Source organism: Streptomyces ziwulingensis (assembly GCF_039542605.1).
GTDB classification, from domain to species: Bacteria; Actinomycetota; Actinomycetes; order Streptomycetales; family Streptomycetaceae; genus Streptomyces; species Streptomyces ziwulingensis.
The window spans coordinates 228,888-285,354 of sequence record NZ_BAABIG010000033.1; the positions used below are offsets into that span (position 1 = coordinate 228,888).

Consider the following 56,467-nt stretch of genomic DNA (forward strand, 5'->3'; position numbering starts at 1 on the left):
ACCCCGGCACACAGCAGGCGGGTGGCCTCGGTGCGGCTGTAGCGGTGTTCCGGAAGGCTGACGCCCGGCACGTGGTTCCCCTGGTCGTCGGTCGGAGTGGACGAGTGGGCAAGCTACTGCGCCCGCGGCCGTGCCCGTCGCCGGTTGGCACGACCGCCCCCGATGGAGTGAAAATCTGACAAAAGGCTGGACAGTGCGTACATGAGCGGGCATTGCGACGGCGCGGAAACCGGGGTCCTCTCCGTTGCCCGGGTCGGGCGGCGTGAGCGGGTGGGAACGGGGCAAGCGGTGCGGAGAGGCAAACAACACGCCGCCGATTCCTGGGAGTTCTTGATGGTCATCGCCGTAGTCATCGGGGCCTGTGTCGTCCTGGCCGTACTGGCCTTCTTCCTGCCGCGGTTGTCCCGGCATCCGCAGAACGGTGCCCAGCGCGGGCTCGGCGCCGGTTCCCGGGCCGGGTCCAAGGCGCCCGGACCGCTCGGAAAGCTGCTGAGCAAGCCGTTCAGCTCCAGCTCGCGCGCGGTCGGCCGCAGCGGTTCCGCCGGGCGTCGGGCGCGCGGTCGGCTGCCGTTCTGACCTGCTGAACGTCCGGTCCCCGGCCGGGGACCGGGGCATTGTCAGTGGTGGGCGGCAGGACGAACGGCATGACCACGCTCTCTGCCGTTCCCGCCGCTCCCGCTGCTTCCGCCGTCGCCGCGGACCGGTTGCCGGACGCCGCCGCCTACGCGGCGGCGGTCGAGCAGGCCACCACCGCGGCGGCCGCCCACTACGAGGGCGGCACCTCGCCGCTGGACGACGACGCCTACGACCGTCCGGCGCGGGCGATCGCCGCCTACGAGACCGGCCGTCCCGGCCAGGTGCTGGCGGGCTCCCCGACCGGGAAGGTCGCGGGCGGCGCGGTACCGGGCGAGGTGCCGCACACGGTGGCGATGCTCAGCCTGGACAACGTGTTCTCCGACAAGGAGTTCACCGCGTGGGCGGCGTCGCTCGCCCGCCGCACCGGCGGTGAGGTGTCCCGCTGGAGCGTTCGGCCCAAGCTCGACGGACTGGCGATCGCCGCCCGCTACGAGCGGGGCCGTCTCACCCGGCTGATCACCCGTGGGGACGGCCTGGCGGGAGAGGACGTCCCGCACGCGATCGGCACGATGACGGCCTGCCCGCGGCACTCACCGAGCCGGTGACGCTCGAGGTACGCGGCGAAGTGCTCATGACCACCGACCAGTTCGAGTACGCCAACCGGGCCCGGGCCGAGCACGGCGGCACCCCGTTCGCCAACCCGCGCAACGCCGTGGACGCGATCCGCGCGGCGCACGCGGAGGCGAGGCGGCAGGTGGAGGGGATCGGCGCGGAGAAGGCGCCGGTCGTGGTCACCGAACTCGCCCGGCTCGCCGGGCAGATCGACCGCCTGGCGGCGGCCGGGCTGGCCATGACCGAACCGAGGCCCTCGGCATCCGGCTGGCCGCGCCGCAGGAGTTCGCCGGGCTGGTCGCCGCCTTCCTGGACGTGGTGTGAGAGCCGCTCAGGTGCGGTGGGCGCAGTCCAGCGCGGTGAGGTCCACCGCGTCGGCCAGCGCCTGCATGCCCTTGTCGTTGAGGTGCACGTGGTCGCCGTTGTCGAGGAAGGGCAGGAGGCGTTCGGGGTCGTAGGGGCTGCGCAGGACGCGGTCGAAGTCGGTGACGGCGTCGAACGCGCCGCCGTCCCTGATGAAGGCGTTGACCTCCTGTCGTACGGTTTCGGCCGCCGGGTCCCACTCGGGCCAGCCCTTGAAGGGGCCGACGGTCGCGCCGACCACGCACTTGCCGGCCGCGTGCGCCCGGTCGGCGATCTCCCGGTAGCCGGCGATCAGGTCGGCGGCCGTGACCCCGGTGTGCGCCTTGATGTCGTTGACGCCCTCGAAGACGAACACGGTGCGCACCCCGGGGTGGGAGAGGACGTCGCGGTCGAGCCGGTTCAGGGCGCTCGGCCCGGCGCCGTCGGCCAGGACCTTGTTGCCGGAGATGCCCTCGTTGGCGACGCCCTGGACGGCGGTGCCCGCCTGCCGCAGCCGGCGGGCCAGGTAGTCCGGCCAGCGGCGGTCGAGGTCGGTGCTGGACTGCCAGCCGTCGGTGAGGGAGTCGCCGAGCGCCACCACGGCCCCGGCCCGCGCGTCGGTCCGCACCGAGACGGCGTCCAGGTAGAACCACGAACCCGTGGTGGACGTCCAGTTGCCGGCGCCCTCCTCGCCGGTGTGGTCGCCCTCGGCGGTGTACGAGGTCTGCATGGCCATGCCGTGTCCGGTGGCGGGGCCGGCCGCGTCGGGGCTGTGCAGGCTGACGACCAGGTCGGTGGCGGCGGGCAGCGCGCCGGGCAGCGGGTCGCTGAGGACGGTCCGTCCGGCGGGAACGGTGACGGTGCGGGCACCGCCGAAGGTCAGCGGCCGGTTGCTGCCGGGCTTGAGCGCGGCGCCGGAGGCCCGGAGGCCGGCCCGGACGCTGTCGAGGGTCAGCGGGCGGTCGCCGAAGACGTTGGACAGGCGGACGCGCGCGTCGGTGCCGCCGACGCTGGTGCGCACGACGAGCCGGTAGGCGCGGCCCGGCACGCCGTCGCCGACGCGGTCGGCGCCGGCCGCCCAGGTGACGACCTCGTGCCGGGCGGTGCCGGCGTGCGCGGGCGCGGCCTGGAGCGCGGCGGCCGTCAGGAGGACGGCGGCCGGGCCGGCGGCGCGGGTGAGCGCGGCTCTCATCGGGCGAATCCCTTCAGCGTGACGGACTCCCCCGGCTTCAGGGAGACGGCGCGGCTCACTCCGTCGAAGGCGACCGTCGTGCCGCGGCCCCCGGTGCTGTGCAGCCGGACCGAGGCCGGACGGCCGTCCGCCCAGCGCAGGTCGACGGTGAAGCCGCCGCGGGCCGCGACGCCGGTGACCGAGCCGCCGGCCGCCCACGCGTCGGGCAGGGCGGGCAGCAGTTCGAGGTGGCCGGGGCGGGAGTACAGGAGCATCTCGCTGACGGCGGCCGGGGTGCCGAAGTTGGCGTCGATCTGGAAGATGCCCCGCCCCTTCTCGACCTCGTAGATGTCGAAGAGGTTGAAGGCGGTGCCGTTGCCGCCGCCGCTGGAGGGGCGCAGGTTGTTGACGAAGAGGCGGTACGCCTTGTCGGCGTTCTTCAGGCGGGCCCAGCACAGGGCGCGCCAGGCGTTGGCCCAGCCGAAGCTGTCGGTGCCGCGGGCGGTGAGCAGGGCGGTGGCGCCCTCGACGAGGTCCCGGGGGGTGGAGCCGTCGGGGCGGATGCGGTCGCCGGGGAAGAGGCCGACGAGCGGCGAGAGGTGGCGGTGGGTGGTCTCGCCGAGGTTCTCCGGGGACATCCACTCCTGGAGCCAGCCGGTCTCCGGGCTGACCTCGGGCAGGTGGAGCCGCTCACGCAGGGCGGCGACCCGGGCCGCGTGGCGGGTGTCCTTCTCGAGGACGGCCGAGGCGTCGCGGTAGTTGCCGAACAGGGTCCACACCAGTTCCTGGGCGTAGGTGATGCCCTTGGCGTCGAGCGGTCCGTGTTCGGGTGACCAGTCGCTGTCGGCGATCAGGACCTCCCGGCCGGTGCCGGGCAGGGTGGTGGTCAGCAGCCGCGCCTCCCAGAACTCGCAGGCCCCCTTCAGCAGCGGGAAGATGCGTTCGAGGTGGCTGCGCGAGAGGGTGTACTCGTAGTGCTCGAATAGGGTGTTGCAGAGCCAGGCGTTGCCCGCCGGGTGCCACCACCAGCCGCCGCCGCCGTACGGGTTGGTGGAGATGGCGACGGTCCAGCCGGCGTTCTCACCGGAGGTGTTGCGGTAGCGGTTGCGGGGGTCGTCGAAGAGCCGGCGGGTGAGGTCGGTCCAGGAGGAGAGCTGGGCGACGCAGTAGTCGGTGAGTGCGTCGAAGCAGGGGGAGAGTCCGGTGCGGTCGGCCATCCAGTAGTTCATCTGGATGTTGATGTCGGTGTGGTAGTCGCCCATCCAGTCCGGGTCGTTGCCGTCCAGCCACAGACCCTGGAGCCCCATGGGGAGGCTGCCGCGTGATCCGGCGATCATCAGGTAGCGGCCGAAGTGGACGTAGGCCGCTTCGAGTTCGGGGTCCGGGTCGCCGCTGAGGTGGCGGTGGCCGACGCGTTCCCAGGTGTCCAGGGCGCGCTGCTCCTCGGTCGAGGTGCCGAGGTCCAGGGCGAAGCGGTCGTACAGGGCGCGGTGGTCGGCGACGTGGGTGCGGCGGAGCACGGCAGCGGAAGGGGCGGTGGCGCGGCGGACCTTGGTGCGGGCCAGGGCGGCCGGGTCGAGGGAAATGTCGCGGAAGTGGGCTCCGGCGTCGGGCGCGTAGTTCGTGCCGCCGCTGACCAGCACGGTGAGTTCGCGGCAGCCGGAGAAGTCGATCCGGTCCGGGTGTGCGCGCACCCGGCCGCCGCTGCCGTACGCGGTGACGGCGGCCCCGTAGCGCAGCCCGTTGGGGAAGGCGGCGCCGAAGGACACCGCCGGGTCCTCGCCGTGGGTGCCTTCGAGGGTGAGGGTGCCGGTGTGGGTGCCGCCGCCGCTCTGGGTGAAGTGGACGACGAGGACGTCGTCGGGGCGGCTGGCGAAGATCTCGCGGCGGTAGGTGACGCCGGAGCGGACGTAGGAGGCGGTGACCAGGCCCTGGGCGAGGTCGAGGGTGCGGCGGTAGCCGGAGACGGCGCCCAGGTCGTGGTCGGGGAGGTCGACGGTGAGCCGGGCCAGCAGGGTGAGGGAGCCGAAGTCGTCGCGGCCGTAGGGGAACTGGCCGTCGGCGTCGAGGGTGTCGTTGAGGCCGCCGGTCCACATCGTGGCGTCGGTGATGAGGAGCAGTTCGCGGCCGGGGTCGTTGCTCGCGAGGGCGCCGAGGCGGCCGTTGCCGACCGGCAGCCCCTGTTCGATCATCGAGTGCGCGTCGGCGGGTGCCTGCCACCACAGGACGTGCCGGGCGTCGTCGCGCGCGGCCGGCGTTTCGGCGGGGCGGGCGGGGGCGGCGGAGGCGGTGAACGCGGGCAGGGCGCCGAGGGCTCCGGTCAGCCCTGCGGCCGCGGCCAGTGAGAGGAGGGTTCTTCTGCTGGGCTCGGGTGCGGACGCGGGGGTGTGCATGGCGGCTCCTGGGCTCGGGAGGGGGCCCGGCGGGGTGGGCCGGGCCCCGGGGCGGTTCAGGACGACTGGGGTACGTCGATCCGGTCGATGTCCGGCGCGTAGCCGGTGCCGCTGTCGAAGGTGAGGGTGTTGGCGCCCGCCTTGAGGGTGACCGGCACGCTGACGGTGGCGGTGGTCCCCCAGTCGCCGGTGGCGGCGAACCTGTGCGTCTTCGCGCCGCCGCCGTTGGCCGAGACCGAGGCCGAACGGGGGTCACCGCTGAGGTAGGTCACCCGCACCTGGTAGGTGCCCGCCTCGCGGACGACGACGTCCCGGAGGGTGAGCTTGCCGCCGAGGTAGAGGTTGCCGACCTTCCTGCCGTCGGAGCAGGCGGCGCAGTCGCCGACGGAGGCGTTGCCGGCGAGGGTGTTCTTCGCGTCCTCGGCCTCGTGGGGGGTGAGGACGGGTGCCGCGGCGCCGCGCGGGGTGACGGTGAACAGGCGGGAGCCGTGGGCGGGGAGCGCCTGGGTGATCCTGTTCCGGTGGGTGCCGAGGTTCTCGTGGTTCCACAGGTCCCGGACGGCGGCTCGGCCGGTGAAGCCGACGGCCGACCAGTCGGCGGTCACGGCGGCGGGCGCGTCGGCGAGGTTGAACAGGGCGACGGTGTAGGTGCCGTCGGGGTTCTTCGCGGCCCACACCTGCTGGGGGTCGGACGGGGTGACGGGCCGTGCGGGCGGCGTGTCGCCCTGGTCGACTGCGAGGACCTCGCGGTTGGTCAGCAGGGAGAGGCCGTAGGAGTCGAGGCGGGTGAGGTCGTCGCCGGTGTACAGCGGTGACTTGGCGATCGCCCACAGGGTGGCGTAGCTCTGCCGCTCGGCCTTGGTGAGGCCGTCCATCTCGCCGTTGCCGACGTCGAGGGCGTCGAGGTCGTTCCAGCCGCCGGGGCCGGCGTGCCGGGTCCAGGCGGGGATGTCGTCCCACCGGTCGTCGACCGAGTTCTCCCAGCTCACGAGGGTGTTGCAGTAGCATTCGACGTCGGTGTCGACGCGCCAGCCCTGGGAGTGCTTCTTCCAGTCGGCCGCGTGTGCGATGTCGAGGGACCAGGAGAGTTCCAGGTGGACGGGGCGTCCCGCGGTGGCGATGGCCCGCTGCCAGGCGGCCACGTCCGCGACGTTGTCGTAGTTGTCGCCGCTCTTGAAGGAGCCGGGGCCGACGCCGTCGAGTTTGAGGAAGTCGTAGCCCCAGTCGGCGAAGAGCTGGGCCTGGGAGTCGATGTACTTCTGCGCGCAGGGGTCGGAGAAGTCGATTTTGTAGGCGCTGTCCCAGCCGTTGGTGGTGCGCAGGTCGTCGTAGACGAGGTCGGCGGTGGTGCAGCCCTCGGCGTTCCAGATCGGCGACTCGCCGTCGTGGTAGGCCTCCTTCTCCAGGCCGACGGGGAGGTAGATGCCCGCCTTGAGGCCCTTGGCGTGGATGGCGTCGGCGACGGCCTTCATGCCCCGGGGGAAGCGCTCCGGGTCGGCCTTCTGGCGGGCGTAGCGGTCGAAGTTCGGCTTCCATGCCTGGTCGCGCCACCAGCCGGCGTCGATGTTGACGTACTCGTAGCCGTACTTCTTCAGCTTGGCGGCGAGCGCGTCGGTCTGCTTCAGGACGTTGGCCTCGGTGAGGTAGCTGTAGTCGCCGTCCGGGTTGAGGCCGGGGTACTTGGAGGACTGCATGCTCCAGCTCGACCAGCCCAGGTAGGGCTTGGCGGCCGGGGCGGCGGTGGCGGTGGCCGGTTCGGCGGGGGTGTCCGCGTGCGCGGCGGGGGCGGCGGTGGCGAGGCCCGCGGTGAGGAGCAGGCCGGCGACGGCTCTCGCGGTGCGTGCGGGCAGGGCGGAGTACGAGGGTGACCTCATGGGTCGTGCCTCCTGGAGGGGGGTGGGGTGCGGCGTGGGCGGGTCCGGGTCGGCTCAGCCCTTGCCGGAGCCGAGGGTGAGTCCGCTGACGAACTGGCGCTGGAGCGCGAAGTAGACGAGCAGGGTGGGGATCGCGGTCATCAGGGCGCCGGCCGCGATGAGGTTGGGGTCGGTGAAGTACTGGCCCTGGAGATTGGCGAGCGCGGAGGTGACGGGGCGCTTGTCGCCGGTCTCGATGAGGGTGAGGGGCCAGAAGAAGTCGTTGTAGATCCAGATCGATTCGAGCGTGGCGAGGGCGGCGAAGGCGGGGCGGCACAGCGGCAGGACGATCTGGAAGAACTGCCGCCACACGGGGGCGCCGTCGACCAGGGCGGCCTCGGTGATCTCCTTGGGGATCGTCTTCATGTAGTTGCTGAGGACGAAGGCGCAGAAGCCGCACTGGTAGGCGATGTGGATGGCGATGATGCCCCAGGCGGAGTTGTACAGCAGCAGCGAGTCGCTCAGCCGGGGCGGCAGCGGGACGAGCAGGTAGAGCCGGTACAGGGGGGTGATGATGACCTGGGCCGGGAGCAGGTTGGCCGCGGTGAACAGCATCAGCAGGGCGAGGTTGAGGCGGGAGTCGAAGCGGGTGACGTAGAAGGCGACCGCGGCGGAGAGGAGCAGGGTGCCGAGGACGGCCGGTACGGTGATGAGGACGGAGTTCCAGAAGAAGTGCGGCATCCCGGACCGGGTCCAGGCGTCGGTGTAGTTGCCGAGGCTCAGCCCGCGCGGCCAGGAGAGGTAGCCGTGGCGGGCGGTGTCCTCGTACGGCCTGAGCGAGGTGTACACCGCCCAGAGCAGCGGGACGAGCCAGAGTACGGAGACCGTGGCGAGCAGCAGGTGGCGGCCGGTGTCGCGGCGGGGGGCGGGGGCCGGGGCGGGCCGGGCGGCGGGCCGGTGGCGGTCGGCGGGGCGGGGTGCCGTCGTCGTCATGTGTCCTGCCTGCGGAAGGTCTGTGCCAGGAAGGCGCCGATCGCGGCGAGGGAGACCAGCAGGAGGAGGACCGCGAGGGCGGAGCCGTATCCGATGTGGCCGGACTCGCCGATGATGTTGTCGGTGATGAGCAGGGAGAGCAGTTCCATGCCGGGTTTGCTGCCGGTGCCGCCGCCGAGGACGTAGACGATGTCGAAGGCGCGCAGCGACTCCATCACGGTGACCACGACGATGATGACGTTGACCGGTTTCAGCGCCGGGAGGACGACCCGGAAGAAGGTCTGGCGGCCGTTGGCCCCGTCGAGGGCGGCGGCCTCCTTCAGCGCGGGGTCGAAGCTCTTCAGACCGGCCAGGTAGAGGATCATGATGTAGCCGGTGTGCCGCCAGGCGGAGGCGACGAGCACCGCCCACAGGTTGAGGTCGGGGTCGCCGAGCCAGTCGGGGTGTGCGCCGGTGCCGGCCGCGGCCAGCACGCTGTCGAGCAGTCCGGTGTCGGGATCGTAGATGATCTCCCAGATGAAGCCGACGACGGCCAGCGAGAGCACCATGGGCAGGAAGATCGCGGTCTGGTAGAAGCGGGTGAAGCGGATCTTCTTGTCGAGCTGGTAGGCGAGGAAGACCCCGAAGGGCGTGGGCAGCAGGGCCGTGAAGAGCAGCCAGAGGACGTTGTGGGCGACCGCCGGCCAGAAGGGCGGGTAGTTGGTGAGGATCTGGGTGTAGTTCTCGACGCCCGTCCAGTCGATGCCGGCCAGGTCGATGCCGTCCCAGGTGGTGAAGGACAGGGCGACCGAGGCGAGCGCGGGCAGCAGGACGAAGAGCAGCAGCGCGAGCAGGGGCAGGCCGATGAGGGCCGTCAGGAAGAGGCGGTCGCCGAGGGTGCGGCGGGCGGGCGAACGGGTCGCGGCGGGCATCGGGGCGGGCCCGCTTCAGGCCGTGAAGAAGCGCGAGCGCTGGGACTCGATCTTCTTCAGCGTGCCGGTGCCGTCGTCGGGGTGGCCGAGCCACTCGGTCAGTCCGGGCAGGACCACGGTGGAGATGAAGCCGGGGTCGCTGTCGCGGTCCGCGAACTGGCTGATGTGCTTGGCGCCGGCGATGAGTTCGGCCGACTTCCGCTGCAGCGCGTTGTACGGGGCGGTGTCCGCCCGCTCGTGGACGGCGAGGTTGCTCGGGTCGACACCCATGTACGTCTCCTCCGCGCCCGCGCCGCCGAGGTACTCCAGGAACTTCCTCGCGCCGGCCTCGTTCCTGGGCCGGCGGCTGAGCATGAAGCCGTCGGTGGGTGCCTCCACGGCGTCCTGCCCGTGGGCGGCGTCGACCTCGGGGAAGGGGAAGAAGTCGAGGTCGGCGCGGATCTCGTCGTCGGTGATCTGCTGGCCGAGGAAGAGGCCGATGACCGCCATGCCGGACTTCTTGTCCAGCAGCGACTGCGCGGCGTCCTGCCAGGACCGGCCGCCGCCGCTCTTCTGGTAGTAGGGGGTCAGCTCGCGCCACAGGTCGAGGACGCGGACGGCGCGCCGGTCGGTCCAGGAGGTCTCGCCGCGCAGCAGCGACAGGTGGAAGTCGTAGCCGTTGGCCCGCAGGTCGAGGTAGTCGAAGGCGCCGAGAACGGACCAGGCGTCGCCGCCGCCGTATCCGGAGGCGACCGGGGACAGGCCGTCCCTGCTCATCCGCTTGGCGAGGGCGAGGAACTCGTCCCAGGTGGCGGGTGTCTCGTAGCCGCGCTCGGCGAACAGGCTCTTGCGGTAGAAGACCGCCCACGGGTAGTTGTACAGCGGCACGAAGTAGTACTTGCCGTCCGCGCCGCGCGAAAGCTGCCTGGCGGCGTCGCTGAAGCCGTCGCCGATGGTGTCCCAGACCTCGTCGAGGGGGCTGCACAGCCGTTTCCTCGCGAAGTACTCCATGCGGTAGCCGGCGAACCAGGTGAAGACGTCGTCCGGGGTGCCCTGGAGGTAGCTGGTGATGCTCTTCTGGAAGGTGTCGTGGTCGACGGTGTTCGTCTTCACCTTCAGCCCGGAGTCCGCGGTGAACGCCTTGGTGAGGGCGGCGTAGGCGGACTTGGGGGTGGCGTCGGCGCCGTTGGAGCCGAAGGTGACCGTCCTGGGGTCGGTGCCCGCTCCCCCGCCGCAGGCGGTGAGCAGGGGCGTGGCGAGGACCGCGGCCCCGAGGCCGAGCAGTCCGCCGGCGACCGAGCGCCGTCCGGGGCCGGGAGCGGCCGGCGTGGTGCGGCTCGCTTGCGTCATGGGGTGCTCCTCGCGCGTACTGGTTCGGATCCGATGAAGGACTGGATGGCGGTGGCCGCGGCGCCGCGCGCCCACTCGTCGAAGGGCAGCGGACGGGTGCGCAGGTCGCATTCGGCGGCGGAGCCGAAGGCGGCGGCGTGGAAGGCGGCGCGGATCTGCTCGGCGAACAGGTCGTAGGCGGCCAGCCCCTCGCCGGAGATGATCACGCGTTCGGGGCCGAGCAGATTGGCTACGGTGGCGATGCCCCGGCCGATCGCGTCACCGGCCCGCGCGTACGCCTCGCGGGCGGCGGCGACGCCCCGGTGGGCCAGTTCGAGGACCTCGGCGGCGTCGGCGACCTCGGTGCCGGTGGCGGCGCGCACCTCGCGGACCAGGGCGGCGTCGCCCGCGATCGCCTCCACGCAGCCCCGGTTGCCGCAGTGGCACAGGGGGCCGGCCGGGTCGACGGTGACGTGTCCGATCTCCCCCGCGACACCGTGCGCCCCGGCGACCACCCGGCCGTGCACGACCAGACCGCAGCCGATGCCGGCGCCCACCGTCACCACGGCGAAGTCGGAGAGGCCGACCCCCGCGCCGAACCACTGCTCGGCGACGGTCAGCGCCCGGACGTCGTTGTCGACGGTGACCGGCAGCCCCGTGGCCATGGCGGCCAGTTCGGCGAGCGGAACGTCGCGCCACTCCAGGAACGGCGAGTAGCGCACCGCCCCCTCGGCGCGGTCCACGTCACCGGAGACGGCGACACCGAGGCCCATGACCGTCACGTCCATGCCGTCGGCCTCGGTGAGCAGTTCGCCCACCAGGCCGGTGGTGGCCGCGAGCACCTGCTGCGGGGTACGGCCGGGCAGCGGCAGGTGCCGGACGACGAGGATGCGGCAGCGCAGGTCGGTGAGGACGCCGATGATCTCGTCGCCGGTGACCTTGATGCCGATGAACAGCGCCCGTCCGCCGTCGACCCGGACCAGGGTGGCGGGCCGGCCGAGGGCGGGCGGGGCGTCCTCGGCCACGTCCTCCACCAGGTAGCCGGCCTCGATGAGCGGCCGTACCGCCTTGGTGACGGCGGCCGGGGACAGGCCGGTGCGCCGGGATAGCTCCAGACGGGTGAGGGGGCCCTGGGACAGGACGGTGGTGAAGATCTGCGAGACGGCCGGGGTGTGGGCCGGGAACGTCTCGGCACGGGAGGGCGGGGACATGGCCGGGAACCTAGGTGCGTTATTTTCCGCTGTCAATGAAAGAAACAAGAATCGCAAGGGAGTTGACTATGAGGACTACTCGACTCCCACAATGACGTGCGCAGGCGCCGTGCGGTCATGTGATCGAAGGCCGGACTCCGGCCACTGGGACCACTGCCGCCTGCGGCTCTTCCTTCCGCCGTCTCGTCGTCCCGCGAAACGTGAGGCCCGATGCCGATGATCTCCCATGCCCCCGACACCGGGCTCTGGCTCCTGTCGACCCCCCGCACCTCGTACGCGCTGCGCGTGGACGAGACCGGCGCGCCCTGGCACGTCGGGTGGGGGCCCCGGCTGACCCTGGAGGAGGCCGCCGGCCTGGTGGTCCCGGTGGCGGCGGCGGGGAACAGCTTCGAGGGCCGGCCCCCGGTCGGCGAGGAGCTGCCGGTCGACGGCGGCACCCGGTTCGGACCGCCCTCCCTCCAGGTGCGCTATGCGGACGGTTCGCGCGGCTTCGAGTGGCAGCCGGCCGGCCACCGGGTGCTGCGGGACTCCCCCGGGAGCGCCGAGTTGGTCCTCGACTTCCGGGACCGGCTCTACCCGCTGCACGTCGCCCTGCACTACCGGGTGCGCGAGGACACCGACGTCATCGAGCGCCGTACCGTGCTGCGCAACGCGGGCGGTCAGCACCTGCGCCTGCTCCGGGCCGACTCCGCCGCCTGGTCGCTGCCCGCGCTGCCCGGCTACCGGATCAGCCACCTGACCGGGCAGTGGGCCGCGGAGAGCCGGCTGCGCCGCGAACCGCTCCCGCACGGCGAGACCGTGCTGACCAGCCGGCGCGGCATCACCGGCCACCACGCCGCGCCCTGGGTCATGCTCGACGCGGGCGACGCGGACGAGGACCGCGGCCGGGTGTGGAGCGCCGCGCTGGCCTGGAGCGGCAGTTGGCGCCTGACCGCGCAGCGCACCTCCGACGGACGGGCGGGGGTGACCGGCGGCGTCGGCCACGAGGGCACCTGGGTGCCGCTGGCCCCGGGCGCGGAGTTCGCCACCCCCCTCTTCGCGGGGCTGTTCTCGCAAGGCGGGTTCGGCGCGGCCAGCCGGGCCTGGCACGCGTACACCCGCGACCATGTCCTGCCGCACGCCGGGGAGACCGCGCCGGTGCTCTACAACTCCTGGGAGGCCACCGGCTTCGACGTCGACGAGGCGGGTCAGAAGGCGCTCGCCGAGCGGGCCGCCGCGCTCGGCGTGGAACTGTACGTCGTCGACGACGGCTGGTTCGGGTCCCGGCGCAGCGACCGTGCCGGACTCGGCGACTGGACACCCTCGCGCGACCGCTTCCCCCGCGGCCTCGGCCCGCTCGCCGAGACCGTGCACGGGCTGGGCATGCGCTTCGGGCTCTGGGTGGAGCCGGAGATGGTCAATCCGGACAGCGACCTGTACCGCGCGCACCCCGACTGGGTGCTGCACACCCCCGGCCGCGCCCGCAGCGAGCTGCGCAACCAGCTCGTCCTCAACTTCGCCCGCGACGACGTCGCCGACTGGGCCCACGACTGGCTGACCCGGCTCGTCGCCGACCACGGGGTCGACTTCCTCAAGTGGGACATGAACCGCGCCTTCAGCGAGGCGGGCTGGCCGGACGTCCCCGACGGCGACGACCGCCTGTGGACGGGTTACGTGGCGAACCTCTACGGCGTCCTGGACAGGCTGCGCGCCGCGCATCCCGCGCTGCGGATCGAGACGTGCAGCGGCGGCGGCGGCCGCGTCGACCTGGGCATCCTCGCCCGTACCGACCAGGCGTGGACGTCGGACAACACCGACGCCGCCGACCGGCTGGTCATCCAGCACGGGTTCAGCCAGCTCCATCCGGCGCGGGTGATGTCCGCGTGGGTGACCGACGTGCCCAACCAGCTCACCGGCCGCACGGTGCCGCTGCGTTACCGGTTCCACGTCGCGATGGCCGGTCTGCTCGGGATCGGCGGCGATCTGGCCCGGTGGTCCGAGGCGGAGCTGGCCGAGGGCGCCGCGCTGGTCGCCGCGTACAAGGAGGTGCGCCACCTCGTCCAGCACGGCGCCCAGTACCGGCTGTCCGGCCCGGACGACGCGGGGGCCCGCGTCGTCCAGTACGCCGCCGAGGACGGTTCCGAGGCGCTGGTCCTGGCGTGGCGGCGCGGTCCGCGGGGCGACGGGCCGCCGCTGCCGGTCCGGTTGCGCGGCCTGACCCCGGGCGCCCGCTACCGCGACACCCGCACCGGCCAGGTCCACTCGGCGGCGGTGCTCACCGCGTACGGCCTGGCCGCGGAGCCGGCGGGCGGCGACTGGAGCAGCGACGCGACGCACCTGGTGCGCACGGGCGGGGGCGGCGTGGAATGACCGGCCCGGGCCCCGGTACGTCCCGCCGGTCATCTTGCCGGTCCCCCGGCGGGGCGGGCCGCCCATTGTGCGAGGCATGGTCTTCCTCAGCGTGGCGGGCGCGGAATCCCGCTCCAGAGCACTCCGGATCACCACCGTCCTGGCGGCGGTCGTCGCCGTGCTGGCCGCGGCACTCGTCGCGGCCGTCCCGGCGCGGGCGCAGACCGGCTTCCACGAGGTCCAGGACTTCGGCGGCAACCCGGGCAACCTGAAGATGTTCGCCTACGTGCCGCAAGGGGCGGCCTCCGGCGCCCCGGTCGTGGTCCTCTTCCACGGCTGTGGCGGCTCCGCGCAGAACCTGGACGTCGACACCGGCTGGCGCAAGTACGCCGACGCCTACGGCTTCACGATCGTCTTCCCGGAGCAGAAGGAGGAGAACGTCGGCTCCGGCGGCCTCGTACCGCACAAGTGCTTCAGCGCGTGGAACCCGGCCGACCGCACCCGGGCCGGCCAGGGCGAGGCCCGCTCCGTGGTGCAGATGGTCGACCACATGAAGGAGCGGTACGGTGCCGACGCCGACCGGGTCTACGCGGCCGGCTACTCCGGCGGGGGCGCGGCGACCAACGTGATGCTCGCGGCCTACCCGGACGTGTTCAAGGCGGGCGCGGTCTTCTTCGGCATGGCGTACGGCTGCGCCGACACCGAGGACGACTACTTCGACACCGGCCTGCTCGCGCCCTGCCCGGGCCGGATCAACTCGCTCACCCCGCGGCAGTGGGGCGACAAGCTGCGCGGCGCGAACCCGGGCTGGACGGGTGCGCGGCCGCGGGTGCAGATCTGGCACGGCGGCTCCGACCTGCTGATCAACAAGAACTCGCTGGAGAAGCAGCGCGACGGCTGGACGGACGTCCTCGGGCTCCCGCAGACCCCGGCCGCCACCTCGCGTCCGGCCCTCGGCGTCACCAAGCAGGTGTACGGAAGCGGGCAGGTCGAGACCTACCTGATCAACTCCATGGGTCACGAGGCACCCGTGGACCCGGGCACCGGCATCGACAAGTGCGGCACGGCCGGCCAGGGGCACGACTCGCTCTGCGGGCCGTATTACGCGGCCCGGTTCTTCGGCCTCGGCGGCTGAGGAGCGCGCGGAGGCCCAGGCCGGCCGGGCCGGTCCGTGATCCGTGAACCGGCCTGGGCCTCCGGCCGGCCCGCTCCGCGTCACCCCGAGGCGGTGCCCGCCGGCCGTGCCGCCGGCGGTCAGCCGTCGTCCTCCGGGTGCAGGCCCGGGCCCCGGCCGCCGGCGGCGAGGGGGGTCGGGGAGAGCGCCGTCTGTTCCTCGCCGGGCTCCAGCAGGGTGTCGGCGGCGCCCACGATCAGCGGATCGGGCTTCCCGACGACCGCGTCGTCCTTCGTCGGGTAGTCGCAGCGGTCCAGCAGGCTGCGCATGGCCTCCAGCCGGCCCCGCCGCTTGTCGTTGTTCTTCACCACCGTCCAGGGCGCGTGCACGGTGTCGGTGGCCCGGAACATGTCGACCTTCGCGGCGGTGTAGTCGTCCCACAGGTCGAGGGAGGCGAGGTCGGTCGGTGAGAGCTTCCAGCGGCGCACGGGGTCGACCTGGCGGATCGCGAACCGGGTCCGCTGTTCCGCGCGGGAGACGGAGAACCAGAACTTCACCAGCAGGATGCCGTCGTCGGTGAGGAGTCGCTCGAACATCGGTGTCTGCTCCAGGAAGTGCCGGTACTCGGCGTCCGTGCAGAAGTTCATCACGCGCTCGACACCCGCGCGGTTGTACCAGGAGCGGTCGAAGAAGACTATCTCCCCGCGGCCGGGGAGGTGGGAGACGTAGCGCTGGAAGTACCACTGCCCGGACTCGCGTTCGCTGGGCTTCTCCAGCGCCACCACCCGCGCGCCGCGGGGGTTGAGGCGCTCGATGAACCGCTGTATGGTCCCGCCCTTGCCGGCCGCGTCCCGGCCCTCGCAGACGACGACCACCCGCTGCCCGGTCTCCTTCACCCAGCGCTGCATCTTCAGCAGTTCGATCTGCAGGATGCGCTTCTGCTTCTCGTACTCGCCGCGGCGCAGTTTGCGGTCGTAGGGGTGGTTCTCCCGCCAGGTGTCGACCGGACTGCCGTCGGCGTTGAGCAGGATCGGCCGCTCGGGGCGCTGCTCGTCCACGCGCAGCCCGTCGAGCAGTTGCGGTTGCGCCCCGCCCCCGGTCCCCTCGTCGGTCCCCCGGCCCCCGGCCACGGTCTTGTCCTCGTGCTCGTCCTCGGACCTCACAGCCGCTCTCCTCTTCTCGCCCACGCACCCGGTTCCCGGCGGAGCGCGGTTCAACCTCGGGCCGTGCGGGGCGACGCGGCGCAAGGTGTGGTGGCGGTTGCCCCGCCCATGGGCATTACATTAGCTTAGCCTTACCTAAATTTTGCTACCTGAATTTTGCTTGGGTGCCGGCTTCGGCCCGCCCTGGTCCCTACGCCCGACGCCCTTCAGGGAGACGCGCCCCATGCCTTCGCACCACCCTCGTGTCCACCGTGCCGTCGCCTGTGCCGCGGCCCTCGCGGCGGTCGGCGCCCTCAGCCTCACGCGGGCCGCGACCGCCGAGGCCGGCCCCGGGCGCGGCTCCACCGTCACCTCCGCGCTGCTCGTCCAGGGGCTGTACCAGTCCGCCTACTCGGAGCGCAACGACGCGCTGTGGGCGACCGCTTCGGTCGGCCGGCCCCCGGCGCCGGTCACCGGTTCGCGGCTGGTCCGGCTGGACCCGCGGACGCTGGCGGTGGAGGCCGCGTACGAGGCCCCCGTCGACCCGGGCGACGGCAGCGTCGAGGCGGTGTACGGCATCGACGTCGACGACGAGCACAACACCGTGTGGGTCACCAACACCCTTGACGACAGTGTCGCCGTGTACAGCCAGCGCACCGGAAGGCACCTCGCCACCGTGCCCGGGGTGGCGCACGCCCGCGAGGTGGTGGTGGACGAGAGGCGGGACCTGGTGTGGGCGACGGCCTTCGGCTCCGGGTCCGTCGTCGCCTTCGACAGCCGCACCCACCGTGAGGTCAGACGCGTCACCGTCGAGGGCGCCGGGCCGACGGGCCTGGCGCTGGACGAGCGGACCGGGACCGTGTACGCGGCCGACTTCACCCACGACCGCGTCCTCCAGGTCCGCCCCGGCTCCGACCGGCCCCGGCTGCTGCCCACCGGCGACGGGCCGCTCTCGGTCTCGCTCTCCCCCGACGGCCGCACCGCCTACACCGCCGACCAGGGCGCGGGCACCGTGTCGGTGGTGGACTTGCGCAAGGGTGTCGTCAGGCGGTCCGTACCGACCGGCGAGGGCACCAAGTCCCTGGCGACCGAGGAGCGGTCGGGCCGGGTCCTGGCCGTCAACCGGCTGGCCGGCACCGTGTCCGTCGTGGACCCGCGGGCGGGGACCGTCGTGGAGACCATCGGCACCGCGGCGCTCCCCAACCATGTGCACATGACCGGCGGCGCCGTCGCCTACGTACTGGACAAGTCGGCCTCCGGCCCGGCCGGGGAGGACCGCGTCACCCGCATCCGCCTGGCCGCCGGCTGACCCCGGCGGGCGGGTTCAGGCGGCGGAGGCCGCCAGGTGGCGTTCGGCGTCGAGGGCGGCGGCGCAGCCGGTGCCGGCGGCGGTGACGGCCTGGCGGTAGGCGTGGTCGACGGCGTCGCCCGCGGCGAAGACGCCGGGGAGGCTGGTACGGGTGGTGGGGGCGTCGACCTTGATGTAACCCGCGTCGTCCAGGTCGAGCTGGCCCTTGACGAGTTCGGTGCGCGGATCGTGGCCGATGGCGACGAACAGGCCGGTGACCGGCAGCGGGCGCACCTGGCCGGTCAGGGTGGAGCGGAGGGTCAGGCCGGTGAGGCGGCCGTCGCCGTGGATCTCGGCGACCTCGCTGTTCCAGGCGAAGGTGATCTTCGGGTCGGCGGCGGCGCGCTCCTGCATGACCTTGGAGGCACGCAGCGTGCCGCGGCGGTGCACGACCGTCACCGACCGGGCGAAGCGGGTGAGGAAGGTGGCCTCCGCCATGGCGGTGTCGCCGCCGCCGACGACGGCGATGTCACGGTCCTTGAAGAAGAAGCCGTCGCAGGTGGCGCAGGAGGAGACCCCCCGCCCGCCGAGTCCGTCCTCGCCCGGCAGGTGGAGCTTGCGGTGCTGGGAGCCGGTCGCGACGATCACGGTGCGGGCGCGGTGTGTGGCGCCGGTGCTGTCGGTGACGGTCTTCACCTCGCCGGTCAGGTCCACGGCGGTGATGTCGTCGTCGACGATCTCGGCGCCGAAGCGTTCGGCCTGTTCGCGCATGCGGTCCATCAGGTCGGGACCCAGGACGCCCGCGGGGAAGCCGGGGAAGTTCTCCACCTCGGTGGTGGTGGTCAGGGCGCCGCCGACGAGGAGGGAGCCGGCGAAGACGAGGGGGGTGAGCTGGGCGCGGGCGGTGTAGAGGGCGGCGGTGTAGCCGGCCGGGCCGGAGCCTAGGACGATGACGTCGTGCAGCGGGTCGCCGGTGCGGGTCACGGTGGGTCCTTCGGGAGTTGTCCGGGGCGGGCGGGGTGGCGGGGCGGGTCTCAGTCGAGGGACTGGGCGAAGCGGAAGAAGCGGGCGGGGTCGTAGGCGCGCTTCACCGCGCGCAGGCGGCGGTGGTTGCGGCCGTAGTACGCCTGCCGCCAGTCGGTGAGGGCCGGGTCCATGTAGTTCTGGTACGACTCGTGGTTGGAGTGGGCGTCCATCGTGGTGTGGGCGGTGTCGACCCAGGCACGGGCGGCGTCGCGGGCCTCGCCCGCGGGGGCGGCGGTGGGCAGGGTGACGGAGTAGCCGGCGTTGAACAGCGCGTCGCGGTGGACGAAGGCGGTGGCCGCCGGGGCGATGTCGTTGATCCGGCCGCCGTAGGGGAACAGTCCGAGGAAGCGGAACTGGCCGGGGCGGGGGTCGGCGGTGAGGGCGTCCAGGGCGCTCTGCGCGGCGGCGGGCGTCCAGGGCCGGGAGAAGTACAGGTTGCGCTGGGTGGTGTGGGAGTCGCGCGGCAACCGGGCCTCGGGGGTGAAGCCGACCCGGTGGCATTCGGCGACGGACCGGTCGCCGCAGCCGTAGACCCGCATCATCGCCTCGGCGTAGGGCAGTTCGCTGCTGGTGCGGCTGGTGCCCGGGTGGCCGACGGCGGTCGAGAGGAGGTCCAGGAGGCGGTCGCAGTCGGCCTTCGGACCGTGGTGGGCGCCGGTGAGGACGACGGTGGGCCCGGTGCCGGCGGGGGCGTCGGTGGAGTGCAGGAACATCAGCTCGCAGGCGAGTTCGCGGGGCGCGGCGGCCACCCAGTCCTGCCAGGCGAGGATCAGCCGGTGGGCGTCGGTGAAGCGGAAGTTCAGGTTGAAGAGGGTCAGCGACGGGATCGGTACGGGGGTGACCTCGTAGTCGGTGACGATGCCGAAGTTGCCGCCGCCGCCTCCGCGCAGCGCCCAGAACAGGTCGGGGTGCTCGGTGGCGCTCGCGCGTACGGTACGGCCGTCGGCGAGGACGATCCGGGCGGAGACGAGGCGGTCGGAGCCCATGCCGTACTTGCGGGAGGTGTAGCCGAAGCCGCCGCCCTGGAGCCAGCCGCCCATGGCGACCGTGGGACAGGTGCCGCCGGCGATCTGCAGGCCGTACGGGGCGAGGGCGTTCACGGCGTCCACACCCTGGGCGCCGGGGCCGAGGTGGACGGTGGCGCCGTCGACGCGGACGGCGGCCAGCCGGGAGACGTCGATGACGAGGCCGGGGGTGGTGGAGTAGCCCGCGGCGCTGTGGCCGCCGCTGCGGACGGCGGTGGCCAGGGTCTGGTCCTGGGCGAAGCGGACGCAGGCGGTGACGTCGCTCTCGGTGGCGCAGTAGGCGACGGCCTGCGGGTGCACGGCGTCGAACTGGGCGAGCTGGAGCTGCCGGGCGGTGTCGTAACCGGAGTCGTCGGGCAGCACCAGGCGGCCGGTGAGGCGGTCGCGCAGGGTGCTCCAGGGGACGGCGGCGGACGGGGCGGCGGCGAGGACGAGGCCGCCGGTGCCGGCGGTCAGGGCGGCCGCGGCGCCGGTGGCGGCGGTGGTGCGGATCAGGGAGCGTCTGCTGAGCATGTCGGTCTCGGTCTCCGTCGCGGGGAGGGCGGGTGGTGGGGTGGGCTGGGCGAGGGGGATGGGGATGGGGGGCCTCAGGGGGCCGGGAGGTCGCGCGGGACGAGGGAGTGGGCGGCGACGCGGCGACGCGGCGGCCGTCGCCGACCGCGACCGGTCCGAGGACCGAGGCGCCGGTGCCGGTCATGACCCGGCCGGTCCGTCTCCGTGCTGTTCATCGGGCCGGGGCCGGGGCCGGAGGGGCTTCCAGGCGGCGGATGCGGTACATGGTGCGCTGGAAGAGTTCGTCGGCGGTCAGGGTGGCGAAGCGCTGGGGGCCCTCCTCGGTGCCGGGGACACGCAGGGGCGTGAGGGTGGTCCAGGGCGCCGGGTGGCAGAACTGGACGATGGACAGGCGGCCTTCGTGCTGGCCGGGGCGGGCCACCACGCGGTGGACGGCCGCGCGGGCCGTGCCGTTGGTGAGCCGGTCCAGCACCATGCCGACGTTGACGACGGCATGGCCGGGGGGTGCCTCGACGGACCGCCACTCCCCGTCGACCAGCACCTCCAGGCCGGCCGAGGTGGCCCGGGGCAACGCGGTGATCAGGTCGAAGTCCTGGTGCTCGACGGCCCAGACATGGCGGTCGGAGGGGGCCTGGTCCATCGGCGGGTACCAGGTGGCCCGGTTCACGACCGGGCCGTCCTCCAGCAGGTCGGTGAAGTAGTCGGGGTGGGCGCCGAGCGCCTCGGCGAGGGTGCGGACCACGTCGTGCTGGAAGCGGAGCAGCCGGGTGTGCAGCTCGCGCAGGGCGGAGCCGATGCCGGGCACCAGGTGGTCGGGGAAGTAGGGGTCGGGGTAGCGGGCGGGGTAACGCTGCCGCAGGGGGTGGTGGGCGGGCAGCGGGGCGCCCCAGTGGAAGAGTTCCTTCCAGTCCGGTACGGCACCCCTCTCGGCGTGTTCGACCAGGGGCGGGGTGTAGCCGGACTGGCCGTTCGAGCCCGGGACGCGGCAGGCGTGCTTGGCGTCGGTGTCCAGGGCGAAGAAAGCGTGCAGGAAGCCGTACGCCTCGTCCAGGAGGCTTTCCGGCACGGTGTTGCGGACGAGGAAGAAGCCGTCGTGCAGTGCGGCGCGCAGGTGTGCGTGGCCGCCGGGCCGGTCCAGGTCGATCGCCTTGAGCATGACAGGTCCCTTCACGGGGTGACGGCGGGTCAGCCGTCGGGCTTTCCGGATGCGGGCGGGCGCGGGGAGCGCGGGCCGGAGGAGGGCTTGCGGAACGAGAGCGTCAGGTAGGCGAGCCGGTGGCCGCGGTACTCGAAGTCGCGGTCGATCACCAGACGCTCGCGCGGCGCGAGTCCGGCCGCCGTGTAGAGGTCGCCGACGGCCGTTTCGGTGAGCCACCAGTTCAGCCGGCCGTCGTTGAGGGGGAGTTCGGTGATCTCGCCGTCCGGGCTGAGGAAGACGCTGACGACGAGGGTGCCGCCGGGGCGCAGCAGCTCCGCGCCGTGGGCCGCCCAGGCGGACCAGTCGGCCCGGCGCTGGTGGTGCAGGCAGCCGTTGTCGACCAGCAGGTCCAGCGCGTCGTCGGTGTGCTCCAGGAAGTCGGCCTGCCGGAAGCGGGCGCGGCCGCGGGCCGGGGTCGGGGCGTCCCACACGTCGAGCAGGTCGAGTCCGGTGGCGTCGGCGTCCAGCCGGTCGGCGAACGCGGCGGTCTGGTGGCCCCGGCCGCAGCCGACGTCCAGGACCCGGCGGGGGTCGCCGGTCGCGGCGGGGGCCTGCGCGCAGGCGAACCCGGTGACCCGCTCGTTGGTGCCGGCCGCGGTCCAGGAGTCGCGGCCCGCTCCGTACCAGGTGCGGAAGGAGTCGGCGACGACGCTCCGGTAGGCGGTGTAGTCGGCGGTGGGGGTGTTTGTGGCCGGCCGCACCGGGGTGCCGGCGGCCGGGGTGCCAGTGGTCGGGGGGTCGGCGGTCGGGGGGTCGGCGGCCGAGGTGCCAGTGGCCGAGGGGGCGGCAGTCGGGGTGTCAGTGGTCGGCGGCATCGGCCCACTCCTCCGCGGTGCCGCGGCTCGCGGCGACGGCCACGGCGTGCCGGCCGCGCGGGCCCGCGTCCACTGCGCGGGAGGCGGTCAGCCAGGCGCCGGCGGCGCTGGCGGAGACCGCGATCCGCTGGGTGCCGCGCAGCAGCCGCATCGCCGCCAGGGCCTGCGCGTAGCCGACCTGGGCGAAGGCGAACTCGTCCTCGTAGGGGGCGAGCAGGGGTTGCCGCAGGCCGTGGCCGAGGCCGCCGGTGCCGTTCATGCGAGGTGCGCCCGTGGGTGCGTGGGCGTCGCCGTAGGGGGCCTCGGCCGGGAAGACGGCGAAGGCCGCGCAGTCCGGCCCGCGCAGGCGCAGGGCCTGGGCGGTGCCGACCAGGGTGCCGGCGGAGCCGACCGACGCGGCCAGCGCGTGCGGTCGTACGCCTTCGCCGGTGAGGCGGGCGGTGATCTCGGCGCCGGTGCGTTCGCGGTGGACGGCGGCCGCCTCGGGGGCGCTGTGCTGGAGCAGCAGGTACCGCTCCTCGTCCTCGGCGATGCGGGCCGCCTCGTCCATCGCGCCGAGGAAGCCGGTGCCCCCGGGGGCCCGGGTGACCCGGGCGCCGTCCCGGCGCAGGGCGGCGACGAGCCGGTCGGGGACGCCGTACGGGACGGCCAGGTGCAGGTCGAGACCGAGGACCGCGCACATGTGGGCCAGGGCGAGGCCGAGGGAGCCGCCGGAGTACTCCACGAGCCGGACGCGTGCGGTGCCGGCCCGTGCCACGGCTCCGCAGAGCAGGGCGTAGGCGGTGCGGGCCTTGACGGTGCCGGTGAGGTTGGCGGCCTCGGCCTTCAGCCACACCGTGCCGTGGCCGGCCCGGCTGGGCACCGGCACCAGGGGGGTGCCGCCGACGGCCGGCCGGAGGGCGACGAGGCCGGGCAGCAGGCGGTGGGCGACGCGTTCCACGGGCGCGAAGGGCGCCTCGATGTCCGCGCGGCCGGGGCGGCGGGCGGCCAGGGCGCGTGCGAGGTGCGTGGACCCGGGCGCCGCGGGGGTGCGGGGGGCGGCCGGCGGGGCCGGGGTGAGGAGGGGGGCGGAAGTCGTCATGACGGACGCTCACTGGTGGCGAGGCGGAAGCCCACGGGGTACAGCGGGCCGGGGAAGGCGCCGTGGCGGCGGCGGGTGCGGGTGAGGTCGCCGAAGCGGGCGAAGCTGCCGCCGCGGGCGACGCGGTAACGGCCCATGGTCCGGGCGAGGTGGTCGTCGACGGCGACGGCGCCCGGGTAGGGGGCGTAGTCGTCGGCGGTGAACTCCTCCACGTTGCCGCCCATGTCGTGGGCGCCGAACGGGGACTGCCCGTCGGGGAACGCGCCGACCGGGGTGGTGGTGTGCACGCCCGACTCGCGGGTGTTGGCGGCGTCCGGGTCGAAGCCGCCCTCCCACGGATAGGGGCGGCCCTGCGGCCCCTTGGCGGCGTACTCCCACTCGGCTTCGGCGGGCAGCCGCCAGGGGTGCCCGGTGCGCTCGCTCAGCCAGCGCGCGTAGGCGTCGGCGTGTTCGGCGCGGACGCCGGCCACGGGGTGGTTGGAGCGGTCCCAGGGGTAGGCGCCGAGGTACCAGGTGCCCGGCCGGTCCGCGAGGCCGGTGTCGGCGAGGAAGTCGCGCCACTCGCCGTTGGTGACGGGGTAGCGGGCGATCCAGAAGTCGGCCATTCGGACCGGGTGTTCAGGGGTCTCCTTGACGATCCAGGACTCCTCGACGCCCTTGTCGGCCCAGTGCCGGACGACGTACTGGACCTCCTCGGCGGGCAGCCCGACGGGGACGGTGGCGCCGGGGACGAAGCAGGTGGCGGGGGTCTCGGTGAGGCGCGGGTCGCCGAGCAGGGCGAGCATGCCGCCGGCGGTGAGCCGTTCGGCCAGCGGCAGCGACGGGTCCTCCACCGCGGCGGCCAGGCGCAGCCGGTCGGCGCTCACGGGCCGCGGCTCTGGCGCCCGGTGCACCCGGGCCGGGTCGGCGAGGTCAGCGTGTTCCTGGAAGTGCGGGGAGCGGGCGACGTCGTCGAGGTTCATGCGCTCGCCTCCTCTCTCAGGGTCAGCGTGTGCCCGCTGTCGGCCTTGGCGGCGAGGTAGCGGGCGTTCTGCGCGGTCAGGTGGACGGAGGTGGGCAGGACGGCGTCGACCTCGATGCCGAGGTCGCGCAACTGGGCGACCTTGTCGGGGTTGTTGGTCAGCAGCCGGATGCGGGTCAGGCCGAGGGCGCGGAGCATCGCGGCGGCGGCCCGGTAGTCGCGCTCGTCCTCGCCGCGCCCGATGATCCGGTTGGCGCTGAAGGTGTCGATGTCCTGGTCCTGGAGGACGTAGGTGTCCAGCTTGTTGAAGAGGCCGATACCGCGGCCCTCCTGGCGGAGGTAGAGCAGGACGCCGCCCTGTTCCGCGAGGGCGGTGAGCGCCTCGTCGAGCTGGGGGCCGCAGTCGCAGCGCGCGGAGCCGAACACGTCGCCGGTCAGGCACTCGCTGTGCAGCCGCACCAGGGGGACCGTCCGCGAGGTGTGCGGCAGGACGCAGGCGAGGTGCTCCTGGGCGTCGGGCAGGTCGTGGAAGGTGACGAGTTCGGCGGTGCGGCCGGACGCGCGGTCGAGGGTGACGGGGACCCGGGCGCGCACGGTGGTGGTGCGGTGCGCGGTCGTGACGGTGGCGACGGTGGCGACGGTGTTCATGCGGCCCTGCTTCTCGTCGTGGCGGCGGCCTGTGCGGACGCGGTGGGGCCGGCCTGTGCGGACGTGATGGAGGCGGTCGGGGCGGGGACGTGGAGCAGTTCCTCCAGGTGCAGGGAGCGCAGGACCGTGGGGGCGCCGTCGGCGTCGAGGCCGGCGAGGAGGAGGCGGCCGTCCCAGCCGGCCACGGCGACCGTGCCGTCGGTGAGGCGGAGCATGCAGGACACTCCCTGGGCGAACTCGGCGAGCAGCCGGCCCGAGGCGAGGGTGGCGGCGGAGTCCTGCCAGTCGACCTGCCAGGCGTAGAGGCCGAAGTCGTAGGAGCCGGCCAGCACGACGGGGCGGTCCGCGTCGCCCAGCAGGGCCACGCACTTCACGGACTCGTCGGGGCCGAGCAGGGTCTGCACGTCCTCGGCGCGCCAGGTGCCGTCGGGCCGGCGGGTGATCCGGCCGGCCTTGACGGTGTGGTCGCGGGAGGCGCTGGCGGCGGCCTCGGTGCCGAGGGCGGCGACGGCGTTGACGAGGTTGCCGTGCTCCCACAGCGTGTCCCGGCCGCGGGGGCCGCCCGCCTGTACGGTGCGGTCGGTGGCCGCCGACAGGAAGCCACCGGTGACGGCGGTGAGGGACTTCACCGAGCCGTTGTGTGCGGCGATCCGCTCCCGTACGTCGAGGGTGCCGGGGTCGAGGAGGACGAACTCGCCGTTGTAGGTGCCGGCGACGAGGGTGCCGTCGTGGACGGCGAGGGAGGGCACCGGGGCGCCGAGCGGTGCGCCGGTGGTGAGGGTGCGGCCGTCGTGGCGCAGCACCTGCCCGGAGTAGGTGCCGGCGTAGAGGGTGTCGCCGTCGCTCGCGAGGGAGAGGATCGGACCGTCGGTGAGGTCGATGAGGCGGACGGAGGGGGCGGCGCCCCGGCCGTCGGCGGTGACGGCGACGACGAGACCGGAGTCGGTGCCGACGAGGAGTTCGCCGCCGTGCTGGACCAGCGCGTTGGGGCCGTGGGTGGCGCCCTCGGGGGCGGTGATCGGGCGGGCGGTGGTCAGGTCGTACAGGTGGGGGCCGTTCCAGAAGCTGCCGGCGGCGACCACGCCGTGGGCGACCGCGACCGAGCGGGGCCACACCCGGCGGTCCTCGACGCGGTGCAGTCGGGTGCCGACCACGTCGAACCAGTGCAGGGCGCCGTCGTAGGCGCCGACGACGAAGGCGGAGTCGTCCTCGGCCCAGGCCACCGCGCGGGCGGCGGAGGTGGAGACGGAGACGGTGCGCACCACGTCCAGGCCGGGGTCGAGGAGGTCGACGGCGCCGTCGTCGCGGGCCACGGCGAGGAGGCGGCCGGAGTGCGACCAGGCGCAGCCCTCGATGGAGGAGTCGTAGCGCCGGGTGACGGGCGCGGTCGTGCCGTCGGGGTCGGTGACGGCGACCAGCCCGTCCTCGCCGACGGTGGCGACCAGGCCGTGGGCGCCGACCGACACCATCATGCAGTGCGCCTCGTGCGAGCCGACCTCGGCGAGGAAGGTGCCGTCGGCGGCCGACCACAGGGTGGCCCGGCCGTCCTCGGAGACGCAGATCAGCCGTTCGCCGTCGGGCAGCCAGGCCACCGAGTTGATGTCGTCGGTGTGCCGGGCGAGCACGGCCCGCAGGGTGGTGCGGCCCTCGTCGGTCACCCGCCAGATGGCCACCGTCTTGTCGGCCGAGGCGGTGGCGAGCACCTCGGGGTCGGCCGGGTTCCAGGCGGAGGCGTTGACCAGACGGCGGTGGCGGAGCCGGGCCAGCGGTACCGGGTGGGCCGGGTCGCCGGTGTCCCAGACGATCACCGTGCCGTCGTACGAGGAACTGGCCAGCCGGTTGCCGTCGGGTCTGAACCCGACGTGGGTGAGGGGAGCTGAGTGGCCTGGTCCGTAGGCCGGAAGGTCGATGGTTCGCACGCCGTCTCGTCCTTTTTCTCGGGCTGGTCGCGGACTTGTCGCCAACGTGTCGCGGGTGCGCCGCGGATGTGTCGCGGATACGTCCATGTCGCGGATACGTCCGTGTCGCGGATACGTCGCGGGCTTCGGATTTCGATTCGCTGTGCGCTGAAATTAGGCGGGCGGGCGGCCGTGTGGCGAGCGGCCGGCAGCAATCTGGCAACTCCCGGAATTAACGGTCGCGGTGTTGACGGGAACGAGAACCGGGAGTCGCCGGGGCGGCGTACGGCGGCTACTTGACCCATTCGCCCGGGGCGCCTTGAGGGTTGCGGGGGCCGGACGGACGCTGACCCGGATGGCAGGACCGACCGGGCCGGGGAGCTGAGCGGCGTGCACATAGTTCTGGTGGAGACCACGTCCGTCCGCGGATTCGACATGGTCGCGGAGATGGCGGACGCGGGTATCGAGGTGAGCTTTGTCACCGGCGATCTCGACGCCTATCGGGGAAAGCCCGGATTCGAGCCGGCCGCGCGCGCCGCACGTCTGGTGGAAGTGGAGACACCCGCCGCAGGCCGGCTCGCCGAGCGGTTGCGCGGCAGGCTCGGACCGCACCGGCCCGACGGGGTGATCTGCCGGGACGAGGTGTACCCGTTCGCCGTCGCCGAACTGGCCCGCGATCTGGGGCTGCCCCACGAGTCGGTGGCGGCGGCACGGACCTTGAGCGACAAGGCCGCCGTACGCGCCCGTCTCACCGAGCACGGTGTCGGCTCGCTGCGCTGGCGGGTCGCCGCCACCCTGGCGCAGGGGCTGGCGGCGGTGGACGAGATCGGGCTGCCGGTCGTGGTGAAGCCCACCGCGGGCGGCTGGTCGGTGGGGGTCACCATCGCCTGGAACCGGACGGACGCGGCCCGCGCGCTGTCGGAGGTGCTCGGGGTGCCGGCCGGGCGCGACGGGGCGCCGCCGCGCGCGCTGGTCGAGGAGTACGCGGTGGGCCGGCATGTGAGCGCGGAACTCCTGGTGCAGGGCGAGCGGGTGGTGCTGCTCGGCTTCGCGGAGCGGCTCCCCGCGCCGCCCGGCCAGGCCGCCGAACTCGGCGGTCACTTCCCGGCCCGGCCGGCCGGGGAGGGGGCCGCGCGCGGCTTCGTCCTGGCTGCGGTCCGCGCCCTCGGCCTGCGCGCGTCGGCCGTCCACGCCGAATTGCTGCTCACCCCGACCGGGCCCGAGATGATCGAGGTCAACGGGCGGATCGCCGGGCATGTGGTGACCCGTCAGATGTCGTACGCGCTCGGGCGTTCACTCACCCGTGACCTGGTGGCGCTGGCGGTCGGCGACGAGGTGGAGGAGGCGGCGCCGCCGGAGACGGTGGTCGCGCTGCATCAGCTCCACAGTCCGGTGCCGGCGGTGGTGCGGGGCACCAAGCCCGCGGACGTGCTCGGCCCCGACGTCATCGAGACGCACCTCACCGTCGCCCCCGGCGACCGGGTGCGGGCGCTGCGCACCAACCACGACCGGATCGGCTATGTGCTGGCCCGCGGCGCCACGGGTGAGCGGGCCGCGCGTACCGCCGCGTCGGCGGCGGAGCGGCTGCTCGCCTCCCTGGAACTGCGACCGGAGCCCGCCACCGGTACGCCTCGGGCGCCGGCCGGCTCCCGGTCCGGCTCCCGGTCCGGTTCTCCGTCCGGTTCCCTTTCCGGTTCCCCGGGCGGCTCCGCGGGCGGTTCTCCGGGCGGGGAGCATCTGCTGGTGCTGCTCGGCGCGGACGATCCCGTCGAACCGACGCTGACGGCCGTGGGGGCGGTGACCTCACGGGTGAGCGTGGTGTGGACCTCCGGGCCCGAGGGCGAGGCGGGAGCGGAGACAGAGACGGAGACAGAGGCGGAGGCGGAGGCGGAGGCGGAGGCGCGGGCGTTGTGGGCCCGCCACTGCCACGGGCAGTGGCACCGTGCCGGTACAGGAGCCGAGGTCCGGGCCGCCGCGCGGCTGGTGCACGCCGCCGAACGGGTGCGGGGTGTGCTGACCCTGTCGTCGACGCCCTTCGCCCGGCAGCTCCGGGACGGCGGCCCCGGCCCGACCGGTAATCCTCCCCCGCGCCCCGGGCAGGGTGGCGGCCCCGCGGTCGCCGGTGCCGCTCCCCCGGCCGCCGGGCACACGGTCGTGGTGACCGCCCGCCGGGGCGAGGTGCGGGCGCTCGCCGTGCTGGACGAGGAACCGTCCGCCCGGCTCTGCCCGTCGGCCCTGGACGCCCGGCGCAGCGCGCTGCTGGTCGAACGGGCCGTACGCGCGGTGCGCGAGGCGCGGGTGGACGGAGTGGTGCGCTGCTTCTTCCCGGACCGCCCGCGCCTGCCGGCCGCGACGGGCACCGGGCTCACGGACAGCTCCCGTGCCGACGCCGATACCGATGCCGACGTCCCGCCCACCGGCGCCCCTCTCCTCCTCTTCGGTCTGGACGGCGGGACCATCGATCTCTACGACGCGACCCACACCCGCGGGCTGGTCGCCGCTGTCACCGAGGCCGCGCTCGGCCGTGCGCCGCGCGGCGCGGCGCGCGGCACGGTCGTCGCGGTGCAGCGCGCGCTGCCGTTGCCCGCCGGTCCGCTGCGGGTGGTGGAGGCGAGCACCGCCGCCGAACTGGGCGCCCGCCCGGAGGTGTTCCGGGCCCGGGTGTTCACCCGCGCCGGGGACGTCACCGGCGCGGCCGGGAGCGGCGTGTGGCTGCGCCACACGGTGGTGGCGGTCGGCCGGGAGGAGGCGCGGGCCGCCGCCGCCCGTCTGGAGGGCTCCCTCGTCCTGCGCACCACGCCCCGCGACCGCACCCACGTCCTGCTCCTGGACCGGCTCGGCGCCGGCGCGTGGACGACGGAGGACGGGTCCGCGCCGGTACTGCCCGCCGACCGCTTCCGGCTGACCGTGCTGACCTCGGCGGACGACGCCCCCGGGCCCGCCGACCTCAGCGTACGCACCGATCTGTACGACGACTTCGCCCTCGCGCACCTGGCGCGGGCGGTGCACGCCGCGTACCCGGTGCACCGGGTGGCCGCCCTGTCGGAGCGGCTGCTGGAGCCGGCCGCGCGGCTGCGGCGGCTGCTGGGCACCCCGGGCGAGGGACCCGACGAGGTACGTCGTTTTGTCGACAAGGCGGTCATGAAGCGTCTCGCCCGCCGCCACGGCATCCGCTGCGCCGACGGGCTCCTCGCGCACACCGCCGAGGACGTGCGGGCGCTTCTGCGCCGGCACGGCCGGATCGTCTGCAAACCGCGTGCCGCCTCCGGCTCCCAGGGCGTGGCCGTCCTCACCTCCGAGGCGGAGCTGGAGCGCTGGCTGCGTGCGGAGTTCGTACCGGGGACGCAGGTGTGCGAGGAGTTCGTCGACGCCCCGATGTGCCACATCGACGCGGTCGTGCACCGGGGCGAGACGGTGTGGAACGTGTCGGCGTACGTCCGCGACACCATGGCGCTGCGGCGCGGCCGGCCGCTGTCGTCGGTGACCGTGGCCGACCCGGCGGTGCGCGCGGCGGCCGGCCGGCTGCTCGGCCAGGTGGTGGACGGCTGGCGGGTGCGCTCGGGTGTGCTGCACCTGGAGGCGTTCCTCACCCCGGCCGGGCCGACGTTCTGCGAGGTGGCGGCCCGGCCCGGCGGCGGCGGGGTCGTGGAGTCGTTCCGGGCCACCGACGGCGTGGACCTGCGCCACGCGAAGATCCTCGCCGACGCGGGCGAGAACCCCTTCGCGGGCCGCCGCGACCCGGTCGCCGCGTACGCCGGGTGGACCGTCCACTACTGCGAGGGCGGACGGCTGCTGGCGTACGACGACTCGTCGGTGGCGCCGCACGCCCACTCCCGCACCGTGCGGGCGCGCGTCGGCGACACCGTGCCCGCGTCGACGTTCTCGGGGACGGGCGTGAGCACCCATGTCTTCGTCCACCACTCCCCCGACGGGCCGGCGGCGCTGGTGGACCGGGCCGAGCGCGAGGTGCGGATCGTGACCGGTCCCGTGCACGAGGCGGCCCGGCCATGATCCTCGGCATCCTCGGCAGCGCCGCGAAGGACTCCGTGACCCGTGAGATCCTGCTGCGCGCCGGTGAGCGCGTGGCGCGGGCCAAGACCCGGTTGCACCTGGTGGACCTGGCCGTGGAGTTCCCCGAACCGCACCGCCTGGCGGAGTACGACGATCCGCCGCCCGGCAGCCAGACCGCGCGGTTGCGGGCGCTGGCCGCCCGGTGCGACGCGGCGGTGCTGGCGACGCCCGTCTACCACGGCTCCTACAGCGCCCTGCTGAAGAACGCCCTCGACCATCTGACCGGCGACGCGCTGACCGGCCGCCCGGTCGGCCTGATCGCTGCGGGCGGCGGACCGCGCGGCGCGGGCACCGCCTGCGACCAGTTGCGCACCGTGGTGCGCGCGCTCGGCGGCTGGGCCGCGCCCACCCATGTCGCCACCACCGCGGCCGATCTGGTGCCCGGACCGCCACTGGACTTCCTCGACGCGCGGCTGGACGCCCTGGCCGCCGAACTCCTGTCCTTCCCCCGCCCGTCCCGGCGCCCGCCCCCCTGACACTCCCCGGCCGTCCCACTCCCGCTCCCGCTCCCGCTCCCGCCCTCCCCGTCCCCGTTCGTTCCCCGTCGGCTTCCTTCGTGAAAGGTCTCCTCCCATGGCACCCCCCCACCTCCTGCTCCTCGCCGGGATCGGCGGCCACGCCCCCGACGAGGCCATCGACTCGCTGTCCACCCTGACCGACACCGTCAGCGTCGTGTACGTCACCGCCTGGCGGCCCCCGGACCGGCTGCGGGCCGCCTGGGCGGAGCGCGGGCTGCGCGGTGAGTTCCTGGACGCCGCCGACCTGCGGGCCGCCGTCGAGGCCGCCGCCGACCTGCACGGGCGGCTGCCGCTGGACGGTGTCGTCACCTACTCGGAACTGCTGCTGCGTCCGCAGGCCGAGATCGCCGCCCGGCTGGGCCTGCCCGGCAATCCGCCCGAGGCGGTGGCCATCGCCCAGTCCAAGGCGCGTCAGCGCCTCCTGTTCGCCGAACGCGGCGTCCCCTCCCCCGGGTTCGAGGTGATCACCAGCGAGCGGGACCTGGCGGCGGCCGCCGCCCGGGTCGGGCTGCCCGGCGTCTTCAAGCCGTCGCTCGGCGCGGGCAGCCAGAGCGTGCGGCGGGTCGCCACGTACGCCGAACTGATCCACGCGTTCACGGCGGCGCGCGCCGAGAAGACCGCCTTCCTCCAGTCCGACGAGGCGTATCTGCTGGAGGAGCCGATGGCGCTGGAGGCGGACGGCGACAGCGGTTGTGCCGCCTACTGCAGCGTGGAGTCACTGCTGGTGTCGGGGACCGCGTACCACCTGGCGGTCTCCGACCGGCTGCCGCTGGAGCACGGGTACGCCGAGGAGGGCGTCGTGCTGCCCAGCCGGCTGGCCCCCGCCACGGCGGCGGCCGTGACCGATGTCGCCGACCGGGCGATCCGGGCGATCGGCCTGACCTCGGGCGCGGTGCACACCGAGGTGGCGCTGACCGCCGGCGGCCCCCGGATCATCGAGGTCAACGCGCGGGCGGGCGGCCCGCTGCCGGTGATGTTCGAGGCGGCGGCCGGGTACGACTACGCCGCCCAGATCGGCCGCAGCGCGCTCGGGCTGCCGCCGACCGCGCTGCCCGAGTTCACCGGCGTCGCACTGCTGCGGTTCCTGCCGATCCCGACGGGCGTGTGGCGGGTGGCCGCGCAGACCCCCGCCGAGCGGGTACGGGAGGCGTTCCCCGAACTGGTCTACGTCGCCCCGCGGTTCGCGACCGGTCAGCGGGTGACCCGGCAGGGCACCCTGCACCTGGCCAGCTTCATGGTGAAGGCGCCGGACGTGGCCACCGCCCGTGCGGTCACCCGGCGCGTCGAGGAGGCCCTGGACATCCGGCTGGTGCCGGGCTTCGACGCGCCGACGGGGGCGGACCGTGAGTGAGGCCGCCGGCGTCCCGGCCGCGCGGCCCGCGCCACCGGCCGCACCGAAGTCCGGCCCGGGGCGTGCACCGAAGTCCGGCCCGGGGCGTGGGCTGTACGCGGTCGGCCTGTTCGACGCGGTCGGGCTCGGCATGTACCTCTCGCTGTCGGTGCTCTTCCTCGACCAGGCGGCGGGGCTGACGAACCACCAGGTCGGTGTGGTGCTCGGTACCTCGGGGGTGGCCTCGCTGCTGGGGGCCATGCCCATCGCGCGCGCCGCCGAGCGGTTCGGCGTCCGCACCGTCCTCGGCGTGCTGTTCACGGTCCGCTGCGCGGCCTTCCTGGCGCTGGCCGCGATCGCGTCCTTCGGCCAGGCGCTGCTCGCGGCGGCGGTGGCCGGGCTGCTCAGCCGGGGCATCGGCCCGCTGATCGAGTCGGGGCTGATCCGCCGCGTCCCCGACGGGCAGCGCGTGGGCGCGCTGGCCCGGATGCGGACGCTGCGCAACGCCGGGATGGCCGCCGGCGCGCTGCCCGCGGGCGCCGCGATCGCCGGCGGCGAGGCGTGGGGGTACCGGGCGGTGCTGCTGGCGTCGGCCGCGCTCTTCCTGTGCTGCGCGGCGATCTGCCGGGGTTTCCCCGCCGACGCGGTGGCGCCGGTGGGCCGGGCGGGCCGGAGCCGGGCCGGGATCCTGCGCAACCGGGCGTTCCTCGGGATCACCGCCCTGTACGGGGCGTTCACGCTGTCGGCGCTGCTGCTGGGCATCGGGCTACCGCTGTGGATCGTGCAGCGGACGCAGGCGCCGGTGTGGAGCGTGACCGTGGTCCAGTTGCTGAACACGGCGGTGGTCGTGGCGCTCCAGGTGCGGCTGAGCCGGGGTTCGGACCGACTGCCGCGGGCGCGGGCGCTGATGTGCCGCGGCGGTCTGCTGGCGGGGCTCGGCGCGGCGGTGGTGCCGCTGACCGTACTGGGCGGGAGGTGGCCGGACCTGACGGTCGTGGTCGCGGCGGCGGCGCTGCTCTCGCTCGGCGAGCTGCTGATCGTCGCCGGGTCGACGGGGGCGGCGCTGCCGCACATCCCCAAGGGGCGGGAGACCGCCCATCTCGCGGCGTTCAACATGGGGTTCGCCGTGACGACGGTGGTGGGGCCGCCGCTGATCAGCGCGGCGGTGGGCTGGGCCTGGACGGGCTGGGCCGGCTGGGCGCTCTTCTTCGCCGCCCTCGGTCTGGTCGCCCTGCGGGTCCCGGCACCGCCGGCGTCCGTACGGGAGGCGGAGCCCGAGCGGGCGGCCGCCGCGCCGGTCGCCGGATGAGACCCGTGTCCCGGTTGTGGAGGCCGGGGCACGTGGGGTGGCCCGCGCCGCCCGGTACGGGGTCGGGGCGGCGCGGGCCGTGGGTGCGGGCGAGGTGCGGGCGGGGCTTCAGTCGAACACGGGGCCCTGGGTGCGGGTCCGTTTGAGTTCGTAGAAGCCCGGTGTGGAGGCGAGCAGCAGCAGGCCGTCCCAGAGCCGGGTGGCCGCCTCGCCCCGGGGGGCCGGGGTGACGACCGGGCCGAAGAACGCCGTCCGGGTGGCGTCCGGGCCGGGCAGCGCGATCACCGGGGTGCCGACCTCCTCACCGACGCGGTCGATGCCGTCCCGGTGACTCGCGCGCACGTCGGGGTCCCAGGTGTCGGTATCCGCCTGGTCGAGCAGGTCCGCCGGCAGGTCCGCCTCCCGCAGCGCCTTCCCGAGGGCCTCCCGGGCCGGGCCGAGGCCCTGGCGGTGGATGTGGGTGCCGAGCGCGGTGTAGAGCCGGCCGGTGACCTCGTCGCCGTACTTGCGCCGGGCGGCGACGACCAGCCGCACCGGCGCCCAGCCCTCGGTGAGCAGACGCCGGTAGCGCTCGGGCAGGTCCTCGCGGCCCTCGTTGAGCACCGCCAGGCTCATGATGTGCCAGCGGATGTCCAGCGGGCGTCGTCCGGCGACCTCCAGCAGCCAGCGGGACGTCATCCACGCCCAGGGGCAGACGGGGTCGAACCAGAAGTCGACGGGGACGGCCGGGGTCTCGGTCTCAGGTGCGGGCACGGTCGTGGGTTCCTTCCTCCGCGAGGCGTTCGAGCAGGGTGCGGGCGGTTTCGTCGCGGGCCTCGGTGGCCGGACCGGCGGGCGCCTGCGCCGCCGCGAGCAGGTGGGCGAGGAGCCTGGCCAGGCGGCCCTCGCCCGCGTGAATCAGGGCGACGTCGCCCTCCCAGAGCGCGGCGCGGACGCGGTCGGCGGTCAGTGCGCCGTCTCCCGCCGAGGCGAGCAGCAGGTGCCGGGCGAGCCGGCGCTCCAGCGGGCCGGGCCGCCAGGCGCCGGTGGTGAGGTCCCGCGTCAGGACGGCCGTCAGCGCGGCGAGGGTGCCGGCCGCCGGGGTGTGCGGGGTGCCGGCCCGGCGCGGGGAGGTGGTGTCGGTCATGTGAGGTGTCTTTTCCGCTTCCTTGTCGTGCCGGTCCGCGCGGGTGGGTGGGGCGCGGGCGGCGGCGGTGCGTCGTGCCTCACGTTCGGCGCGGGTGGTCCAGGGGCGGTCGAGGCGCGGCAAAGGCACCTGGTCCGCCGGTGAGGTCCAGGGCGAGGTGCAGGGCCGTGATCCGCATCCGGCGGGCGTGGTAGAAGCGGTGGGCGGCGTGGTTGGTGACGCCGGAGTCCAGTTCCACGGCGTCGCAGCGGGCGTCCCGGGCCCGTGCGGTGAGGTGGGCGACCAGGCGGGCGCCCGTGCCCGCGCGACGGTGGCCGGGATCGGTGACGAGGTCGTCGACGAACAGGATCCGGCCGCGGCTGGTCGCCAGGACGCGGTGGGTGGCCACCGCCAGGCAGGTGCCGTCGCCGTCGTAGGCGGCGGTGAACACCAGGCCCTGCGCGTGCGCCTCGACGGCGAACCGGTCGAAGTCCGCGTCGGTGAGCGCGGGTCGCAGGGTGCGTATCAACGGCCTGAGGTGTGCGGCCATCCGCCAGTCGTCCGGGGTGACGTCCGTGATCGGCAGGGTGAGGGACATGGCGGGCAGCGTAGGGCGGCCCCGCGGCCGGAGCGCGCCCGAGTTGACACACCCGCGCACCGACCTGACGTACCCCGGTCCGCGACGGCCGCCGTCTCGGCCGTGCGGGCCGCCCGGGTGCCAGACTCCGTGAGCATGCGTGCCGCCTACATCACCCAGCTCGGCTCCCCCGACCTCATACGTCACGGTGAGCTGCCGCCACCCGTGCCCGGCCCGCACGACGTGCTGGTCGACGTCGAGGTGAGCGCCGTCAACCATGTCGACACCTTCGTGCGTTCGGGTGCCTGGCGCACCCCTGTCGAGTTCCCCTTCGTCATCGGCCGTGACCTGGTCGGGACGGTCGCCGCCGCCGGCCCGGCGGCCACCGGCTTCCGCGTCGGTGACCGGGTCTGGTGCAACAGCCTGGGCCACGACGGCCGGCAGGGTGCCGCCGCCGAACAGGCGGTGGTGCCCGTGGACCGGCTCTACCACCTGCCCGACGGTGTCGCCCCGGCCGACGCCGTGGCCCTCGCCCACCCGGCCGCGACCGCGCACCTGGCGCTGTTCACGCATGGCGGGCTGCGGGCCGGCGAGACCGTCGCCGTGCTCGGCGCGGCCGGCAACGTGGGCAGCGCCCTGGTGGTGATGGCGGCCCGGGCCGGCGCCCGGGTGATCGCCGTCGCCGCCGGCCGCGACGAGGAGTACGTCCGTGCGCTGGGCGCCGACCACTTCGTGGACTACCGGGAGGGCGAGGTCGCCGGGCGGATCCGCGCCGCCGCGCCGGGGGGCGTGGACGTCCATGTGGACACCGCCGGCCGCAACGACCTGGAGACGGCGGTGGACCTGCTGGCCGGCCGGGGCCGGATCGTGGTCCTGGCCGGTCTGCGCACCCGCCCGGTGCTGCCGGTGGGGGCGCTGTACCTCCAGGACCGTTCGGTGCGCGGCTTCGCGATCTCGCACGCGGACACCGCCCAGCTCGCCGGCGCCGCCCGCGGTGTGGGCGGGCTGCTCGCGGCGGGCCTGCTGCGGCCGCGCGCCACCGAGGTGCTGCCGCTGAGCGAGGCGGGCGAGGCGCACCGCCGGCTGGAGGAGGGCAAGGTGACCGGCAAACTCGTGCTGCGCGTACGCGACTGAGCGCGGCCGCGCCCCCCGTACCCCCGTCCCCCCGTACCCCCGTCCCCCCCCGTACCCCCTACCCCGTTCCCCGTTCCCCCGTCGGTGAGGGCACCGCGACCGGCGTCGTGGTGCCCTCCGGCGCGCCCGCTGTCCGGAACCGCCCCGCACCGCGGGAATTGCCCGTCGGGTTCTCCCGGCACGTCACGTTTCCCCGGCGGGGCCGGAATTCAACTTGACGTACCCCGAACCGCTTGATTGCCCGGCTTCCTCGCGCCTCGGCAGGATTACCGCCATGACAGCGAGCGAAGAAACCATCATCAACAATTCCCCGCTCTTCGAACTCGACGCCCGGATTCGTGTCTCGGCGTCCCCGGCCACGATCTACGCGGTGGTCAGCGACCTGACCCGCTCCAGGGAGTGGAGCCCCGAGTGCATGGGCGGCGAGTGGATCGCGGGCGAGCCCTCGGCCGTCGGCTCGGTCTTCCGCGGCGAGAACCTGCGCAGCGAGGACGTCGTCGGCTGGGCCCCGCTGGTGCGCGGCACCTGGTACACCGAGGCCCGTGTGGTGGCCGCCGAACCCGGCCGGACCTTCCGCTGGATGATGCTCACCCACGCCCGGGAGGACCAGGAGTCGATCTGGGGCTTCGACGTCGAGGACGCCGGCGACGGCACCACCTGGCTGGTCCACCACTTCCGCATGGGCAGGGCCACCGCCGGCATCCACAAGATCGTCGCCGACCTCGACGAGGACGGCCGCAAGAGGTTCGTCGCCGAGTGGACCGCCAAGCTCGGACAGGATCTCGACGCCACGCTGGCCCGTATCAAGGACGTCATCGAAAGCGACTGACCCGCCCCCGCCAGGATTTCCGCAGCCATGGACGAGAGATCGGTTACATGTTTCTCCAGCGAATAGGAAGCAAGGGAATTCGACTCGGCACGCTTTTCGACCGGGCCGCCGCCAGGCACCCGGCGAATTTCGTGATCCTCGACCACGACCTCGACATCGCCCCGGGCCTCGGCCGGCGCGCGACCCTGACCGAACTGGCCGACCTGGTGGACGACTTCGCCTCCCGGCTGTGGTCGGTCAAGGTGCGTCCCGGCGACCACGTGGTGGTGCACAAGAGCGACGGCTTCGACATCTCCCTCCTCGCCTGTGCGGTCGCCCGCACCGGCGCCGTCCCGGTACTGCTGTCCCCGAAGCTGGACGGCGGGACCGTCGCCGAGCTGCTGCGCCGGGTCGGCAGCCCGTTCCTGGTCACCGACCGGCACAAGCTCGACCACGACCTGCCCGCGGAGGTCTTCGACCTCTCCCGCGAGGTGCTCCTGACCGCCGGCGAGCACGAGGGAGCCACCTCGTTCGCCTCGCTGGCCGGGGTCGAGCGGGTGCCCGCGGTGTCGATGCCGATCGACCACCCCACGCTCATCACCCACACCTCCGGCACCACCGGCACACCGAAGCTGGCCGTGCACACCGGCATGAGCTTCCAGGCCCGCTACCGTCCGCAGGCCGCCGTGATCAAGAGCGCGGTGCGGCGCAGCGAACCGGTCGCGGTGCACGTGTCGTTCGTGCACTCGCGGATGTTCACGGCGATGCCCATCTCGATCCTCCAGGGGCATCCGCTGATCGTGCTGCGCGACGACGACCCGCAGCCGGTGGCCGACCTGTTCGCGCAGGTCCCGCCGGGGTTCATCGAGGCGCACCCGAACACGTTCCTGCGCTGGGAGGTGCTGGCCGACGACCCGCGCGGGCCGCTGGCCAACGTGAAGTACTTCTCCAGCACCTTCGACGCCATCCACCCGCGTACCGTCAACACCCTGCTGAAGGGGTCGCGGCGCAAGGGCCGGCGGTTCGCCCAGGCGTACGGGCAGAGCGAGGTCGGCCCGATCGCCGCCCGCACCTACTCGCCAAAGGACGGCGCCGACTTCAACGGCCGCTGCGTCGGGGTGCCGTTCTTCGGCATGACCGGGGTGCGGGTGGTCAGCCGGGACGGCGCGCCGGTGTCCAAGGAGAACCCGGGCTTCATCGAGGTCAGGACCGACGGACGGATCGTCACCTACCTGGGTGAGCACGGCCGCTGGGAGAAGCAGGTCCACGACGGCTGGTGGCGGATGGGTGACGTCGGCTACCGGACGAGGTGGGGCTGCCTGCACCTGCTGGACCGCGAGGTGGACGAGATCCCCGGCGTGCAGTCCACCCTGGAGATCGAGGACAAGCTGTTCACCCGGCTGCCCGAGCTGGTCGAGGTCATCATCATCCCCGGCCCGGACGGCCGCGCGGTGCCGGTGGTGTGCACGCGGGGCGACACCCCGCTGGACGAACTGTCCTGGAAGACGGCGGTGGTGGACCTGCCCGCGCTCGCCGCCCCCGTCCAGTGGCGTCTGGAGGACCTTCCGCAGACCGCCACCACGAAGATCAAGCGCCTGGAACTGGCCCGTCTGGTCGCCGAAGCGCCCGGCGTCTGACGGACGGCGGCCCGCACCCGCCCGCGCCGGCTCCCCGAGCGGGGCCGTCACCCCTTCGACCGCCCCGCTCCTCCCCGCTCCTCCCCGCCCTTTCCTTTCTCCCTTCCCCGACCGGCGGCCGGCCCCTCCCGGCCGCCGGTCCCCCCTGCCCAGAAACGGAGTCCCCGCACATGAACAGCACCCTTGAGGTCTGCGTCATCGGTGCCGGCCCCCGCGGGCTGTCGGTGCTGGAACGGCTGCTGGCCAACGAGCGCCGCTCCCCCGCCCACAGCAAGGTGACGGTCCACGTCGTCGACCCCTCCGCGCCCGGCGCGGGCACGGTGTGGCGCGCGGAGCAGTCGCAGCACCTGCTGATGAACACCGTGGCCGCGCAGATCACCGTCTTCACCGACGACAGCGCCGGCATCGACGGGCCCGTCGAACCGGGCCCCAGCCTGTACGAGTGGGCGCGGGGCCTGGCGCTGCTCGGCGACCCGGCGCGGCAGGACGCGGCCGTCCTGGCCGAGGCGGCGCGGCTCGGCCCCGACTCCTACCCGACGCGCGCCTTCTACGGGCGCTACCTGAAGGACTGCTTCGAGCGCATCAGCGCCTCCGCGCCCGCCCATGTCGAGGTGCTGGTGCACCGCTCGCGGGCGGTCGCCGCGGCCGACACCCACGGGGTGCCCGGCGGTCCGCAGGGCATCCGCCTGGAGAACGGCACCCGGCTCAACGACCTGGACGCCATCGTCATGGCCCAGGGGCACGTCCCGGCCCGGCTGTCGGCGCGCGAGGCGCGTACCGCGAGCCTGGCCCGTATCCACCACCTGACCTACGTCGTCCCGGCCAACCCGGCCGACCTGGACCTCAGCGGTGTCGAGCCGGGCCGCAACGTGCTGCTGCGCGGGCTCGGGCTGAACTTCTTCGACCACATGGCGCTGTTCACGCTGGGCCGGGGCGGCCGGTTCGAGCGGTCCGGGGATGGTCTGGCCTACCGCCGCTCGGGCAGCGAGCCGAAACTGTTCGCGTTCTCGCGCCGCGGCATCCCGTACCACGCGCGCGGCGAGAACGAGAAGGGCGCCACCGGCCGTCACCAGGCCCGGCTGCTGACCCCCGCCTACATCGCGACGCTGCGGGAGCGGGCCGCCTCGGGGCGGCCGGTCAACTTCGGCACGGACCTGTGGCCGCTGATCTCCCGTGAGGTGGAGTCCGTCTACTACCGGACGCTGCTCAGTGCGCACGGCGAGCCGGAGCGCGGGGAGGAACTGGCCGAGCGGTACCTCTCGGCGGGCGAGGACCCCTCGGCGCTGCTGGACGCCCACGGCATCGCGGACGGGGAGCGCTGGGACTGGGAGCGGCTGTCCCGGCCGTACGGGGACCGCGTCTTCGCGGACCGCGCGGAGTTCACCGGCTGGCTCCTCGGCCATCTGCGCCAGGACGTCGCCGAGTCCCGGCGGGGCAATGTCAGCGGGCCGCTCAAGGCCGCCCTGGACGTGCTGCGCGACCTGCGCAACGAGATCCGGCTCGCGGTCGACCACGGCGGCCTGGACGGCGCCTCGCACCGCGACGACCTGGAGGGCTGGTACACGCCGCTCAACGCGTTCCTGTCGATCGGCCCGCCGGCCTCCCGGATCGAGGAGATGATCGCGCTGATCGAGGCGGGCGTGCTGACGGTGACCGGTCCGGGCACGCAGGTCCGCATCGACACCACCGCGCAGACCTACGTCGCGCACTCGACGGCGGTGCCGGGCGAGCCGGTGCGGGCCGCGGTGCTCATCGAGGCCCGGCTGCCCGAGCCGGACCTGCGCCGCACCGACGACCCGCTGCTGCGGCACCTGCTCGACACCGACCAGGCGGCGCCGTTCCGCATCAAGGGCGCGGGCGGCGACTACGAGACCGGCGGTCTGGCCGTCACCGAGCGCCCCTACCGGCTGCTCGACGGCCGCGGCCGGGCCCACCCGCGGCGCTTCGCGTACGGGGTGCCGACCGAGTCGGTGCACTGGGTGACCGCGGCCGGCATCCGGCCCGGGGTGGACTCGGTGACCCTCGGCGACTCCGACGCGATCGCCCGCAGTGTGCTGGCGCTGCCGCCGGTGGCCCGGGTGCCCGAGGGGGTCCGGCCGGTGGACGCCGACACCGGCCTGTCCTCCGGGGTGATCGTGTGACCCGGTCCCTTCCCTGGACCGACGACGGACTGCTGTCGCCGGTACGGGCCGGGACGCCCGTCGAGGCGGCCACCGGCGACCGGGCCTGGCTGCAGGCCATGCTGGACGCCGAGGCGGCGCTGGCGCGCGCGCAGGCGTCGCTGGGGACGCTGCCGAAGGAGGCGGCGGCCGCCATCACCCGGGCCGCCGACGCCGACCGGCTCGACCCGCGCGCCCTGGCGCTCGCCGCCCGGGAGACCGCCAACCCGGTGGTGGGCCTGGTGCGGGCGTTCACCGCGGTGGTGGCCGAGGAGGACGAGCGGGCCGCCGAGTACGTGCACCAGGGCTCCACCAGCCAGGACGTCTTCGACACCGGCGCCATGCTGGTGGCGCGCCGGGCGCTCGGCCTGGTGCGGGCGGACCTGGCGCGTACCGCGGCGGCGCTGGCCGGCCTCGCCGAACGGCACCGGGAGACGCTCGCCGTGGCCCGCACCCTGGCCCTGCACGCGGTCCCGACGACGTTCGGGCTGCGGGCGGCGGGCTGGCGGTCACTGGTCCTGGACGCGGAGGCCCGGCTCGCCCGGGTCCACGAGGGCGGGCTGCCGGTCTCGCTCGGCGGGGCGGCCGGCACGCTGGCCGGCTACCTCGAGTACGCGCCGGCCGCGGCCGGCGGGCGGCCCGATCCGGGCCGGTACACGGAGTTGCTGGCCGAGGCGTACGCCGCCGAGACCGGGCTGGCCGTGCCGGTGCTGCCCTGGCACGCGCTGCGCACCCCCGTCGCCGACCTGGCGTCCGCGCTCGCCTTCACGGCGGGGGCGCTCGGCAAGATCGCCGTCGATGTGCAGTCGCTGGCCCGCACCGAGGTCGGTGAGGTCGCCGAGCCCGGCGGGCCGGGGCGCGGCGGTTCCTCCGCCATGCCGCACAAGCGCAACCCGGTGCTGGCCACCCTGGTGCGCGGCGCGGCGCTGCAGGTGCCGGCGCTCGCCGCCGCGCTCACCCAGTGCCTGGTCGCCGAGGACGAGCGGTCCGCCGGGGTCTGGCACGCGGAGTGGCAGTTGCTGCGCGAGTGTCTGCGGCTGTCCGGCGGCGCCGCCCGCACCGCGGCGGAACTCGCCGAGGGACTTCAGGTCAGGCCGGACCGCATGCGCGCCAACCTGGAGCTGACAGGCAGTCAGATCGTCTCCGAGCGGGTGGCCGCGCGGCTCGCCCCGGTGCTCGGCAAGGCGCGTGCCCGGGCGCTGCTGACCGAGGCGGCGCACCGGGCCGGGGTGTCCGGACGTCCGCTGGCCGAGGTGCTGGCCGGGATGCCGGAACTGCCGCCCGGGGCGGCGGGCGAGCTGCCCGCGCTGTGCGACCCGGCCGGGTACACCGGCGCCGCGACCGCCCTGGTGGACCGTGCCCTGCGGTCCTGATCCCCCCGACCGACCCCCGCAAGCCGTGGCCCGGACCGTCCGGGCCACGGCTCGACGCCCCGGAAAGCCGAGGAGAAGATGACCCGCGCACGCGCCGCCCGAGGGCGGTGGATCGAGAACTGGGATCCCGAGGACGAGAAGCGGTGGGAGCGCGGCGGACGGCTCGTCGCCCGCCGCAACCTGGCGCTGTCGGTGGCCAGTGAGCACATCGGTTTCTCGGTGTGGAGCATGTGGTCGGTCCTGGTGCTGTTCATGTCGCCGAGGATCGGGCTGGACTTCGCGCCGGACGAGAAGTTCCTGATGGTGGTGGTGCCCACGCTGTCGGGCGCGCTGCTGCGGCTGCCCTACAGCCGGGCGGTGACCCGCTTCGGGGGCCGCAACTGGACCGTGTTCGCCTCGCTGGTGCTGCTGGTGCCGGCCGGGCTGACGACGTACTTCGTGCAGCGCCCCGGCACCCCGCTGTGGGTGTTCCTGCTGACCGGCGCGCTGGCCGGGGCGGGCGGCGGCAACTTCGCCTCCTCGATGACCAACATCACCGCCTTCTATCCGCAGCGGCACCAGGGCTGGGCGCTCGGTCTGAACGCGGGCGGCGGCAATCTGGGCGTCGCCGCCGTGCAGTTGCTCGGCCTGCTGGTGATCTCCGTCTTCGGTGACACCCACCCGGCGTACGTCGCCGCCTGCTACCTGCCGTTGATCGCGGTGGTGTCGCTGCTGGCCGCGCTGCGCATGGACAACGTGACGGTGATCCGCACCGAGCGGGGCGCGCAGCGCGAGGCGGCCGCCGACCCGCACACCTGGTGGATCTCCCTGCTGTACATCGGCACCTTCGGGTCCTTCATCGGGTTCGGGTTCGCGTTCGGGCTGGTGCTGCAGAGCCAGTTCGGTTCGACACCGTTCGAGGCGGCCTCGTTCACCTTCCTCGGGCCGCTGCTCGGCTCGGTGGCGCGTCCGCTCGGCGGCCGGATCGCCGACCGGTTCGGCGGGGCGCGGGTGACGCTGTGGGCGTTCGCCGGGATGGCGGCCGGGATCGGTGTGCTGCTGGTCGCCACCCGCAACGGCTCCTTCGCGCTGTTCGTGTCCGGGTTCACCGCGCTGTTCGTGATGAGCGGGGTCGGCAACGGCTCGACGTACAAGATGATCCCGGCGGTCTTCGCCCGGCAGGCCGAGGTCGCCGTCACCTCCGGTCATGACGCCGCGGCGGCCTTCGCCCGCTCGCGCCGGCTGTCGGGGGCCGTCATCGGCATCGCCGGCGCGCTCGGCGCGCTCGGTGGCGTCGCCATCAACCTGGCGTTCCGCTCGTCCTACGGCGAACTGGGCACCGGCGAACCCGCGTTCTTCGCCTTTCTCGCCTTCTACGCGCTCTGCGCGGTGCTGATCCGCGTGGTGTACCTGCGCGGCGAGCGTGCGGCCGGTGCCCCGTCCGGCTCGGTCCGGGAGCGGTCCTCCCATGTCCGCTGAGGCGGGCGGGCCGCGCCCGCAGGCCCCGGTGGCGGGGCCGGAGACGACGACGCACTGCCCGTACTGCGCGCTCCAGTGCTCGACGGAACTGTCCGGCGGGCGCGGCCGGGTGGCGGTGCGTCCCTCGCCGGACTTCCCCGTCAACCGGGGCGGGCTGTGCCAGAAGGGGTGGACCGCGCCGGCGCTGCTCGGCACGCCGGGGCGGCTGCTGACCCCGCTGGTGCGCGGCACGGACGGCGTGCTCGCGCCGGCGTCCTGGGACGCGGCCCTCGACCTGGTGGCCGGGCGGCTGCGGGAGATCCGCGCGCTGCACGGCGCGGACGCGGTCGGTGTGTTCGGCGGCGGCGGGCTGACCAACGAGAAGGCGTACACGCTGGGCAAGTTCGCCCGGGTGGCGCTGGGCACCGGCCAGATCGACTACAACGGCCGGTTCTGCATGTCCTCGGCGGCCGCCGCGGCCGGCGCGGCCTTCGGCCTGGACCGGGGGCTGCCGTTCCCGGTGACCGATTTGGACGGCTCCGACGTGGTGCTGCTGGCCGGGGCCAACCCGGCGGAGACCATGCCGCCGCTGATGCGGCACCTGGAACGCCCGGACCTCATCGTCATCGACCCGCGGCGCACCCGTACCGCCGAACGCGCCGCGCTGCACCTCCAGCCCGTTCCCGGCTCCGATCTCGCGCTGGCGCTCGGCCTGCTGCACCTGGCGGTCACCGAGTCACTGGTCGACAAGGAGTACGTCGAGGCCCGGACCACCGGTTTCGACGCGGCCTGGGAGGCTTGCGCCGGCTGGTGGCCGGAGCGCGTCGAGGAGGTCACCGGGGTGCCGGTGGCGGAGTCGCGCCGGGCGGTGCGGATGCTCGCCGGGGCGCGGCACGCCCATGTCCTGACCGGCCGGGGCGCGGAGCAGCACAGCAAGGGCACCGACACCGTCACCGCGTTCATCGGCCTGGCGCTGGCGCTGGGGCTGCCGGGCCGGGCAGGCAGCGGTTTCGGCACGCTGACCGGGCAGGGCAACGGACAGGGCGGGCGGGAGATGGGCCAGAAGGCCGACCAACTGCCCGGTTACCGTTCGCTGACCGACCCGGCGGACCGGGCGCACGTCGCGTCCGTGTGGGGTGTGGACCCGGGGTCGCTGCCCGGCCCCGGCCGCAGCGCCTACGAGCTGCTGGACTCGCTGGGCACCGCCGAAGGGCCCCGCGCGCTGCTGGTGTTCGGCTCGAACCCGGTCGTCTCCGCGCCCCGCGCCGCCCATGTCACCGGCCGGCTCGCCGCCCTGGACCTGCTGGTGGTGGCCGACTTCGTCCCCTCCGAGACGGCCGCGCTGGCCGACGTCGTCCTGCCGGTCGCGCAGTGGGCGGAGGAGGAGGGCACGCTCACCAGTCTGGAGGGCCGGGTGCTGCGCCGACGCGCCCACCTGAGCCCGCCGCCTGGGGTCCGTACCGACCTGGAGGTGCTGCACGGCCTCGCCGTCCGCCTCGGCCAGCCCCCGGACCGCTTCCCGGTACGGCCCCGGGAGGTCTTCGAGGAGCTGCGGCGGGCCACGGCGGGCGGCCGGGCGGACTACTCCGGCGTCAGTTACGCCCGGCTGGACGCCGGTGAGGTCCTGCACTGGCCCTGCCCGGCCGGCGACGACGACCATCCGGGGACGCCGCGCCCGTTCCTGGACCGGTTCGCGCATCCGGACGGCCGCGCCCGGTTCACGGCGGTCGAGCACCGGCCGCCGGCCCGGGAACCCGACGCGGAGTTCCCGCTGTACGGCACGACCGGCCGGGTGCTCGCCCAGTACCAGTCGGGCGCGCAGACCCGGCGGGTGCCCGAGCTGGTCGAGGCCGCCCCGGAGGCGTTCGTGGAGATCCACCCGGACACCGCCGGGCGCCTCGGCCTGGCCGACGGCACGTTCGCCGAGGTCGCCTCGGCGTACGGCAGCGCGCGGGCCCGGGTGCGGCTGACCCGGGCGGTGCGCACGGACACCGTGTTCGTGCCGTTCCACTTCCCGGGGGCGGCCCGCGCCAACCTGTTCACCGGGGACGCGCTCGACCCGCGCAGCCGGATGCCGGAGTTCAAGGTCGGCGCGGTGCGTGTGACGCCGGTGGGTGAGCGGCCGTGAGCGGGGTCGTGATCGTGGGCGGCGGCCCGGCCGCACACCGCCTGGCCGAGCGGCTGATCCGGTACGGCTACGGCGGCGAGGTCACCGTGATCGGCGCCGAGCCGCGGCTCCCCTACCACCGGGCGCTGCTCGGCTCGGTCCTGGACGGCACCCTCGGCGCCGACCGGCTCGCCCTGCCGGCGCTGCCCGCCCGGGTGCGGGTGCTGACCGGGGTGCGGGTGAGCGGGATCGACCGGGCGGCGCGCTCCGTGCGCACCGGTGACGGCCGCGCGCTGCGCTACGACACCCTGGTCCTGGCCACCGGGGCCCGGACCCGGGTGCCCGCGGTGCCGGGTCTGACGGACCGGGACGGCCGGTTGGCGGAAGGGGTGCGCGCGGTGCGCACCGCGGCCGACTGCCGTCCGCTGTCGGAGGGGCCCGCCGTGGTCCTCGGCGGCGGGCTGCGTGGTGTGGAGTCGGCGCTGGCGCTGCGCCGGGCCGGGCACGAGGTGGTGCTGGTGCACCCCGCCGGGCATCCGATGGACCGGCACCTGGACGCGGCCGGCGGCGCGGTCCTGGCCGGCCGGCTGGCCGAGCGGGGCGTCGTCCCGCACCTGGGGCGGCGGGCCGCCGAGTACACGCCGGGCAAGGTGGTCCTCGACGACGGGCAGGTCCTGGCGGCGGGCAACGTGCTGCTGTGCACGGGTACCGCGCCGGACACCCGGCTCGCCCGGACGGCCGGTCTGCCGGTCGGCACTGGGGTGCTGGTGGACTCCCGGCTGCGGACCGCCGACCCGCGCGTCCACGCCGTCGGCGACTGCGCGGAGCACGCGGGTGCGCCCGGGGCGACCGTGCTCGGGGCGTGGGAGCAGGCGGACACCCTGGCCCGTGTCCTCACCGGCGAGGACACGGCGCACCGGGCCGGTCGGCATCCGCTGCGCCCGCGCGTCCCCGGCCAGGATCTCGTCGTCCTGCCGCCCGGCCGGACGCCGGAGCGGGGGGACGAGACGGTCCTGCTCCGGGACGCGGCGCGCGGCCGGTACGCCCGGCTCGTGCTGCGCGACGGCCGCATCCGGCACGGCGTCGTCATCGGCCCGGCGCGGGCCGTCGCCGCCGTGAGTCTGCTCTACAGCCGTGACACGCCGGTCCCCGCCGATCTGCTGGCGCTGCTGACCGGCGCGGACGGCACCTACGCGGGCGCCGGCGAACTGCCGGACGACACCGTGGTCTGCCACTGCAACCACGTGACCCGCAAGACCCTGACGGACGCCTGGCACGGCGGCGCGCGGGACACGGCGGCACTGGCCGGGGCGACCCGGGCGACGACGGGGTGCGGCAGTTGCGCCCCGGTGGTGCGGGAGCTGTGCGCGGCGCTCGGCGGACGGGACGCGCGGGCCGAGGGAGGAACACGGTGAACACGCGGACGCTGGTCGTGGCCGGACACGGCATGGCGGGAGGCCGGCTGGTCGAGGAGATGCTCGCCCGCGACCGGGCGGGGCGGTGGCGCGTGCTCGTGCTCGGTGAGGAACCGCGGCCCGCCTACGACCGGGTGGCGCTCTCCTCGCTGCTCGACGGCGCCACACCCGAGGAGCTGACGCTGACCGGACCTGAGGTGACGGCGGACCCGCGCCTGAGGCTGCTCCCGGGCACCAGGGTGACCGGCGTGGACCGCGCGGCCCGCACGGTGAGCTGCGCGGACGGCAGCCGGGCCGGTTATGACGCGCTGGTCCTGGCGACCGGGTCGCGGCCGTTCGTGCCGCCGGTGGCCGGGCACGACCTGCCCGGGTGCTTCGTCTACCGGACGGTGGAGGACATCGCCGCGATCCGCGCGGCGGCGGTGCCGGGCCGCGACGCGGTGGTGGTCGGCGGCGGGCTGCTCGGCCTGGAGGCCGCCGGCGGCCTGCGGTCACTGGGCATGCGGCCGCAGGTGGTGGAGAGGGCACCGTGGCTGATGGCCCAGCAGATCGACGAGGGCGGCGGCCGGGTACTGGCCGGCGCGATCGGCCGGCTCGGGGTGCGGGTGCACTGCTCCGGCATGCTGCACGCGGTCGGCGCGGGGCCCGACGGCCGGGCGGCCCGGGTGGAACTGGCCGACGGCACGGTCCTGGCGGCGGACCTCGTCGTCTTCGCGGCCGGAGTGCGGCCACGCGACGAACTGGCCGGTCCGGCGGGCCTGGACCGCGGCGAGCGGGGCGGCTTCCTGGTGGACGCGTGGTGCCGCACGGCGGACGAGCAGGTGTTCGCCATCGGGGAGTGCGCGGCCGTCGAGGGCCGCTGCCACGGGCTGGCGGCCCCCGGCTACCGGATGGCCGAGACCGTGGCCGGACAACTGGCCGGCGGCACGGCCGCGCCGTTCGCCGGGGCGGACGCCTCCGCCAGCCTCAAGCTGCTGGGCGTGGAGGTGGCCGGCTTCGGCGACGCGCACGCGCGGGAGCCGGGTGCGGTGGAGTACGTACGCGAGGACCGGCGCGCCGGCGTCTACACCAAGGTGGTGCTGGCCGCGGACGGCCGTACGCTGCTCGGCGGCGTGCTGGCCGGCGACACCCGCGGCTACCCGGTGCTGCGGGCCCTGACCGGCCGGGAACTGCCCGCCCCGCCGGAGGAACTGCTGCGCACGGGGGGCTGACGCCCCGCGGCCGGACGGCCCGACGCCGGTGCGGGCGCGGGCCGTCCGGCCGCGGGCTCGGTGAGCGGGGCCCGGCAGCCCGTCCCGGTCGTGCCGGGCCCCGCTGCTGTCGTCCACCGGCGTACGAGCCCTCGTTCAGTGCGCCGGTGCACGCGTTTCGGGGGGCCCGCTTCTCAGACCCCGCCGGGCTCCCGGGTGCGTCCGGGGCCGGGAGCCCGGCAGGGTCTCGCGCGGGCCGCGCGAGGGGTGGAACGCGCCCGCGGTACGGGATGGCCGCAGCTGCCGGACGGACGTCCGGCAGTTGACTGACGTGACGTCAGTTGTCGTACGGGCGGATCTTCTTGGCTTCCTTGGTGGCCTGCGCCCACCACGTCAGCCGGTCCCACAGGACCTTCGCCGCCGACTCGGCGTGGGCGCCGTCGGTGAGGTTGCCCTCCGCGTCGAACTGCCCCCACGGGCCGTGGAAGCTGACGGCGTCGCGGACCGGGACGGCGTGCAGCTCGTTGAAGATCTGGCGCAACTGCTGGACCGCGCGCAGACCGCCGGCCAGGCCGCCGTAGCCGACGAAGCCGACGGGCTTGGCGTGCCACTCGTGCTGGGTCCAGTCCACGGCGGCCTTCAGCGAAGCCGGGAAGCTGTGGTTGTACTCCGGCGTCACGATCACGAAGCCGTCCGCCCGGGACAGCCGCGCCGAGAAGGCGCCGAGGAGTTCGGCGACCTCCGGCGACGGCTCGTCGGTCAGGGCCGTGGGCAGCGGGAAGTCCGCCAGGTCGACCAGGTCGACCTCGATGTCGTCGCGCTGGCTCGCGGTCCCGACGACCCAGTTGGCGATCGTGGGCCCGAAACGGCCCTTTCGTACGCTCGTCAGGATCACAGCCACACGGATGCGGTCACTCGGCATGTCAGCCCTTTCAACAACGGTCGGTCCGTCCTCCCTCCCTAGAAGAACAAACCCGCATGCGGGTTTCCAAGCGGTATCGAAGAACTCGATGCGACACGCCTGCGCCGGACCCGCTCAGAAGCGGGTCCGGCGCGGGCGGCGCGGTGCGAGCCGGCGGTCAGTGGGCGGGGGTCAGCTCCTCGGCGAGCTGACGGGCCAGCTCCAGGCGCCGGATCTTCGCGGTGGCCGTGCGCGGCAGGTCGGACAGCCGGCGTTGGACCGGCTCGCCCAGGGCCGGCTGGTCGGCGACCGCGGTCCGCCAGCGCTCCTGGTCGAGCGGCTTGTCGCCGCGGGTGCAGACCACCGGCACCGGCTTGCGGTCCGGCCCGGGCACCACGACGAGTTCGGTCAGCTCGTCCAGGCGGTGCAGGACCGCGTCCTCCACCTCCAGCGTGGAGTCGATGCCGGGGATGACGTCGACCTCGCGGTCCAGCAGGTGCAGACAGCCCCACTTGGTGCGGTAGCCGACGTCTCCCCCGCGCCACCACTCTCCGACGACCTGCTGGTCGAAGCGCTCCTGCTCGCCGTAGTAGGTCAGGGCCCGACCGGCGGTGGCGACGTCGATGTAGCCGGGGTGCTCCCTGGTCGGCCGCTGCCCGCCGCGGGAGACCAGCCGGTACTTGGTCATGAACGGCGTGGGGTAGCCCTGGCAGCGGCCGTCGGCCTTCAGGGCGTTGCGGCGCCGGTAGGTGCGGCCGGCCAGCGGGCCGCACTCGCTCTGCCCGTACACCTGGAGGAAGACCGGGCTGCGGCGGTCGGAGGCGTGCAGGAACTTGTGCATGGTGCTCGGGTGGATCGCGTCGAAGGTGCTGTTGAAGTACTTGACGTGGGAGATCGGCCGGCGCGGGTCCGACAGCATCTCCTCCCACTCCAGGAACGAGTTGGGGTGGGTCTCCAGCACGCCCGGGCGGTGCTTGACCAGGATGTCGGCGACATGCGCCGGGCTGGCGTCGTTCATGAAGACCATCGGCATGCCGCGGGTCTGGAGCACGGCGAGGCCGAGGTACATCCGGGAGTGCACGTAGGAGACGTGCATGGCGACGGTCTCCCGCTTGCGGATGAAGGAGACGACCTTGTCCTGCCAGTTGCCGCGGGCGCCCAGCGAACGCGCCGAGTGCACCACCAGCTTGGGGACGCCGGTGGTCCCGGAGGTGTGCGTCATCAGGGCGGGCTGGTCGGGGTCGAGCAGGACCGGGCGGCGCACCGGGGCGCCCGCGAGGCCGGCGAGGACGACGGCGTCCGGGTGCGAGCCGGTCACGGTGACCACCCGCGCCGTCAGCTCGCCCAGCGGCAGTTCCCCGAGCGACCCGGTCAGCTTGGCCTCGTCGGTGAGCAGGGTGGGCCGCTCCAGCCGCTCCAGGAGCTTGCCCACGGTCTCGGCGTCGAGGTGCGGGGAGAGCATCGCCGGCACGGCGCCGACGCGGGCCACGGCGCACGCGAGCACGGTGATGTCGAAGCTCGACGTCTTGTGGACGGCGACGTGCTCACTGGGCCGCACACCGGCCGCCCACAGCCGGTCGGCGGTGGAGGCCACGAGGGCCGCGAACTCCGAGACGGTGAACGTCCGGCCCGTCCCGGGGAAGGCGTCCATGTCGTGGTCGAGCGTGATCGGAGTGTCGCCGTACTTCTTGGCGGCCCGCTCGGACACCACCCCGAGATAAAGGAACTTCTTGCTTTTCGGAACCTTATACATCAGGACTCTTCCTCTGAGAACCGACACACGAAACAGGAATTCCCCTATATAAGTTCGCACGGCCGTGACCGCACGGAAAGAAGGGAAAAGGGAATGCGTCACCTCGGCATCGCGGGGGCCGGAAAAGAGCGAGCCGGACCGCGCCCGTGGCGCGGTCCGGCTCCCCCGGGTGGCAGGTCAGCCCTGGGCCAGTCCCTTCTTCAGGGCCTCGGCGACCTTCAGGGTGCGCACGGTCTGGTAGCCGACCGCGGCGAGGTTGTCGTCGGTGACGTTCTGCGCGAGGTGCCCCGGGATGGCCTGGAGCCCCGAGGTGGCGCTGACGCCGTAGGGGTTGCCGTTGCTCGGCGTGAGCAGGATGTCGTCGGTCACGCCGGGCGGCACGATGACCGCGCCCCAGTGGTAGAAGACGTTGCTCAGCGAGAGGATGGTGGACTCCTGTCCCCCGTGCGGCGTGCCCGTCGAGGTGAACGCGGACATCGCCTTGTTCATCAGGCCGCGCCGGGCGTGCAGTTCGAAGGTCTGGTCGATGAAGTGCTTGAGCGGGCCGGCCGGCAGGCCGTAGCGGCCCGGGGTGCCCCAGACCACGGCGTCCGCCCAGTCCAGGTCGTCGATGGCGGCCACGGACACGTCCCGGCTGGCGGTGACGTGCTCGTGGTTCGCGTCGGACCACTCGGTGTAGTTCGGCGCGAGCGGCTCGTCGGTGATCTCCGCAACCCGGCGCAGCCGGACCTCGGCCCCTGCCTTCTCCGCCGCCTCGGCTGCGGCGACAGCCAGCTTGTGGATGTTTCCGGTGGCCGAGTAATAGACGATGGCGACATTGGTCATGGCCGTACCGCTCCCTCTTTGGATTGGGTGCTTCAAGTGCCGTCTCTCCGGCGTGCGCTGTCCATCGTGGCGCGGTCGGGACCGGTCCGGCCACAGGTATTCAATAGTCCGTCAGGTGACCTCCCCCGCCGAATCGGCCGGCCCTTTTCTCAGCGGCCGGGCTTCTCCACGCCGGGCGGGTTGTCGATGATGTAGCGCCACAGGCCGTCGGGGCCGCGCCGGGCCACGTCGGTGGCGGTGCCCTCGATGTGCACGCGCTCGCCGTCGGGCTTGGTGCCGTCGATGACGAAGTCGCCGATGAGCAGCGCGGTGTCCTGATAGACGTAGGTGTGGCGCAGGCTGATCTCGATCGGGACGCCGAGCGCCAGGAAGCTGCTGGTCGCCGCGCGGCGGCCGTCGCCGACGACCACCTCGCCGGGGCGCAGGACGCGTACCGCCTCGGGCTCGAAGAGCCGGTCGATGGCGGTGAGGTCCTTGGCGTTGAAGGCCGCGACGAACGTCGTGGGCAGGTGTGCCGGGTCGGTGACTGCCATGGGGCTCCCTCCTCGCGTGGTGTGGGCGCGCTCAGGCGGCGGCCGCGGACGCCGGCCGGGCGGCCTTCAGCGCGGCGGCGACGTGGATGGTGCGGCGGGTCTGGTAGGCGATCGCGCCGGCGTTCTCGTCGTGGATGAAGCCGATGCGGTTGCCGGCGACGGTGCTCGCGCCGTACGGGTTGCCGTTGTTCTTCTCGTACAGCACCGGGTCGGCGGAGCCGGTGGCGACGATGACGGCACCCCAGTGGCAGATGGCGTTGTGCAGGGCGAGGATCGTCGTCACCTGGCCGCCGTGTTCGGCGGAGCCGGAGGCGAAGGCGGAGACGGCCTTGTCGAGCAGTTCGCCGTGGATCGACAGCGACGAGGTCGTGTTGATCCACTGCATCAACTGCGGTGCGGCCAGGCCGAAGTGGACCGGGGAGCCCAGCAGCAGGGCGTCCGCCCACCGGAGGTCCTCCAGGGTCGCCTCCGGTATCTCCGCGACCTCGGCGGCGTGCTCCTGGGAGCCGGGGCGTCCGGTGGCCACGATCTCGGGCACCCGGCGCAGCCGCACCTCGGCACCCTCCTGCGCGGCGGCCGCGGCGGCGGCCTGGGCGAGGCGGTGGGTCGAACCGGTGGACGAGTAGTAGATGACGGCGACGTTGGTCATGGTCGGGCGCTCCCTGGGCGTACGGGTGTGAGGATCACGTGGCTGTTCGCAGCCGGGTGTCGGCTGACTGTCCGCATGGTGGGCCGCCGGGCGGGGACGCGACAACGCGTCGCCGTCGAGTGCGTCAGGTCGTGGGTCAGGCCGTGGGTCAGGCCGTGGGTCAGGCCGTGGGTCAGGCCGTGGGCGACGTCGTGCGGGACGTCGTGCGGGAGGCGCGGGCGCCGCGGGCGACTCCCAGGGTGGCGAGCGTCAGGGCGAGCGCGAGGAACAGTGCCAGGTGGCCGAACCGGTGGAAGAGCGGCGCGAGTTGGGCGCCCGCGCCGGCACCCACGTTGAGGGTGAAGCCGTACAGGGCGATCGCGGTGGTCTGGGCCGCCGCCCCGGCCCGGGCGCCCACCGACTGGATGAGTGCGGGGCCGAGGGTGGAGAAACCGGCCATGAACGCGAACAGGGCCGCTCCGAGGGTCACCGCGTCGTCCCCGCCGAACACGGCGGCGAGCATCGCCGCGGCGGTCACCGCGAGCGCGGCCGCGGCCCGGCGGGGGGCGGGGACGCGGGCCAGCACGGGGGCGATCAGCACGGCGCCGAGCAGCGCCGGCAGGGCGCTGGCGCGCAGGGCGAGCAGGGGCGCGCCGCCGCCGGCCACGTCCGGGGGGCCGTAGAGCTGGACGCCGGTGTAGGCGGCGGTGAGGCTGCCGGCGCCGACCAGGATGACCAGGTACAGCGGGATCAGCCGGCCGCCCAGCGCGGCCCGCAGGCGGGAGGGGCCCTTCGCGTCCGCCGGGTCCGGGTCCTGCCGTCCCTCGGGCAGCAGGACCCGCCAGGACACGGCGGCTCCGAGGAGCAGCAGCGGCACGGTCCCCCAGAACACCCAGACCCAGCCCGCCAGCGAGGCCACGAGCTGCGCCTCGACCTGGCCGACGACGACCGTCGCGCCCATGCAGGCGGAGACCACGGTGAGCGCCAGTGAGGCGCGGCGGGGGGTGAAGCGGGCGTTGAGGTAGGCGTAGGCCATGGGGATGAAGGAGCCCGCGAAGAGGCCCTGCAGGGCCCGCAGGGACACGCCGGGGACCAGGGAGCCCACCAGGGGCAGTACGGCGGTCACGACGGCCATGGCGAGGACGCTGGCGACCATCACCGTGCGCCGTCCGAAGCGGGTGGAGAGCGGGCCGCTGACGAGCGAGCCGACCGCGTGGGCGAAGGCGAACGCGGTGGTCGAGGCGGCCGCCGACCCGGTGGAGACCCCCCAGGCGTCCGCCAGTTGCGGCATCAGCGGGATGGTCACGTACATCTGGCCCACCACGAGGACGCCCATGACGGACACGGTGGCGACGGTGGCGGCGAACGGTGCGTTTCCCGACGTGGCCGAGGGCGCCTCGGCCACCGATGATTTCGACATACATCGATCCTGCGAGCGGGACCCGGCCCCGGCCAGGCCGGAACCGGCAATGCGTCAAGTCCCGCGTTCACAGCGGGACATGACCCAGTGGACGGTCCGTCGGGGGCGGTCGGCGGCGGACATGCCGGAACCCCCGCACCGGGCGGGGGAACGTACGGCGCGGGGGTCCCGTGACCGGCGCGCCCGTCGGGGCGCGCCGGGGTCTCGCGGATCAGACCTGGGCGGTCTGCGGCTCGTCGGCCGAGGAGGTGGCGGCACCTCCCTGGGCGACGGCCGGTGCCTGGCCCGGCTTGCGCAGGCCGAGGGCGACCAGCGCGGTCACCGCGATGCCGGCCGCGGCGATGAAGACCGCGGTGCGCAGTCCGTCGGTGGTGGCGGCCCGCAGCGCCTCGCCCTGCGTGCCCTCCAGGCCGGAGTTGGCGACGGCGACCAGGATGGCGAGGCCGACCGCGCCGCCGATCTGCTGGGTGGTGGAGGCCCAGCCGGAGGCGATGCCCTGCTCCATCGGGTCGACACCGAGGGTGGCGGCACCGAACATCAGGGTGTAGCCGGCGCCCTGGCCGAGGCCCATGACGACCATGCCGGGGATGAGGGCGACGTAGGAGGCGTCGGTGGCCAGGGTGAAGCCCAGGACGACCGTGCCGACCAGACCCACCAGCAGGCTGGCGATCATGATGGCGCGCAGACCGTACTTGGTGGCCAGCCGGCCGGCCGTCTGGGCGCCGATGGCGATGGCGACCATCGGGACCAGGAAGGCGAGGCCGGTCTCCAGGGCGCTGTAGCCGTGCACGCCCTGGAAGTAGACGGTCAGGAAGTACAGCAGGGTGCCGAAGGTCGCCATGTAGAAGAAGGTGACCCCGGCGCCGGTGCTCAGGTTGCGGTTGCGGAACAGGCGCAGCGGCATCAGCGGGTCGGCGCTGCGCTTCTCGATCTGCAGGAAGGCGACCAGCAGTGCCGCACCGAAGAGGAAGGCGCCGATGATCAGGCCGGAGCCCCAGCCGGACTCCGGGCCCTGCACCAGGGCGAAGACGACGGAGGTGGTGCCGATGGTGGAGGTGAGCGCGCCGGCCAGGTCGAAGGAGCGGCCGGAGCCGCCGGTCCGGTCACGGGCGATCAGCGGGAAGGCGAAGGCGATGGCGAGGACGGCGAGCGGGACGTTGACGTAGAAGACGGACTCCCAGCCGAACGCCTCGGTGAGGACGCCGCCGAGCAGCGAGCCGAGGATCATGCCGGAGCCGCCGGCGGTGCCCCACACGGCGAAGGCGCGGTTGCGCTCCTTGCCCTCGGCGAACTTGGTGGAGACCAGGGTCAGCGTCGCCGGGAAGAGGAAGGCGCCGCCGACGCCCTGCACCGCGCGGGCGGCGATCAGGACGCCCGGGTCGGTGGCCAGACCGCCGACCAGGGAGGACACCCCGTACAGGGCGAGTCCGAGGATGAAGATGCGGCGCGGTCCGAACAGGTCGCAGGCCCGGCCGCCGAGGAGCAGGAACCCGCCGAAGGCCACCGCGTAGGCGCTGACCACCCACTGCAGGCTCTGGGCGGAGAAGCCGAGTCCGTCGCCGATCTCGGGCAGTGCGACGTAGACGATGTTGTAGTCGATGGAGATGATGAGCTGGGCGAATGCCAGCAGCGCCAGGAGGAGTCCGGTGCGGCGGCGGGGCGCCTCGGTGGCGGCGCCTGTGGCCGAAGACGGCATGACTGTGCCTTTCACTACGGGGTCGGAAAGGTGCGGGATTCGAAGAACGGTTCTGGGAGTCGGGACTCGGGACCGGTTCAGGTCTCGTCGAACCAGCGGCGTACCTGGTCCGGGACGGCGGGGTTGGCCCGCCG

At 74.2% G+C, this 56,467-nt stretch carries 45 protein-coding genes and 1 pseudogene (2 of these 46 only partly in view); 18 read left to right on the forward strand and 28 right to left on the reverse strand.

Annotation, left to right across the window (positions count from 1 at the left end; genetic code table 11):
* A protein-coding gene (locus tag ABEB00_RS18320; protein ID WP_345620855.1) for a hypothetical protein crosses the window boundary here: on the reverse strand, positions 1 to 71 show its 5' end (the start). Its footprint begins 1,726 nt before the window's first position; the window shows 71 of its 1,797 coding nt (coding positions 1–71); the start codon lies at positions 69 to 71; its stop codon lies beyond the left edge, outside the window.
* A 262-nt stretch (positions 72 to 333) separates the two neighbouring features.
* Here ABEB00_RS18320 and ABEB00_RS18325 point away from each other — a divergent pair, with 262 nt between their 5' ends.
* Positions 334 to 576, forward strand: coding sequence for a DUF6411 family protein (locus ABEB00_RS18325; RefSeq protein WP_345620856.1), 243 nt, complete (start codon positions 334 to 336; stop codon positions 574 to 576).
* A 68-nt stretch (positions 577 to 644) separates the two neighbouring features.
* Positions 645 to 1,306 (forward strand): annotated as a pseudogene (locus ABEB00_RS18330) (NAD-dependent DNA ligase LigA); the annotation flags it as partial.
* Positions 1,307 to 1,519: 213 nt separating this feature from the next.
* Here the strand turns inward: ABEB00_RS18330 and ABEB00_RS18335 are convergent.
* Genes ABEB00_RS18335 through ABEB00_RS18365 form a run of 7 tightly spaced genes read right to left on the reverse strand, consistent with a single transcriptional unit; the run spans position 1,520 to position 11,370 of the window.
* Positions 1,520 to 2,722, reverse strand: coding sequence for an SGNH/GDSL hydrolase family protein (locus ABEB00_RS18335; RefSeq protein WP_345620857.1), 1,203 nt, complete (start codon positions 2,720 to 2,722; stop codon positions 1,520 to 1,522).
* Positions 2,719 to 5,094 carry a glycosyl hydrolase family 95 catalytic domain-containing protein gene (locus ABEB00_RS18340; protein ID WP_345620858.1) on the reverse strand — a complete coding sequence of 792 codons (2,376 nt, stop codon included), beginning with the start codon at positions 5,092 to 5,094 and terminating at the stop codon, positions 2,719 to 2,721. The genes ABEB00_RS18335 and ABEB00_RS18340 overlap by 4 nt, the downstream gene beginning before the upstream one ends.
* Positions 5,095 to 5,150: 56 nt before the next feature.
* Positions 5,151 to 6,968 (reverse strand): alpha-galactosidase D, encoded by a 1,818-nt coding sequence (locus tag ABEB00_RS18345; RefSeq protein WP_345620859.1) that lies wholly within the window; start codon positions 6,966 to 6,968, stop codon positions 5,151 to 5,153.
* 54 nt (positions 6,969 to 7,022) lie between these two features.
* Positions 7,023 to 7,940, reverse strand: a complete 918-nt coding sequence (locus ABEB00_RS18350; protein WP_345620860.1) for a carbohydrate ABC transporter permease — start codon at positions 7,938 to 7,940, stop codon at positions 7,023 to 7,025.
* On the reverse strand, positions 7,937 to 8,851 hold the full coding sequence (locus tag ABEB00_RS18355; protein WP_345620861.1) for a carbohydrate ABC transporter permease: 915 nt from the start codon (positions 8,849 to 8,851) through the stop codon (positions 7,937 to 7,939). The genes ABEB00_RS18350 and ABEB00_RS18355 overlap by 4 nt, the downstream gene beginning before the upstream one ends.
* Before the next feature lie 15 nt (positions 8,852 to 8,866).
* Positions 8,867 to 10,180 (reverse strand): ABC transporter substrate-binding protein, encoded by a 1,314-nt coding sequence (locus tag ABEB00_RS18360; protein ID WP_345620862.1) that lies wholly within the window; start codon positions 10,178 to 10,180, stop codon positions 8,867 to 8,869.
* Positions 10,177 to 11,370 carry an ROK family protein gene (locus ABEB00_RS18365; RefSeq protein WP_345620863.1) on the reverse strand — a complete coding sequence of 398 codons (1,194 nt, stop codon included), beginning with the start codon at positions 11,368 to 11,370 and terminating at the stop codon, positions 10,177 to 10,179. Before ABEB00_RS18365 ends, ABEB00_RS18360 begins: the two co-directional genes overlap by 4 nt.
* Positions 11,371 to 11,580: 210 nt before the next feature.
* Here ABEB00_RS18365 and ABEB00_RS18370 point away from each other — a divergent pair, with 210 nt between their 5' ends.
* Positions 11,581 to 13,719, forward strand: coding sequence for an alpha-galactosidase (locus ABEB00_RS18370; protein WP_345620864.1), 2,139 nt, complete (start codon positions 11,581 to 11,583; stop codon positions 13,717 to 13,719).
* 76 nt (positions 13,720 to 13,795) lie between these two features.
* Positions 13,796 to 14,833: an extracellular catalytic domain type 1 short-chain-length polyhydroxyalkanoate depolymerase gene (locus ABEB00_RS18375; protein WP_345620865.1), complete on the forward strand. Its 1,038-nt coding sequence runs from the start codon at positions 13,796 to 13,798 to the stop codon at positions 14,831 to 14,833.
* A 119-nt stretch (positions 14,834 to 14,952) separates the two neighbouring features.
* Here the strand turns inward: ABEB00_RS18375 and ppk2 are convergent, their stop codons facing one another.
* Complete coding sequence (gene ppk2, locus ABEB00_RS18380; RefSeq protein ID WP_345620918.1) at positions 14,953 to 15,942, reverse strand: polyphosphate kinase 2; 990 nt, start codon at positions 15,940 to 15,942, stop codon at positions 14,953 to 14,955.
* A gap of 256 nt (positions 15,943 to 16,198) precedes the next feature.
* Here ppk2 and ABEB00_RS18385 point away from each other — a divergent pair, with 256 nt between their 5' ends.
* Positions 16,199 to 17,263, forward strand: a complete 1,065-nt coding sequence (locus ABEB00_RS18385) for a YncE family protein (RefSeq protein WP_345620867.1) — start codon at positions 16,199 to 16,201, stop codon at positions 17,261 to 17,263.
* A gap of 15 nt (positions 17,264 to 17,278) precedes the next feature.
* Here the strand turns inward: ABEB00_RS18385 and trxB are convergent, their stop codons facing one another.
* The 8 genes from trxB to ABEB00_RS18425 form a co-directional block, all read right to left on the reverse strand.
* Complete coding sequence (gene trxB / locus ABEB00_RS18390; protein ID WP_345620868.1) at positions 17,279 to 18,226, reverse strand: thioredoxin-disulfide reductase; 948 nt, start codon at positions 18,224 to 18,226, stop codon at positions 17,279 to 17,281.
* A gap of 50 nt (positions 18,227 to 18,276) precedes the next feature.
* Positions 18,277 to 19,806, reverse strand: a complete 1,530-nt coding sequence (locus ABEB00_RS18395; protein ID WP_345620869.1) for an FAD-binding oxidoreductase — start codon at positions 19,804 to 19,806, stop codon at positions 18,277 to 18,279.
* A gap of 211 nt (positions 19,807 to 20,017) precedes the next feature.
* Positions 20,018 to 20,962, reverse strand: coding sequence for an isopenicillin N synthase family dioxygenase (locus ABEB00_RS18400; protein WP_345620870.1), 945 nt, complete (start codon positions 20,960 to 20,962; stop codon positions 20,018 to 20,020).
* Between the two features lie 29 nt (positions 20,963 to 20,991).
* Entirely contained in the window at positions 20,992 to 21,819 is an 828-nt protein-coding gene (locus ABEB00_RS18405; RefSeq protein ID WP_345620871.1) for a class I SAM-dependent methyltransferase, read from the reverse strand.
* Positions 21,803 to 22,900, reverse strand: a complete 1,098-nt coding sequence (locus ABEB00_RS18410; protein ID WP_345620872.1) for a pyridoxal-phosphate dependent enzyme — start codon at positions 22,898 to 22,900, stop codon at positions 21,803 to 21,805. The genes ABEB00_RS18405 and ABEB00_RS18410 overlap by 17 nt, the downstream gene beginning before the upstream one ends.
* Complete coding sequence (locus tag ABEB00_RS18415) at positions 22,897 to 23,862, reverse strand: formylglycine-generating enzyme family protein (RefSeq protein WP_345620874.1); 966 nt, start codon at positions 23,860 to 23,862, stop codon at positions 22,897 to 22,899. Before ABEB00_RS18415 ends, ABEB00_RS18410 begins: the two co-directional genes overlap by 4 nt.
* The gene (ribA, locus tag ABEB00_RS18420) at positions 23,859 to 24,509 is read right to left on the reverse strand and encodes a GTP cyclohydrolase II RibA (RefSeq protein WP_345620876.1); all 651 of its coding nucleotides are present in this window, start codon (positions 24,507 to 24,509) and stop codon (positions 23,859 to 23,861) included. The genes ABEB00_RS18415 and ribA overlap by 4 nt, the downstream gene beginning before the upstream one ends.
* Positions 24,506 to 26,428: a WD40 repeat domain-containing protein gene (locus ABEB00_RS18425; protein WP_345620878.1), complete on the reverse strand. Its 1,923-nt coding sequence runs from the start codon at positions 26,426 to 26,428 to the stop codon at positions 24,506 to 24,508. Before ABEB00_RS18425 ends, ribA begins: the two co-directional genes overlap by 4 nt.
* 369 nt (positions 26,429 to 26,797) lie before the next feature.
* Here ABEB00_RS18425 and ABEB00_RS18430 point away from each other — a divergent pair, with 369 nt between their 5' ends.
* From ABEB00_RS18430 to ABEB00_RS18445, 4 genes are all read left to right on the forward strand, one after another.
* Complete coding sequence (locus ABEB00_RS18430) at positions 26,798 to 30,418, forward strand: ATP-grasp domain-containing protein (protein WP_345620879.1); 3,621 nt, start codon at positions 26,798 to 26,800, stop codon at positions 30,416 to 30,418.
* A complete protein-coding gene (locus ABEB00_RS18435) occupies positions 30,415 to 30,954 on the forward strand; it encodes an NADPH-dependent FMN reductase (RefSeq protein ID WP_345620880.1) in 540 nt (179 codons plus the stop codon). The genes ABEB00_RS18430 and ABEB00_RS18435 overlap by 4 nt, the downstream gene beginning before the upstream one ends.
* Positions 30,955 to 31,051: 97 nt before the next feature.
* Positions 31,052 to 32,347, forward strand: a complete 1,296-nt coding sequence (locus ABEB00_RS18440) for an ATP-grasp domain-containing protein (protein WP_345620881.1) — start codon at positions 31,052 to 31,054, stop codon at positions 32,345 to 32,347.
* On the forward strand, positions 32,340 to 33,635 hold the full coding sequence (locus ABEB00_RS18445; protein WP_345620882.1) for an MFS transporter: 1,296 nt from the start codon (positions 32,340 to 32,342) through the stop codon (positions 33,633 to 33,635). Before ABEB00_RS18440 ends, ABEB00_RS18445 begins: the two co-directional genes overlap by 8 nt.
* Positions 33,636 to 33,743: 108 nt before the next feature.
* Here the strand turns inward: ABEB00_RS18445 and ABEB00_RS18450 are convergent, their stop codons facing one another.
* The 3 genes from ABEB00_RS18450 to ABEB00_RS18460 all read right to left on the reverse strand — a co-directional run bounded on the left by ABEB00_RS18450 (position 33,744) and on the right by ABEB00_RS18460 (position 35,338).
* Positions 33,744 to 34,388 carry a mycothiol-dependent nitroreductase Rv2466c family protein gene (locus ABEB00_RS18450; RefSeq protein ID WP_425586518.1) on the reverse strand — a complete coding sequence of 215 codons (645 nt, stop codon included), beginning with the start codon at positions 34,386 to 34,388 and terminating at the stop codon, positions 33,744 to 33,746.
* Entirely contained in the window at positions 34,375 to 34,761 is a 387-nt protein-coding gene (locus ABEB00_RS18455) for a hypothetical protein (RefSeq protein ID WP_345620883.1), read from the reverse strand. Before ABEB00_RS18455 ends, ABEB00_RS18450 begins: the two co-directional genes overlap by 14 nt.
* Positions 34,762 to 34,840: 79 nt before the next feature.
* On the reverse strand, positions 34,841 to 35,338 hold the full coding sequence (locus tag ABEB00_RS18460) for a GNAT family N-acetyltransferase (protein WP_345620884.1): 498 nt from the start codon (positions 35,336 to 35,338) through the stop codon (positions 34,841 to 34,843).
* 135 nt (positions 35,339 to 35,473) lie between these two features.
* Between ABEB00_RS18460 and ABEB00_RS18465 the strand changes: the two genes are divergently transcribed.
* The 9 genes from ABEB00_RS18465 to ABEB00_RS18505 all read left to right on the forward strand — a co-directional run bounded on the left by ABEB00_RS18465 (position 35,474) and on the right by ABEB00_RS18505 (position 48,598).
* Complete coding sequence (locus ABEB00_RS18465) at positions 35,474 to 36,451, forward strand: NADPH:quinone reductase (RefSeq protein ID WP_345620920.1); 978 nt, start codon at positions 35,474 to 35,476, stop codon at positions 36,449 to 36,451.
* A gap of 274 nt (positions 36,452 to 36,725) precedes the next feature.
* Positions 36,726 to 37,280 (forward strand): SRPBCC family protein, encoded by a 555-nt coding sequence (locus ABEB00_RS18470; protein WP_345620885.1) that lies wholly within the window; start codon positions 36,726 to 36,728, stop codon positions 37,278 to 37,280.
* A 47-nt stretch (positions 37,281 to 37,327) separates the two neighbouring features.
* Positions 37,328 to 38,896 carry a class I adenylate-forming enzyme family protein gene (locus tag ABEB00_RS18475; protein WP_345620886.1) on the forward strand — a complete coding sequence of 523 codons (1,569 nt, stop codon included), beginning with the start codon at positions 37,328 to 37,330 and terminating at the stop codon, positions 38,894 to 38,896.
* Positions 38,897 to 39,066: 170 nt separating this feature from the next.
* Positions 39,067 to 41,037, forward strand: coding sequence for an FAD/NAD(P)-binding protein (locus ABEB00_RS18480; RefSeq protein ID WP_345620888.1), 1,971 nt, complete (start codon positions 39,067 to 39,069; stop codon positions 41,035 to 41,037).
* Positions 41,034 to 42,428: a nitrosuccinate lyase gene (locus ABEB00_RS18485; protein WP_345620890.1), complete on the forward strand. Its 1,395-nt coding sequence runs from the start codon at positions 41,034 to 41,036 to the stop codon at positions 42,426 to 42,428. The genes ABEB00_RS18480 and ABEB00_RS18485 overlap by 4 nt, the downstream gene beginning before the upstream one ends.
* Before the next feature lie 78 nt (positions 42,429 to 42,506).
* Positions 42,507 to 43,886, forward strand: a complete 1,380-nt coding sequence (locus ABEB00_RS18490) for a nitrate/nitrite transporter (protein WP_345620891.1) — start codon at positions 42,507 to 42,509, stop codon at positions 43,884 to 43,886.
* Positions 43,876 to 45,993 carry a molybdopterin oxidoreductase family protein gene (locus ABEB00_RS18495; RefSeq protein ID WP_345620892.1) on the forward strand — a complete coding sequence of 706 codons (2,118 nt, stop codon included), beginning with the start codon at positions 43,876 to 43,878 and terminating at the stop codon, positions 45,991 to 45,993. Before ABEB00_RS18490 ends, ABEB00_RS18495 begins: the two co-directional genes overlap by 11 nt.
* A complete protein-coding gene (locus ABEB00_RS18500; protein ID WP_345620893.1) occupies positions 45,990 to 47,387 on the forward strand; it encodes an FAD-dependent oxidoreductase in 1,398 nt (465 codons plus the stop codon). Before ABEB00_RS18495 ends, ABEB00_RS18500 begins: the two co-directional genes overlap by 4 nt.
* Positions 47,384 to 48,598, forward strand: a complete 1,215-nt coding sequence (locus tag ABEB00_RS18505; protein ID WP_345620895.1) for an FAD-dependent oxidoreductase — start codon at positions 47,384 to 47,386, stop codon at positions 48,596 to 48,598. Before ABEB00_RS18500 ends, ABEB00_RS18505 begins: the two co-directional genes overlap by 4 nt.
* Before the next feature lie 316 nt (positions 48,599 to 48,914).
* Here the strand turns inward: ABEB00_RS18505 and ABEB00_RS18510 are convergent, their stop codons facing one another.
* The 8 genes from ABEB00_RS18510 to ABEB00_RS18545 form a co-directional block, all read right to left on the reverse strand.
* Complete coding sequence (locus tag ABEB00_RS18510; RefSeq protein WP_425586519.1) at positions 48,915 to 49,499, reverse strand: NADPH-dependent FMN reductase; 585 nt, start codon at positions 49,497 to 49,499, stop codon at positions 48,915 to 48,917.
* 157 nt (positions 49,500 to 49,656) lie between these two features.
* Positions 49,657 to 51,231: a class I adenylate-forming enzyme family protein gene (locus ABEB00_RS18515; protein WP_345620897.1), complete on the reverse strand. Its 1,575-nt coding sequence runs from the start codon at positions 51,229 to 51,231 to the stop codon at positions 49,657 to 49,659.
* Positions 51,232 to 51,408: 177 nt separating this feature from the next.
* Positions 51,409 to 52,056 (reverse strand): NAD(P)H-dependent oxidoreductase, encoded by a 648-nt coding sequence (locus ABEB00_RS18520; protein ID WP_345620899.1) that lies wholly within the window; start codon positions 52,054 to 52,056, stop codon positions 51,409 to 51,411.
* Between the two features lie 149 nt (positions 52,057 to 52,205).
* Positions 52,206 to 52,589: a YybH family protein gene (locus tag ABEB00_RS18525; protein WP_345620900.1), complete on the reverse strand. Its 384-nt coding sequence runs from the start codon at positions 52,587 to 52,589 to the stop codon at positions 52,206 to 52,208.
* Between the two features lie 31 nt (positions 52,590 to 52,620).
* The gene (locus ABEB00_RS18530; protein ID WP_345620901.1) at positions 52,621 to 53,238 is read right to left on the reverse strand and encodes an NAD(P)H-dependent oxidoreductase; all 618 of its coding nucleotides are present in this window, start codon (positions 53,236 to 53,238) and stop codon (positions 52,621 to 52,623) included.
* Positions 53,239 to 53,410: 172 nt separating this feature from the next.
* Positions 53,411 to 54,637 (reverse strand): MFS transporter, encoded by a 1,227-nt coding sequence (locus tag ABEB00_RS18535; RefSeq protein ID WP_345620902.1) that lies wholly within the window; start codon positions 54,635 to 54,637, stop codon positions 53,411 to 53,413.
* A 211-nt stretch (positions 54,638 to 54,848) separates the two neighbouring features.
* Positions 54,849 to 56,333, reverse strand: a complete 1,485-nt coding sequence (locus ABEB00_RS18540) for an MFS transporter (protein ID WP_345620903.1) — start codon at positions 56,331 to 56,333, stop codon at positions 54,849 to 54,851.
* Positions 56,334 to 56,410: 77 nt separating this feature from the next.
* Positions 56,411 to 56,467, reverse strand: the end of a protein-coding gene (locus ABEB00_RS18545; protein WP_345620904.1) for an RrF2 family transcriptional regulator. The gene runs 429 nt beyond the window's last position; only the last 57 of its 486 coding nucleotides appear in the window; the start codon falls outside the window, past its right edge; its stop codon occupies positions 56,411 to 56,413.

Excerpts from the sequence above, each read along its gene's own strand:
- ABEB00_RS18325 (WP_345620856.1), top strand. The coding sequence starts at position 334 with ATGGTCATCGCCGTAGTCATCGGGGCCTGTGTCGTCCTGGCCGTACTG.
- ABEB00_RS18335 (WP_345620857.1), bottom strand. The coding sequence starts at position 2,722 with ATGAGAGCCGCGCTCACCCGCGCCGCCGGCCCGGCCGCCGTCCTCCTG.
- ABEB00_RS18340 (WP_345620858.1), bottom strand. The coding sequence starts at position 5,094 with ATGCACACCCCCGCGTCCGCACCCGAGCCCAGCAGAAGAACCCTCCTC.
- ABEB00_RS18345 (WP_345620859.1), bottom strand. The coding sequence starts at position 6,968 with ATGAGGTCACCCTCGTACTCCGCCCTGCCCGCACGCACCGCGAGAGCC.
- ABEB00_RS18350 (WP_345620860.1), bottom strand. The coding sequence starts at position 7,940 with ATGACGACGACGGCACCCCGCCCCGCCGACCGCCACCGGCCCGCCGCC.
- ABEB00_RS18355 (WP_345620861.1), bottom strand. The coding sequence starts at position 8,851 with ATGCCCGCCGCGACCCGTTCGCCCGCCCGCCGCACCCTCGGCGACCGC.
- ABEB00_RS18360 (WP_345620862.1), bottom strand. The coding sequence starts at position 10,180 with ATGACGCAAGCGAGCCGCACCACGCCGGCCGCTCCCGGCCCCGGACGG.
- ABEB00_RS18365 (WP_345620863.1), bottom strand. The coding sequence starts at position 11,370 with ATGTCCCCGCCCTCCCGTGCCGAGACGTTCCCGGCCCACACCCCGGCC.
- ABEB00_RS18370 (WP_345620864.1), top strand. The coding sequence starts at position 11,581 with ATGCCGATGATCTCCCATGCCCCCGACACCGGGCTCTGGCTCCTGTCG.
- ABEB00_RS18375 (WP_345620865.1), top strand. The coding sequence starts at position 13,796 with ATGGTCTTCCTCAGCGTGGCGGGCGCGGAATCCCGCTCCAGAGCACTC.
- ABEB00_RS18385 (WP_345620867.1), top strand. The coding sequence starts at position 16,199 with ATGCCTTCGCACCACCCTCGTGTCCACCGTGCCGTCGCCTGTGCCGCG.
- ABEB00_RS18395 (WP_345620869.1), bottom strand. The coding sequence starts at position 19,806 with ATGCTCAGCAGACGCTCCCTGATCCGCACCACCGCCGCCACCGGCGCC.
- ABEB00_RS18400 (WP_345620870.1), bottom strand. The coding sequence starts at position 20,962 with ATGCTCAAGGCGATCGACCTGGACCGGCCCGGCGGCCACGCACACCTG.
- ABEB00_RS18405 (WP_345620871.1), bottom strand. The coding sequence starts at position 21,819 with ATGCCGCCGACCACTGACACCCCGACTGCCGCCCCCTCGGCCACTGGC.
- ABEB00_RS18410 (WP_345620872.1), bottom strand. The coding sequence starts at position 22,900 with ATGACGACTTCCGCCCCCCTCCTCACCCCGGCCCCGCCGGCCGCCCCC.
- ABEB00_RS18415 (WP_345620874.1), bottom strand. The coding sequence starts at position 23,862 with ATGAACCTCGACGACGTCGCCCGCTCCCCGCACTTCCAGGAACACGCT.
- ribA (WP_345620876.1), bottom strand. The coding sequence starts at position 24,509 with ATGAACACCGTCGCCACCGTCGCCACCGTCACGACCGCGCACCGCACC.
- ABEB00_RS18435 (WP_345620880.1), top strand. The coding sequence starts at position 30,415 with ATGATCCTCGGCATCCTCGGCAGCGCCGCGAAGGACTCCGTGACCCGT.
- ABEB00_RS18440 (WP_345620881.1), top strand. The coding sequence starts at position 31,052 with ATGGCACCCCCCCACCTCCTGCTCCTCGCCGGGATCGGCGGCCACGCC.
- ABEB00_RS18455 (WP_345620883.1), bottom strand. The coding sequence starts at position 34,761 with ATGACCGACACCACCTCCCCGCGCCGGGCCGGCACCCCGCACACCCCG.
- ABEB00_RS18460 (WP_345620884.1), bottom strand. The coding sequence starts at position 35,338 with ATGTCCCTCACCCTGCCGATCACGGACGTCACCCCGGACGACTGGCGG.
- ABEB00_RS18465 (WP_345620920.1), top strand. The coding sequence starts at position 35,474 with ATGCGTGCCGCCTACATCACCCAGCTCGGCTCCCCCGACCTCATACGT.
- ABEB00_RS18470 (WP_345620885.1), top strand. The coding sequence starts at position 36,726 with ATGACAGCGAGCGAAGAAACCATCATCAACAATTCCCCGCTCTTCGAA.
- ABEB00_RS18475 (WP_345620886.1), top strand. The coding sequence starts at position 37,328 with ATGTTTCTCCAGCGAATAGGAAGCAAGGGAATTCGACTCGGCACGCTT.
- ABEB00_RS18480 (WP_345620888.1), top strand. The coding sequence starts at position 39,067 with ATGAACAGCACCCTTGAGGTCTGCGTCATCGGTGCCGGCCCCCGCGGG.
- ABEB00_RS18490 (WP_345620891.1), top strand. The coding sequence starts at position 42,507 with ATGACCCGCGCACGCGCCGCCCGAGGGCGGTGGATCGAGAACTGGGAT.
- ABEB00_RS18495 (WP_345620892.1), top strand. The coding sequence starts at position 43,876 with ATGTCCGCTGAGGCGGGCGGGCCGCGCCCGCAGGCCCCGGTGGCGGGG.
- ABEB00_RS18510 (WP_425586519.1), bottom strand. The coding sequence starts at position 49,499 with ATGCCGAGTGACCGCATCCGTGTGGCTGTGATCCTGACGAGCGTACGA.
- ABEB00_RS18515 (WP_345620897.1), bottom strand. The coding sequence starts at position 51,231 with ATGTATAAGGTTCCGAAAAGCAAGAAGTTCCTTTATCTCGGGGTGGTG.
- ABEB00_RS18520 (WP_345620899.1), bottom strand. The coding sequence starts at position 52,056 with ATGACCAATGTCGCCATCGTCTATTACTCGGCCACCGGAAACATCCAC.
- ABEB00_RS18525 (WP_345620900.1), bottom strand. The coding sequence starts at position 52,589 with ATGGCAGTCACCGACCCGGCACACCTGCCCACGACGTTCGTCGCGGCC.
- ABEB00_RS18530 (WP_345620901.1), bottom strand. The coding sequence starts at position 53,238 with ATGACCAACGTCGCCGTCATCTACTACTCGTCCACCGGTTCGACCCAC.
- ABEB00_RS18535 (WP_345620902.1), bottom strand. The coding sequence starts at position 54,637 with ATGTCGAAATCATCGGTGGCCGAGGCGCCCTCGGCCACGTCGGGAAAC.
- ABEB00_RS18540 (WP_345620903.1), bottom strand. The coding sequence starts at position 56,333 with ATGCCGTCTTCGGCCACAGGCGCCGCCACCGAGGCGCCCCGCCGCCGC.